Origin of the sequence: Kitasatospora sp. NPDC096204, from assembly GCF_044763205.1 — a bacterium.
In the GTDB taxonomy this organism is placed as follows: domain Bacteria; phylum Actinomycetota; class Actinomycetes; order Streptomycetales; family Streptomycetaceae; genus Kitasatospora.
In genome coordinates this window covers 1-55262 of record NZ_JBIWFT010000011.1, presented here as the reverse complement: position 1 = coordinate 55262, position 55262 = coordinate 1, and the positions used below count along the sequence as shown (strand labels likewise).

General features: G+C 73.1%; 56 protein-coding genes (1 of these 56 running past the window's edge). 21 read left to right on the top strand and 35 right to left on the bottom strand.

The features are described 5' to 3' along the window. The 3 genes from ACIQ87_RS14260 to ACIQ87_RS14250 form a co-directional block, all read left to right on the top strand. Positions 1–952 carry the 3' portion of an FAD-dependent oxidoreductase gene (locus tag ACIQ87_RS14260; RefSeq protein WP_402405895.1) on the top strand. 272 nt of this gene lie to the left of the window's left edge, so 952 of the gene's 1224 nt are visible here — the last part of the coding sequence; its start codon lies off the left edge, out of view; its stop codon occupies positions 950–952. A 108-nt stretch (positions 953–1060) separates the two neighbouring features. Then, positions 1061–1450 carry a glycine cleavage system protein GcvH gene (gene gcvH / locus ACIQ87_RS14255; RefSeq protein WP_402405894.1) on the top strand — a complete coding sequence of 130 codons (390 nt, stop codon included), beginning with the start codon at positions 1061–1063 and terminating at the stop codon, positions 1448–1450. A gap of 63 nt (positions 1451–1513) precedes the next feature. After that, positions 1514–2269 carry an alpha/beta fold hydrolase gene (locus ACIQ87_RS14250; RefSeq protein WP_402405892.1) on the top strand — a complete coding sequence of 252 codons (756 nt, stop codon included), beginning with the start codon at positions 1514–1516 and terminating at the stop codon, positions 2267–2269. Positions 2270–2360: 91 nt separating this feature from the next. Here ACIQ87_RS14250 and mqnP read toward each other — a convergent pair whose 3' ends face one another. Together mqnP and ACIQ87_RS14240 are read right to left on the bottom strand one after the other, a co-directional pair. Further along, the gene (gene mqnP, locus ACIQ87_RS14245) at positions 2361–3257 is read right to left on the bottom strand and encodes a menaquinone biosynthesis prenyltransferase MqnP (protein ID WP_402405890.1); all 897 of its coding nucleotides are present in this window, start codon (positions 3255–3257) and stop codon (positions 2361–2363) included. Beyond that, positions 3254–4711 (bottom strand): menaquinone biosynthesis decarboxylase, encoded by a 1458-nt coding sequence (locus ACIQ87_RS14240; RefSeq protein ID WP_392867623.1) that lies wholly within the window; start codon positions 4709–4711, stop codon positions 3254–3256. Before ACIQ87_RS14240 ends, mqnP begins: the two co-directional genes overlap by 4 nt. A 91-nt stretch (positions 4712–4802) precedes the next feature. On the opposite strand from ACIQ87_RS14240, the gene ACIQ87_RS14235 reads away from it, so the two are divergent. The 4 genes from ACIQ87_RS14235 (at position 4803) to ACIQ87_RS14220 (ending at position 8394) form a co-directional block, all read left to right on the top strand. Further along, positions 4803–5216 (top strand): PLD nuclease N-terminal domain-containing protein, encoded by a 414-nt coding sequence (locus tag ACIQ87_RS14235; RefSeq protein WP_402405888.1) that lies wholly within the window; start codon positions 4803–4805, stop codon positions 5214–5216. 452 nt (positions 5217–5668) lie between these two features. Further along, complete coding sequence (locus tag ACIQ87_RS14230) at positions 5669–7270, top strand: acyl-CoA carboxylase subunit beta (RefSeq protein ID WP_402405886.1); 1602 nt, start codon at positions 5669–5671, stop codon at positions 7268–7270. 83 nt (positions 7271–7353) lie between these two features. Continuing rightward, complete coding sequence (locus ACIQ87_RS14225) at positions 7354–7563, top strand: acyl-CoA carboxylase epsilon subunit (RefSeq protein WP_402405885.1); 210 nt, start codon at positions 7354–7356, stop codon at positions 7561–7563. A gap of 219 nt (positions 7564–7782) precedes the next feature. Next, entirely contained in the window at positions 7783–8394 is a 612-nt protein-coding gene (locus ACIQ87_RS14220; protein WP_402405884.1) for a ScbR family autoregulator-binding transcription factor, read from the top strand. Positions 8395–8467: 73 nt separating this feature from the next. Here ACIQ87_RS14220 and ACIQ87_RS14215 read toward each other — a convergent pair whose 3' ends face one another. Then, positions 8468–9109, bottom strand: coding sequence for a ScbR family autoregulator-binding transcription factor (locus tag ACIQ87_RS14215; protein WP_402405882.1), 642 nt, complete (start codon positions 9107–9109; stop codon positions 8468–8470). Positions 9110–9468: 359 nt separating this feature from the next. On the opposite strand from ACIQ87_RS14215, the gene ACIQ87_RS14210 reads away from it, so the two are divergent. After that, positions 9469–10581 (top strand): ScbA/BarX family gamma-butyrolactone biosynthesis protein, encoded by a 1113-nt coding sequence (locus tag ACIQ87_RS14210; protein ID WP_402405880.1) that lies wholly within the window; start codon positions 9469–9471, stop codon positions 10579–10581. Between the two features lie 6 nt (positions 10582–10587). On the opposite strand, the gene ACIQ87_RS14205 is transcribed toward ACIQ87_RS14210, so the two are convergent. From ACIQ87_RS14205 to hemL, 7 genes are all read right to left on the bottom strand, one after another. Continuing rightward, positions 10588–10992 (bottom strand): hypothetical protein, encoded by a 405-nt coding sequence (locus tag ACIQ87_RS14205; RefSeq protein WP_402405878.1) that lies wholly within the window; start codon positions 10990–10992, stop codon positions 10588–10590. A 123-nt stretch (positions 10993–11115) separates the two neighbouring features. Continuing rightward, positions 11116–12258, bottom strand: a complete 1143-nt coding sequence (ccsB, locus tag ACIQ87_RS14200) for a c-type cytochrome biogenesis protein CcsB (protein ID WP_402405877.1) — start codon at positions 12256–12258, stop codon at positions 11116–11118. Positions 12259–12261: 3 nt separating this feature from the next. Then, a complete protein-coding gene (locus ACIQ87_RS14195; RefSeq protein ID WP_402405875.1) occupies positions 12262–14013 on the bottom strand; it encodes a cytochrome c biogenesis protein ResB in 1752 nt (583 codons plus the stop codon). A gap of 2 nt (positions 14014–14015) precedes the next feature. After that, a complete protein-coding gene (locus tag ACIQ87_RS14190) occupies positions 14016–14786 on the bottom strand; it encodes a cytochrome c biogenesis protein CcdA (RefSeq protein WP_359902907.1) in 771 nt (256 codons plus the stop codon). Positions 14787–14788: 2 nt separating this feature from the next. Continuing rightward, entirely contained in the window at positions 14789–15406 is a 618-nt protein-coding gene (locus tag ACIQ87_RS14185; protein WP_402405873.1) for a TlpA family protein disulfide reductase, read from the bottom strand. 142 nt (positions 15407–15548) lie between these two features. Continuing rightward, complete coding sequence (locus ACIQ87_RS14180; protein ID WP_402406113.1) at positions 15549–16199, bottom strand: histidine phosphatase family protein; 651 nt, start codon at positions 16197–16199, stop codon at positions 15549–15551. A 73-nt stretch (positions 16200–16272) separates the two neighbouring features. Continuing rightward, positions 16273–17601: a glutamate-1-semialdehyde 2,1-aminomutase gene (hemL, locus tag ACIQ87_RS14175; protein WP_402405871.1), complete on the bottom strand. Its 1329-nt coding sequence runs from the start codon at positions 17599–17601 to the stop codon at positions 16273–16275. 292 nt (positions 17602–17893) lie between these two features. On the opposite strand from hemL, the gene ACIQ87_RS14170 reads away from it, so the two are divergent. Beyond that, complete coding sequence (locus tag ACIQ87_RS14170) at positions 17894–18535, top strand: hypothetical protein (RefSeq protein WP_402405870.1); 642 nt, start codon at positions 17894–17896, stop codon at positions 18533–18535. Positions 18536–18627: 92 nt separating this feature from the next. On the opposite strand, the gene ACIQ87_RS14165 is transcribed toward ACIQ87_RS14170, so the two are convergent. The 4 genes from ACIQ87_RS14165 to ACIQ87_RS14150 form a co-directional block, all read right to left on the bottom strand. Further along, entirely contained in the window at positions 18628–19119 is a 492-nt protein-coding gene (locus tag ACIQ87_RS14165) for a MarR family winged helix-turn-helix transcriptional regulator (RefSeq protein WP_402405868.1), read from the bottom strand. A 63-nt stretch (positions 19120–19182) separates the two neighbouring features. Next, complete coding sequence (locus tag ACIQ87_RS14160) at positions 19183–20475, bottom strand: glycosyltransferase family 39 protein (RefSeq protein ID WP_402405866.1); 1293 nt, start codon at positions 20473–20475, stop codon at positions 19183–19185. Between the two features lie 175 nt (positions 20476–20650). Continuing rightward, a complete protein-coding gene (locus ACIQ87_RS14155; RefSeq protein ID WP_402405864.1) occupies positions 20651–22324 on the bottom strand; it encodes an RICIN domain-containing protein in 1674 nt (557 codons plus the stop codon). Positions 22325–22566: 242 nt separating this feature from the next. Next, positions 22567–22806 carry a chaplin gene (locus ACIQ87_RS14150; protein WP_402405862.1) on the bottom strand — a complete coding sequence of 80 codons (240 nt, stop codon included), beginning with the start codon at positions 22804–22806 and terminating at the stop codon, positions 22567–22569. Positions 22807–23300: 494 nt separating this feature from the next. Between ACIQ87_RS14150 and ACIQ87_RS14145 the strand changes: the two genes are divergently transcribed. The 3 genes from ACIQ87_RS14145 to ACIQ87_RS14135 all read left to right on the top strand — a co-directional run bounded on the left by ACIQ87_RS14145 (position 23301) and on the right by ACIQ87_RS14135 (position 24414). After that, positions 23301–23543 carry a chaplin gene (locus ACIQ87_RS14145; RefSeq protein WP_402405860.1) on the top strand — a complete coding sequence of 81 codons (243 nt, stop codon included), beginning with the start codon at positions 23301–23303 and terminating at the stop codon, positions 23541–23543. 110 nt (positions 23544–23653) lie between these two features. Then, entirely contained in the window at positions 23654–23923 is a 270-nt protein-coding gene (locus ACIQ87_RS14140) for a chaplin (RefSeq protein ID WP_402405858.1), read from the top strand. A 104-nt stretch (positions 23924–24027) separates the two neighbouring features. Then, positions 24028–24414, top strand: coding sequence for a hypothetical protein (locus tag ACIQ87_RS14135; protein ID WP_402405856.1), 387 nt, complete (start codon positions 24028–24030; stop codon positions 24412–24414). Positions 24415–24487: 73 nt separating this feature from the next. On the opposite strand, the gene ACIQ87_RS14130 is transcribed toward ACIQ87_RS14135, so the two are convergent. Continuing rightward, positions 24488–25153, bottom strand: coding sequence for a hypothetical protein (locus ACIQ87_RS14130; protein ID WP_402405854.1), 666 nt, complete (start codon positions 25151–25153; stop codon positions 24488–24490). Between the two features lie 298 nt (positions 25154–25451). Between ACIQ87_RS14130 and ACIQ87_RS14125 the strand changes: the two genes are divergently transcribed. The 3 genes from ACIQ87_RS14125 to ACIQ87_RS14115 all read left to right on the top strand — a co-directional run bounded on the left by ACIQ87_RS14125 (position 25452) and on the right by ACIQ87_RS14115 (position 26709). Further along, positions 25452–25796 carry a rodlet layer protein gene (locus ACIQ87_RS14125; RefSeq protein WP_392867685.1) on the top strand — a complete coding sequence of 115 codons (345 nt, stop codon included), beginning with the start codon at positions 25452–25454 and terminating at the stop codon, positions 25794–25796. 86 nt (positions 25797–25882) lie between these two features. Beyond that, positions 25883–26227, top strand: coding sequence for a rodlet layer protein (locus tag ACIQ87_RS14120; protein ID WP_402405852.1), 345 nt, complete (start codon positions 25883–25885; stop codon positions 26225–26227). Between the two features lie 212 nt (positions 26228–26439). Beyond that, a complete protein-coding gene (locus ACIQ87_RS14115; RefSeq protein ID WP_402405851.1) occupies positions 26440–26709 on the top strand; it encodes a hypothetical protein in 270 nt (89 codons plus the stop codon). Positions 26710–26776: 67 nt separating this feature from the next. Here the strand turns inward: ACIQ87_RS14115 and hemB are convergent, their stop codons facing one another. The 7 genes from hemB to ACIQ87_RS14080 all read right to left on the bottom strand — a co-directional run bounded on the left by hemB (position 26777) and on the right by ACIQ87_RS14080 (position 34106). Then, entirely contained in the window at positions 26777–27757 is a 981-nt protein-coding gene (hemB, locus tag ACIQ87_RS14110) for a porphobilinogen synthase (protein WP_402405849.1), read from the bottom strand. A 68-nt stretch (positions 27758–27825) separates the two neighbouring features. Continuing rightward, a complete protein-coding gene (locus tag ACIQ87_RS14105; protein WP_392867697.1) occupies positions 27826–29475 on the bottom strand; it encodes a uroporphyrinogen-III synthase in 1650 nt (549 codons plus the stop codon). Then, positions 29472–30479, bottom strand: coding sequence for a hydroxymethylbilane synthase (gene hemC / locus ACIQ87_RS14100; protein WP_402405847.1), 1008 nt, complete (start codon positions 30477–30479; stop codon positions 29472–29474). Before hemC ends, ACIQ87_RS14105 begins: the two co-directional genes overlap by 4 nt. Positions 30480–30520: 41 nt before the next feature. Further along, positions 30521–31861: a glutamyl-tRNA reductase gene (locus ACIQ87_RS14095; RefSeq protein ID WP_402405845.1), complete on the bottom strand. Its 1341-nt coding sequence runs from the start codon at positions 31859–31861 to the stop codon at positions 30521–30523. Between the two features lie 25 nt (positions 31862–31886). Next, entirely contained in the window at positions 31887–32783 is an 897-nt protein-coding gene (locus tag ACIQ87_RS14090) for a redox-sensing transcriptional repressor Rex (protein ID WP_402406111.1), read from the bottom strand. A 107-nt stretch (positions 32784–32890) separates the two neighbouring features. Next, positions 32891–33640: an exonuclease domain-containing protein gene (locus tag ACIQ87_RS14085; RefSeq protein ID WP_402405843.1), complete on the bottom strand. Its 750-nt coding sequence runs from the start codon at positions 33638–33640 to the stop codon at positions 32891–32893. A 172-nt stretch (positions 33641–33812) separates the two neighbouring features. Then, entirely contained in the window at positions 33813–34106 is a 294-nt protein-coding gene (locus ACIQ87_RS14080; RefSeq protein ID WP_402405842.1) for a glutaredoxin family protein, read from the bottom strand. Positions 34107–34208: 102 nt separating this feature from the next. Here ACIQ87_RS14080 and ACIQ87_RS14075 point away from each other — a divergent pair, with 102 nt between their 5' ends. The 3 genes from ACIQ87_RS14075 to ACIQ87_RS14065 all read left to right on the top strand — a co-directional run bounded on the left by ACIQ87_RS14075 (position 34209) and on the right by ACIQ87_RS14065 (position 38175). Next, positions 34209–35225, top strand: a complete 1017-nt coding sequence (locus ACIQ87_RS14075) for an HAD family hydrolase (protein WP_402405840.1) — start codon at positions 34209–34211, stop codon at positions 35223–35225. Between the two features lie 567 nt (positions 35226–35792). Continuing rightward, positions 35793–36614, top strand: a complete 822-nt coding sequence (locus ACIQ87_RS14070; protein WP_402406109.1) for an ECF subfamily RNA polymerase sigma factor, BldN family — start codon at positions 35793–35795, stop codon at positions 36612–36614. 265 nt (positions 36615–36879) lie between these two features. Beyond that, positions 36880–38175: a DUF5667 domain-containing protein gene (locus ACIQ87_RS14065; RefSeq protein ID WP_402405838.1), complete on the top strand. Its 1296-nt coding sequence runs from the start codon at positions 36880–36882 to the stop codon at positions 38173–38175. A gap of 93 nt (positions 38176–38268) precedes the next feature. Here ACIQ87_RS14065 and ACIQ87_RS14060 read toward each other — a convergent pair whose 3' ends face one another. The 5 genes from ACIQ87_RS14060 to ACIQ87_RS14040 all read right to left on the bottom strand — a co-directional run bounded on the left by ACIQ87_RS14060 (position 38269) and on the right by ACIQ87_RS14040 (position 42480). Continuing rightward, the gene (locus ACIQ87_RS14060; protein ID WP_402405836.1) at positions 38269–39276 is read right to left on the bottom strand and encodes a lysophospholipid acyltransferase family protein; all 1008 of its coding nucleotides are present in this window, start codon (positions 39274–39276) and stop codon (positions 38269–38271) included. Between the two features lie 7 nt (positions 39277–39283). Next, positions 39284–40399 carry an NAD-dependent epimerase/dehydratase family protein gene (locus ACIQ87_RS14055; protein WP_402405834.1) on the bottom strand — a complete coding sequence of 372 codons (1116 nt, stop codon included), beginning with the start codon at positions 40397–40399 and terminating at the stop codon, positions 39284–39286. Positions 40400–40546: 147 nt separating this feature from the next. Beyond that, complete coding sequence (locus tag ACIQ87_RS14050) at positions 40547–40645, bottom strand: 30S ribosomal protein bS22 (protein WP_003948845.1); 99 nt, start codon at positions 40643–40645, stop codon at positions 40547–40549. A gap of 192 nt (positions 40646–40837) precedes the next feature. Then, positions 40838–41047, bottom strand: a complete 210-nt coding sequence (locus tag ACIQ87_RS14045) for a helix-turn-helix domain-containing protein (protein ID WP_045699258.1) — start codon at positions 41045–41047, stop codon at positions 40838–40840. A gap of 236 nt (positions 41048–41283) precedes the next feature. Next, the gene (locus ACIQ87_RS14040) at positions 41284–42480 is read right to left on the bottom strand and encodes an acetoin utilization protein AcuC (protein WP_392867725.1); all 1197 of its coding nucleotides are present in this window, start codon (positions 42478–42480) and stop codon (positions 41284–41286) included. A 180-nt stretch (positions 42481–42660) separates the two neighbouring features. Between ACIQ87_RS14040 and ACIQ87_RS14035 the strand changes: the two genes are divergently transcribed. Further along, positions 42661–43185 carry a hypothetical protein gene (locus ACIQ87_RS14035; protein ID WP_402405833.1) on the top strand — a complete coding sequence of 175 codons (525 nt, stop codon included), beginning with the start codon at positions 42661–42663 and terminating at the stop codon, positions 43183–43185. 28 nt (positions 43186–43213) lie between these two features. On the opposite strand, the gene ACIQ87_RS14030 is transcribed toward ACIQ87_RS14035, so the two are convergent. Both ACIQ87_RS14030 and proC read right to left on the bottom strand, forming a co-directional pair. Continuing rightward, positions 43214–44434, bottom strand: coding sequence for an MFS transporter (locus tag ACIQ87_RS14030; RefSeq protein ID WP_402405831.1), 1221 nt, complete (start codon positions 44432–44434; stop codon positions 43214–43216). Between the two features lie 124 nt (positions 44435–44558). Beyond that, positions 44559–45386, bottom strand: a complete 828-nt coding sequence (gene proC, locus ACIQ87_RS14025; RefSeq protein ID WP_402405829.1) for a pyrroline-5-carboxylate reductase — start codon at positions 45384–45386, stop codon at positions 44559–44561. Between the two features lie 186 nt (positions 45387–45572). On the opposite strand from proC, the gene ACIQ87_RS14020 reads away from it, so the two are divergent. Both ACIQ87_RS14020 and ACIQ87_RS14015 read left to right on the top strand, forming a co-directional pair. Beyond that, entirely contained in the window at positions 45573–46022 is a 450-nt protein-coding gene (locus ACIQ87_RS14020; protein ID WP_402405827.1) for a hypothetical protein, read from the top strand. A gap of 236 nt (positions 46023–46258) precedes the next feature. Further along, positions 46259–47620 (top strand): hypothetical protein, encoded by a 1362-nt coding sequence (locus ACIQ87_RS14015; RefSeq protein ID WP_402405825.1) that lies wholly within the window; start codon positions 46259–46261, stop codon positions 47618–47620. A gap of 3 nt (positions 47621–47623) precedes the next feature. Here the strand turns inward: ACIQ87_RS14015 and ACIQ87_RS14010 are convergent, their stop codons facing one another. From ACIQ87_RS14010 to ACIQ87_RS13985, 6 genes are all read right to left on the bottom strand, one after another. Next, the gene (locus ACIQ87_RS14010) at positions 47624–48142 is read right to left on the bottom strand and encodes a hypothetical protein (RefSeq protein WP_402405824.1); all 519 of its coding nucleotides are present in this window, start codon (positions 48140–48142) and stop codon (positions 47624–47626) included. 122 nt (positions 48143–48264) lie between these two features. Beyond that, the gene (gene ilvD / locus ACIQ87_RS14005; protein ID WP_402405822.1) at positions 48265–50109 is read right to left on the bottom strand and encodes a dihydroxy-acid dehydratase; all 1845 of its coding nucleotides are present in this window, start codon (positions 50107–50109) and stop codon (positions 48265–48267) included. Positions 50110–50283: 174 nt separating this feature from the next. Further along, a complete protein-coding gene (locus ACIQ87_RS14000; RefSeq protein ID WP_402405820.1) occupies positions 50284–51090 on the bottom strand; it encodes a class I SAM-dependent methyltransferase in 807 nt (268 codons plus the stop codon). 53 nt (positions 51091–51143) lie between these two features. After that, the gene (locus tag ACIQ87_RS13995) at positions 51144–51947 is read right to left on the bottom strand and encodes a sugar phosphate isomerase/epimerase family protein (RefSeq protein ID WP_402406107.1); all 804 of its coding nucleotides are present in this window, start codon (positions 51945–51947) and stop codon (positions 51144–51146) included. 676 nt (positions 51948–52623) lie between these two features. After that, positions 52624–53586, bottom strand: a complete 963-nt coding sequence (locus ACIQ87_RS13990; RefSeq protein ID WP_402405819.1) for a Ppx/GppA family phosphatase — start codon at positions 53584–53586, stop codon at positions 52624–52626. A 139-nt stretch (positions 53587–53725) separates the two neighbouring features. Continuing rightward, on the bottom strand, positions 53726–55018 hold the full coding sequence (locus ACIQ87_RS13985; RefSeq protein WP_402405817.1) for an SUKH-4 family immunity protein: 1293 nt from the start codon (positions 55016–55018) through the stop codon (positions 53726–53728). Positions 55019–55262: the final 244 nt, after the last annotated feature.

Sequence of the window (55262 nt, the reverse complement as noted above, 5' to 3'; positions counted from 1 at the left end):
GCCCCCGTACAACTACATCGCCATGATCCCGCAGTGGGACCTGCTGAACTTCCTGGTCGCCGAGGCCCGGCGGGAGCCCACCTTCACCCTGCGGATGAACACCGAGGCGACCGGACTGCTCAGGGACGGCGCCCGGGTGGTCGGCGTCCGGTACCGCACCCGGGACGGCGAGGAGGGCGAGCTGCGCGCCGACCTCACCGTCGCCGCCGACGGTCGGCACTCCACCCTGCGCCGGGCGGCCGGCCTGACGCCCCGGGAGTTCCCGGTGCCCTTCGACGTCTGGTGGTTCCAGCTGCCCCGGCACCCCCACGAGCGCTCCGCGCCGCCCAACCTCGTCCCCGGCTTCGGACACGGCGACATCGCCCTCAGCCTCACCCGGGACGACTACTTCCAGATCGGCTACTTCCGGGCCAAGGGCTCCGACCCGCAGCTGCGCGCCGAGGGCATCGAGCGCTTCCGCGCCCGGATCGCCGCCCTGCTGCCCCAGTACGCCGACCGGGTCGACCGGCTGGCCGACCTCGACGACGTCCACCTGCTCGACGTCCGGCTCAACCGGCTGCACCGCTGGTACGCCGACGGGCTGCTGCTGATCGGCGACGCCGCCCACGCGATGTCCCCGGCCGGCGGGGTGGGCATCAACCTCGCCATCCAGGACGCCGTCGCCACCGCCGCCCTGCTCGCCGAACCGCTGCGCCACGGCCGCCCGACCACCGCCGCGCTCGCCCTGGTGCAGCGGCGCCGCCGGCGGCCGACGGTGATCATGCAGCGGATGCAGCGGGTCCTGCACGGCATCATGTTCGAGCCGGTGCTCAGCGGGCGCCGGGTCGGCCCGCCGCGGCGGCTGGTGCTGCTGGCCCGCTTCGCCCCCTGCTTCCGGCAGGCCCTGTCCCGCCTGATCGCCTTCGGCCCGCTCCCCGAGCACGCCCCGGCCTTCGCCCGGCGCGACGCCTGAACTTCACTCGATCGGGTGAGCTTGGCGGCGGAGGGGCGGCGTCTGTAGCAGGCTCCTCCTCGGATCTGACGACCCGCCAGTTCCGATGCCGACCCCACGGAGACCGCCATGACCGCCATCCCGACGAACCTCAAGTACACCGACGACCACGAGTGGGTGGAGACGCTGGGGAAGGACCGGGCCCGCGTCGGCATCACCGACTACGCCCAGAAGCAGCTCGGCGACATCGTCTTCGTCGAACTCCCCGAGGTGGGCGACAAGCTCGAAGCCGGCCGGGCCTTCGGCACGGTGGAGTCGGTCAAGTCGGTGAGCGAGCTCTACGCGCCGCTGTCCGGGACGGTCGCCGCGGTGAACACGGACCTGAACGACGAACCCGAGTCGGTCAACTCCGACCCGTACGGCGACGGCTGGATCATCGAGCTCACCCCGACCAGGGCCGACGAGCTGAAGGGCCTGCTCTCGGCCGCCCGGTACCAGGCCGTCGTCAGCGGGGAATAGCGGCCGCCCGCTCCCCGCGAACCGTCCGTTCGGGCGGGCGGATCGCGGGGAACGACCGTTGGCATGACGATCCCTCACCACCTGGTCGGCACCGGCGACCACCACGTCCTGGTCCTGCACGACTGGTTCGGCACCAGCGCGGGCTGGGGCCCGTTCCTCGACTACCTCGACGGCGGCGCCTTCCGCTACGCCTTCCTCGACTACCGCGGCTACGGGCGGCGCAAGGACGTCCCCGGCGCGTACACGCTCGCCGAGATCGCCTCCGACGCGCTCACCCTGGCCGACCAGCTCGGCTGGGACCGCTTCTCGCTGGTCGGCCACTCGATGGGCGGCAAGGCGGCCCAGCAGGTGCTCGCCGAGGCGCCGCTGCGGGTGCGCAAGCTCGTCGGCCTGGCCCCGGTGCCGGCCGGGCCGTACCCGCTGGACGAGGCCGGCGAGGCGCTGTTCCACGGCGCCGCCGGGGACCGGGAGAAGCGCTTCGCGATCCTGGACCTGGTCACCGGCCGGCGGGCCGGCCGGGTCTGGCTCGACCGCATGGTCGACCAGTCCCTGCGGCTGTCCACTCCCGAGGCCTTCGGCGGCTACGTCCGCGACTGGACGACGGCCGACCTGCTGCCCCGGATCGACCGCAACCCGGTGCCGGTCAAGGTGATCGTCGGCGAGCACGACCTCGCCCTCACCGCCGAGGTGATGCGCGGCACCTTCCTCAGCCACTACCCCAACGCCGAGCTGGAGGAGCTCCCCGGCAGCGGGCACTACCCGATGTACGAGGCCCCGGTGGCCCTGGCGGTGTCACTGGAGGACTTCCTGCACGACTGAGGCCGCCCCGGCCCGGACGCGGTCCCGCCCGGGCCACTGAGTGGCCCGGGCGGGACCGGGCGGGACCGGGCGGAGCGCCCCGTCCCCGGGATCAGATCCCGAGCCCGCGGACGACCAGGTCCACCAGGGCGAAGAAGAAGAGCGAGATCCCCACGAAGCCGTTCGTCTGGAAGAACGCCCGGTTGAGCTTCGAGAGGTCGTTCGGCTTCACGATGGTGTGCTCGTAGACGAACGCGCCGGCGACGACCGCCAGGCCGATCCAGAACGCCACCCCGGCGTCCGTCAGGACCGCGAACCAGCCCAGCAGGAGCGTCGTCAGGACGTGGCACACGCGCGCGCCCCGGATCGCCGCCGGCACTCCGAACCGCGCCGGCACCGCGCGCACGCCGTGCGCGCGGTCGGACTCGACGTCCTGGCAGGCGTAGACCAGGTCGAACCCGCCGATCCAGATGCCGACGGCCACGCCCAGCACCACCGCGTCCCAGGACCAGCTGCCCGTCACCGCGAGCCAGGCGCCGACCGGGCCCATCGCCTGGGCCAGGCCGAGGATCGCCTGCGGGAAGTCGGTGAACCGCTTGCCGTACGGGTAGACGACCATCGGCACCACGGCCACCGGCGCGAGCGCCAGGCAGAGCGGGTTGAGCATCGCGGCCGCGCCGAGGAAGACCACCAGCGCGACGGCCGAGCCGACGTACGCGGTCCTCAACGAGACCGCGCCGGTGACGAGTTCACGCGTGGCGGTCCGCGCGTTCCGGGCGTCGATCTCGCGGTCGATGATCCGGTTCGCGGCCATCGCGAAGGTGCGCAGCCCGACCATGCAGACCGTGACGATGAACAGTTCGCCCCAGTGCACCCGCTTGTCCGCGAGGAACATCGCCGTCAGCGCGGCGATGTAGGCGAAGGGCAGGGCGAAGACCGAGTGCTCGATCATCACCAGGCGCAGGAAGGCCTTCGTGCGCCCGGGGGTCTCGACGGCGGCCGTGCTCACAGTCCGTACTCCTTCCAGCGGCGCGACACCAGGGCGGCCGTGGCCGGGTCCGAGGACACCATCTCGGGCCAGCCGCCGTCCCGGGTGTAGCCCTCCTCGGGCAGCTTGCGGGTCGCGTCGATGCCGGCCTTGCCGCCCCAGAACTGCTGGTACGAGGCGTGGTCGAGGTGGTCGACCGGGCCCTCGACGACGGTGAGGTCGCGGCTGTAGTCGACGTTGCCGAAGGCCCGCCAGGCGACTTCCTGGTAGTCGTGCACGTCGCAGTCGGAGTCCACCACGATGATCAGCTTGGTCAGCGACATCATGTGCGCGCCCCAGATCGCGTGCATCGTCTTCTGGGCGTGCTTGGGGTACTTCTTGTCGATCGAGACGATCACGCAGTTGTGGAAGCCGCCGGCCTCGGGCAGGTCGTAGTCGACGATGTCCGGGATGATGATCTTCAGCAGCGGCAGGAAGAAGCGCTCGGTGAACTTGCCCAGCGGGCCGTCCTCCGTCGGCGGGCGGCCGACCACGATGGACTGGAGGATCGGCCGGCGGCGCATCGTCACGCAGTCGATCTTCAGCGCCGGGAACGGCTCCTGCGGGGTGTAGAAGCCGGTGTGGTCGCCGAACGGGCCCTCGGGGAGCATCTCGCCGGGCTCCAGCCAGCCCTCCAGGACCACCTCGGCGTCGGCCGGGACCTGGAGCGGCACGGTCTTGCAGTCGACCATCCGGACCCGCTCCCCGGCGATGAAGCCGGCGAAGAGGTACTCGTCGATGTCCCCGGGCAGCGGCGCGGTGGCCGCGTAGGTGACGGCGGGCGGGCAGCCGAAGGCGATCGCGACCGGGAGGCGCTCGCCGCGCCTGGCCGCGACGGCGTAGTGGTTGCGGCTGTCCTTGTGGATCTGCCAGTGCATGCCGATGGTGCGGCGGTCGTGCCGCTGGAGCCGGTAGAGGCCCAGGTTGCGGATGCCGCTGTCCGGGTCCTTGGTGTGGGTCAGGCCCAGGTTGAAGAAGGAGCCGCCGTCCAGCGGCCAGGTGAAGAGGGCGGGCAGCTCGTCCAGGTTGACGTCGTCACCGGTGAGCACGACCTCCTGCACCGGGGCGTCGCCGGACTTCACGTGCCGGGGCGGGACGTGCGCCATCGAGGCGAGCTTGCCGAAGGCGTCCCGGAAGCCGGTGAAGCCCTGCGGCAGCTCGGGCTTGAGCAGGCCGGCGATCTTCTCGGAGATGTCGTCCGGCCCCTTGAGGCCGAGCGCCTTGGCCAGCCGCCGCTCGGTGCCGAAGACGTTCATCGCCAGCGGCATCGACGAGCCCTTGACGTTCTCGAAGAGCAGCGCCGGGCCCTTGGCCTTCTGAACCCGGTCGACGATCTCGCCGATCTCCAGGTGCGGGTCCACCTCGGCCTTGATGCGCTTGAGGTCACCCTCGCGGTCGAGGGCGCGGAGAAACGAGCGGAGATCGTCGTATGCCATGCCTGTCAGTATCCGCCACCCGATAGCCTGGCTCGGTCAAGGGCCCCTGGTAGGCGCCCACCGCCGTCGTCGCCGGGGGGAGATCCCAGCCGTGCCGAGGATTCTTCTGACCATCATCCTTCCGCTCGCGCTCTGGGTCTGGGCGTTCGTGGACTGCCTGACCACCCCCGAGGACGAGGTGAAGCACCTGCCCAAGGTGGTCTGGGTGCTGATCGTGCTGCTCTTCCCGCCGCTGGGCCCGATCGCCTGGCTGATCGCCGGCAAGCAGCGCGGCTTCCTGCGGGCCGCGGCCGCCGGGGCCCGCTCCGGGTACCCGGCCGACGACCGCCCCGGCCGCCCCGGCGGGCGCCCGCTGGCCCCCGACGACGACCCCGAGTTCCTCGCCTCGTTGAAGAGGAACGACAAAGACCACGAGGACATGCTCAAGCAGTGGGAGGCCGATCTCCGTCGCCGCGAGCGGGATCTGCGCGACCGCGACGAACCCGAGGACGGCAGGAAGAGCTGATCACGGCAGGTCCGCACGCTCGCCCGGACAGCCCACCCCCAGCACACGGGGTGGGCTGCGGTGTTTTTGGCGCTTCCCTACGACTCGCGCCCCCCTCACCCCGGTGGCGGGCCCCCGGCGGCCGGGCTTGAGCGGACCTTGAGCGCGCCACAAGAGGACCGACTTACAGTACCGGGAGACGGCCCTGACCTGCGCTTTTCTTCATGCTCAGATCATCGGACCATCATCTGTTCGACAACCCCCGGTATCCAAGCGAACACCGAGCGCTCAGTGACCGAACCGACCGCTTCTGTGCAGGCCTGACAGCTAAACGAACCCGACCTTGTACGGAATCGACGCCGAAACCAGCGCACGGCCCCTCGTACAGTCATAAGTGAAGAAAGTGATTCGCAGCCGGGGGCACAGCAGACGTTGGCTGTCGGACAGTTCCCTCACCCTTGGAGTGGTTCGAGATGACGGTTGTGCATGAGGCGCCGGTCGACGGCGAGGTTCCCGAGATTCCGGCCGACGCCCGCGGGCGGGTCGCCGAGCTGCACGAGCTGCGCGAGAAGGTCCGCCGCGGCCCCAGCGAGAAGGCCACCGAGGCCCAGCACGCCAAGGGCAAGCTGACCGCCCGCGAGCGCATCGAGCTGCTGCTGGACGAGGGCTCCTTCCAGGAGGTCGAGCCGCTGCGCCGGCACCGCGCCCAGGGCTTCGGCCTGGAGGCCAAGAAGCCGCACACCGACGGCGTGATCGTCGGCTGGGGCACCGTGCACGGGCGCACCGTGTTCACCTACGCGCACGACTTCCGGATCTTCGGTGGCGCACTGGGCGAGGCCCACGCGCAGAAGATCCACAAGATCATGGACATGGCCATCGCGGCCGGCGCCCCGCTGGTCTCGCTGAACGACGGCGCCGGCGCCCGCATCCAGGAGGGCGTCACCGCCCTGGCCGGTTACGGCGGCATCTTCCAGCGCAACACCAAGGCCTCCGGCGTCATCCCGCAGATCTCGGTGATGCTCGGCCCGTGCGCCGGCGGCGCCGCGTACTCCCCCGCGCTGACCGACTTCGTCTTCATGGTCCGCGAGACCTCGCAGATGTTCATCACCGGCCCCGACGTGGTCCAGGCCGTGACCGGCGAGAAGATCACCCAGAACGGCCTCGGCGGCGCGGACGTCCACGCCGGCGTCTCCGGCGTCTCCCACTTCGTCTACGACGACGAGCAGTCCTGCATCGAGGAGGTCCGCTACCTCCTGTCGCTGCTCCCGCAGAACAACCGCGAGATGCCGCCCTCCGTCGTCAGCGACGACCCGGTCGAGCGCCGCAACGACAGCCTGCTGGACCTGGTGCCCGCCGACGGCAACCGCCCGTACGACATGCGCAAGGTCATCGAGGAGATCGTCGACCACGGCGAGTACCTGGAGGTCCACGAGCGCTGGGCCACCAACGTCCTGTGCGTGCTCGCCCGCGTCGACGGCCACGTCGTCGGCATCATCGCCAACCAGCCGCAGTCGCTGGCCGGCGTCCTGGACATCAACGCCAGCGAGAAGGCCGCGCGCTTCGTGCAGATGTGCGACGCCTTCAACATCCCGCTGGTCACCCTCCTCGACGTCCCCGGCTTCCTGCCCGGCGTCGACCAGGAGCACGGCGGCATCATCCGCCACGGCGCCAAGCTGCTCTACGCGTACTGCAACGCCACCGTGCCGCGCATCTCGCTCATCCTGCGCAAGGCCTACGGCGGCGCCTACATCGTGATGGACTCCCGCTCCATCGGCGCCGACCTGTCCTACGCCTGGCCGACCAACGAGATCGCGGTGATGGGTGCCGAGGGCGCCGCCAACGTCATCTTCCGCCGCGAGATCAACGCCGCCGAGGACCCGGACGCCATGCGCGCCCAGAAGATCAAGGAATACAAGAACGAGCTGATGCACCCGTACTACGCGGCCGAGCGCGGCCTCGTGGACGACGTCATCGACCCCGCCGAGACCCGCCAGGTGATCGCCTCCGCCCTGGCCATGCTCCGCACCAAGCACGCCGACCTGCCCAGCCGCAAGCACGGCAACCCGCCGATGTAGCGGAGCACACCACCGCACACGCAGCGCAGCCTTCCGTACCGGCACCCACCTCAGACCACAGCAACCGGGGGAGAAACCAGGACATGACCGCTTCCGCCGAACCCCTCGTCCGCATCGTCCGCGGCAGTCTCACCGACGAGGAACTCGCCGCCCTGACCGCCGTCCTCGCCGCGCGCGCCGCCGTCGCGCAGCAGGCCGCCGCCGCCGCGCCGATCGAGCCGATCGCCAGCTGGCAGCGCCTGGAGCGCCGCCCGGCGTACTACTCGCCGTTCAGCTGGCAGCAGGCCGCCTGACGGCCCACGGCCCGAGCCGACGGCCGGTCACCCCACCCGGGTGGCCGGCCGTCGGCGTTCGCCCGGGCCGGACCGGCGGCGCCACCGCGTGGTAGGCCGGGGCCGGAGGGGTCCGCGGCGGGCTCGGTAGGATGCGTACTGGACGGTACGCGTCCGCCACCGGGACCGCCCCCGTAGGATCGGCCGCTGCCGAGATCAGAACTTTCCAGGGAGGCTGCGATGGCCAGGCAGGCCCGCGCGCTGGCGACCCGCCAGGCGGTACTCGTCGCGGCGGCCGAGGTGTTCGACGAGCGGGGCTACGCCGCCGCCACCATGTCCGAGATCCTGGACCGCGCCGGCGTCACCAAGGGCGCGCTGTACTTCCACTTCCGCTCCAAGGAGGAGCTGGCGCTCGCCGTCATCGAGGGACAGGGCATCTTCATCTCCGGCTGGACACCGGCCTCGGACAGCCCGGTGCAGAACCTGATCGACCTCGCGTACGCCTTCGCCCGGGCGCTCCAGACCGACCCGCTGGTGCGCGGCAGCATCCGGCTGACCATCGAGCACGGCAGCTTCACCCAGCCGCAGCTCGCGGCCTACCAGGGCTGGATGGACATGGTCCGCGAGCTGCTGGCGGGCGCCCAGGAGGCCGGCGAGCTCCACCCGGGGATCGACGTGACCGCGGCCTCCGGGGTGATCACCGGGGCCGTCACCGGCATCCAGCTGAGCTCCCAGGTGCTGGCCGACCGGCAGGACCTGATCCAGCGGCTGGCCGACCTCTGGACGCTGCTGCTGCCCGGCCTGGTCCAGCCGCACGCGCTCGCCCGGCTGAGCGTCACCGAGCGCGGCTGAGCGGCGCCGGGCGGGCCTTCGCGGCGCTCGGCGCTGCCCGGCGGGATCGGGGCCGGCGGTCCGGAGCCGGCGGTCAGAGCCGGTAGCCCGCCCGCCGCTCCGCCGGCACCAGGGCCGGCAGCGCGGCCGTCCAGAGCCGGCTCACGTCCTCCGGCCCGGGCCGGCCGGCCTTCTCGCCCGCCAGCAGCACCTGGCCCGCCGCCACCGCGGTGAGCAGTTCGGCGGCGGTCCGCCGGTCCACCCCGGGGCACAGCTCCCCGGCGTCCGCGGCGCGGTCCAGCAGCCGGTGGACGACGGCGGCGAGGCCGCGCCAGGCGACCTCGGGGGCCACCGGAGCGGACCCGTCCACCCCCTCCTCGGCGCCGCCCCGGCGCGCGCCCGAGCGGCCCAGCCGGACGCCGGCCCGCACCACCACGTCCTCGCGCAGCAGCCGGGCCAGCTCGTGCGAGAAGTCGATCAGGCCCTGGAGCGCCGGGCCGTCGGCCCGCAGCGCGCTCAGCGCGGCCGAGCCGACCTCCCGCCCGGAGGCGCGCCGCACCCCGTCGGCGAGCGCCTGCTTGGAGACGAAGTGGAAGTACAGGGCGCCCTTGCTCACCCCGGCCCGGCGACTGATGTCGACCAGGCTGGCGGCCTCGAAGCCCACCCGCGCGAAGGTCTCGGCGGCGGCGAGCAGTACGGCCTGCCGGGTCCGCCCAGCCCGTTCCTGCTTGACCACTGGCCCCCTCCGGACTCGACCGGGCGCGATCCCCGCCCCACCCGGGCTGCTGTCGGCGCGGCCCCCGCGGGAGCGGCGCTCGCATGCGGACGGCATCTTCCGAAACCGCATGGTTGGTATCTAATCTAGCGCCTGCAGCGTGCTCGCCGTCCCCGCCGTCCAGCGGGTACGGGCCCCCACCGATGGTCCGAGACGCTCCGAACGGGCATTCCCCCAGTCCACGGGGCGGGTAGCGTGATCAGGCCGGCGAGTGCGGCCCGGGCACCCCCAGTCGCCGAACACAAACCGGGTGGTATGTATGTTTTGCTCGGACGGCCGTAGCGGCCGCTCCGACCGACACCCTGAAGCGGGGGCGCGTCATGCCATCGATCGTAGAGCCGGACCCGCTCGGCCCGTGCGCCCACCCCGGCCCGGGCAGCGGCGGCGGCTCCGACCTCTTCCACGACGGCCCCGCGACCGGCTACGACTTCCACGACCGGACCGTCTCCCGGCACCTGGTGCACCGCGCCTCGGTGTCCGAGGTCCTCCTCACCGGCTGGCAGGCCACCGGCCCGTACGACTTCCTGCTCGGCGCCCAGTGGCCCCGGCTGCACGGCTTCTACCGGCTGCCCGGGGACCGCTACCACGACCCGGTACTGCTGGCCGAAACGATCCGGCAGGCGGGGCTGCTGATCGGCCACGCCGGGTTCGGGGTGCCGCGCGGCCACCACTTCGTGATGGAGGACCTCTCCTACGCGCTCGACGGGCCCGGGCTGCCGGGCCTGGCCGTCAACGCCGGACCCGCCTCGCTGATGCTGGCCGTCGGCTGCGAGGACGTCCGGATCCGGCACGGCGAACTGGCCTCGCTGCGGGTGAGCGTCGACGTCACCCGGGACGGCCGGCCGGTCGGCCACGGCAGCGGCCGCCTGCGGGTGCTCTCCCCCGCCTCGTACGCCCGGCTGCGCGGCCCCGAACGGCGCGCCGCCCCGCCGCGGCAGCCGGCGCCGGCCGCGCCCCAGCTGGTCGGCCGCGCCCAGCCCGCGGACGTGGTGCTGAGCCCGACCGTCGCCCCGGACACCTGGCTGCTCCGGGCCGACGCCACCCACCCGGTGCTGTTCGACCACGAGTTGGACCACGTGCCCGAGATGCTGGTGGTGGAGGCCGCCCGGCAGGCCGCCCAGCGGCTGCGCCACCCCGAGCCGGTGGTGCCGGTCGAGTTGGTGACCTCCTTCGAGCACTGCATCGAACTGGACCGGCCCTGCTTCGTCCGGGCCGTCCCCGAGCCGGCCTCCGGGGCGACCGGGGCGGGCGGACGGCTGCCGGTACGGGTCCTGCTGGTCCAGGACGGCCGGACGGCGGCCGAGTGCGTGCTGCTCACCGCGCCGTTCGACGGGCCGGCCGAGAGTCCGACGGCGCCGGCCCGGCGGGACGCCTGCGAGGGCCGCCCCGCCACGCCGGACCTCGACGGCGCCCGGCTGCCGCTCGCGAGCTGACCCCCGTCAGGCGGCCATCAGGGCGGCCGGCCGGCCCGCGTGCATCACGCTGAGGTTGGTCGCCAGCCGGACCGGGTCCTGGGCCAGCCAGAGCCGCAGCGCCGCGCCCAGGGCGGCGCTGGCGGACTCGACCCGGACATCGGTGATCTGGGCGATCCGGGCCGCGCCGGGCACCAGCAGGTCGGCCAGCGGGGTCGGCAGCCAGACCGTCAGGGCGCACGGCGCGGGCACCACCAGCGCCCCCAGCAGCCGGTAGGCGTCCCCCGGCGCGCTGAGCGTGGGGATGATGTCCAGCAGCGCGTCGGACACCACCTCGGACACGTCGCTCCGGTGTCCCTGGGCGAGCCTGCGGAGCAGCATGCGCTCGGCGGCGGTGATTCGGACGGTCAGCATGACCTCGTCGCACTCCATTGCGCGATTTCCTCCTCAATTCCCTCTCGCGCCGACCGGCGGCCGGCACGCACTACCCCTGTCGCACCTCGGCCCGGCTACCTGTGGGAGAGAGCCGGGCCGGTGGGTGATCGTGTGCCCCGGTCAGATCCCCGCGTAGGAGTGCTTTCCGGTGACGAAGATGTTCACGCCGTAGTAGTTGAAGAGCCAGCAGGCGAACGCCGCCAGCGCCAGGTAGGCGGCCTTGCGGCCCTTCCAGCCGGCCGTCGCACGGGCGTGCAGGTAGCAGGCGTAGGCGACCCAGGTGATGAACGACCAGGTCTCCTTCGGGTCCCACTCCCAGTACTTGCCCCAGGCGGCCTCGGCCCAGATCGCGCCCGCGATGATGGTGAAGGTCCACAGCGGGAAGACCAGGGCGTTGATCCGGTAGGACAGCTTGTCGAAGGTGGACGCGGCGGGCAGCCGGCGCCAGATCGAGGCCGAGGTGCCCAGCGGGCCGGTGGTGAGGCCGGCCGCCATGCGCTTGTCGAAGGAGTCCTTGCCGAGGTACAGCAGCGTCGCGATGAACGCCGCGTAGAAGGCGCCGCCGCAGAAGATCGCGGTGGAGACGTGGATCGCCAGCCACGGTGAGTGCAGCGCCGGGACGAGCTGCTCGGAGTCCGTGTACAGCACCGTGGTGGCGATGCCGAGGGTCAGCAGCCCCGCGAGGACGACCGGCAGGCCGAGCCAGCGGACGTTCTTCTTCGCGGCCAGCAGCACCAGGTACGCCGCCGTCATGGCGAAGGCGAACGCGCACGAGAACTCGTACATGTTGCCCCACGGCCAGCGGGAGACCGACAGGCCGCGGGTGACGATCCCGCCCACGTGCAGCAGGGCCGCGAGCACGGTGAGCGAGATGGCGATCCGGCCGGCCAGGTCGGCCTTCTCGTTGGTGCCGGCCGCGCCCGGGCCGTCCACCTCGTCGGCGCCGCGCCCGCTGGTGACCACCGTCGCGCCCTCGCCCGCGACCGCGGTGCGGGTGAGCGTGGTGGTGCCGCCGCCGGCTTCCGCCACGGTGACCGTGACCTTCTTCGCGGCCTTGTCCGTGGCCTGCTGCTCGGCCGCGGCGACGGTCTCGGCGAGGCTGCCCGCCTGCTCCTTCGAGCGGACGGCGACGCCGCCCCTGCTGCCGAAGGTCCACTCGATCATGTGGGCGAACATGGCGAGGGTGTAGACCACCATCGCCGAATAGATCAGTTTGTTCGAGAGGTCGGCCAACTGTGGGTCGACCGCCGAGGCGAGTTGCACCGTCTACTCCTTGGAGTTCTGGTCGGCAGGGGCTGCGGGGTCCGGGGACGCCTTCGGGGCGGTGGGCTCCCCGGGCTCCTCGGGTACGTCCGTTTCGGTGGCGTCGTCCTCGGCCTCGGAGGCCGGGGCGTCGTCCTGGAGGTCGACCGCGAGCTCCGCCAGCTCCTCGGCGATCTTCGCCGACTCGCTGCGGGCCAGGCCGGCCAGCTCCACCTGGGTGCCGCCGCCGGGCAGGGCGACCGCCCGCACCCAGATCCGGCGGCGCTGGATGAACAGCGAGCCGATCAGGCCGAGGATCGCGAGCACGCCGCCGGCCAGGGCGATCTCGTTGCCCGGGCGGTGCGTGATGTTGAAGCTGGCCCACTGCTTGTAGCCCTCGAAGGTCACCGAGCCGTAGCCGTCGGGCAGCCCCCAGACCTGGCCGGGCTTGAGCCTGGCCTTGGCCGGCTGGCCGTCCTGGATCAGCTGGGTGAGCTTGCGGGTGTTGAGCTGGTAGACGTTCTGCGGCAGGCCGGAGTCGGTGCCGAGGTCGCCCGCGAAGGCGTTCAGCACCAGCTCGGGGGCGGCGTCGCCGGGGAAGAGCGAGACCGGGCCGGTGCCCTCGAAGCTCAGCGGGGCGGTCGGCAGGAAGAAGCCGGAGAAGCCCATCTGGGTCTTGTTGCCGTCGGGGCCCGCACCGTAGTCGGAGACCTTCACGACGCCGGTGGAGGTCAGGTTGCCGTCCTGCGGCAGGAACGGGACGGCGCCCTGGTAGACGACCTCGCCCTTGCCGTTCTTGACCGTGACGAACGGGGCGTAGCCGTGGCCGATCAGGTAGACCTTGCTGCCGCCGACCTCCAGCGGGTGGTTGACCTCGATGGTCGACTTCTTCAGCTTCGACTCGTCGCCGCCCTCGTAGTACTCGACGTTCGCGGTGAACTGCCGGGCGGCGCCGATCTGGTCGCCCTTCTCCTGGAACCTCGAGGTGAAGCCGTTCAGCTTCAGGTAGAAGGGGTCGAGGTCCTGGCTGCCGTAGAAGCGGGTGCCGGTGAAGTCGTCGAGCTGGGTGATGGTGTTGGAGTAGCCCTCGCCCTCGATCATCAGCTTGCCGCCGGTACCGGCGGCCAGGCTGGACCAGGCGAAGCCGCCGAGCAGCGCGAACAGCGACAGGTGGAACAGCAGGTTGCCGACCTCGCGCAGGTACCCCTTCTCGGCGGACACCGCGCCACCGGACAGGTGGGCGCGGAAGCCGCGCTTGCGCAGCAGCCGGTGCGCGGCGGCGTTCACCTTGTCGGCGTCCGCCGAGGTGCGCCAGGCCGCGTGCACCGGCATCCGGGTCAGGTTGCGCGGGGCGGCCGGCGGCTGGGCGCGCAGCACGCCGACGAACTGCCAGGTGCGCGGGACGATGCAGCCGGCCAGCGAGACGAACAGCAGGATGTAGATCGCGGAGAACCAGACCGAGCTGTAGACGTCGAACAGCTGGAGCTTCTCGTAGATCGGCGCGACGGTGGTGTGCTGCGCCTTCCAGGTCTGCACCTTGAACTGGTTCTGCCCGTTCTGCGGGATCAGCGAGCCGGGGATGGCGGCCAGCGACAGCAGGAAGAGCAGGATCAGGGCGACCCTCATCGAGGTCAGCTGGCGCCACATCCAGCGCGCCCAGCCGAACGCCCCTATGCCGGTCGGGCCCTCGGACTCGACCGGTGCGGTGCTGAGCCGCTCGGCGGCGCTGTCGTCCGGCGCCGGGGGCTGCTCGGTCTCGGTCGTGGTGTTGCTCACGGTCAGATTCCGATCTGGAAGTCGGCGGTCCAGGACTGCAGCTGGCTCATCATCGAGTCCCAGATCCCGGTGACGAGCAGCAGACCGACCGCGACGAGCATGCCGCCGCCGATCCTCATGACGAGCGGGTAGTGCCGCTTGACCCAGCCGAAGGCGCCCAGCGCCCGGCGGAACGCCACGGCGGCCAGGATGAACGGTACGCCGAGGCCCAGGCAGTAGAAGGTGGTCAGCAGCGCGCCACGCTGGGCGTCGGCCTGGTTGAGGGCCAGGTTCTGGACGGCGGTCAGGGTCGGGCCCATGCACGGGGTCCAGCCGACGCCGAAGACCACTCCGAGCATCGGGGCGCCCAGCAGGCCGACGGCCGGACGGCGGTGCGAGCGGACCTCGCGCATGCTCAGCCCGGGCACCAGGCCCATGAACGCCAGGCCCATCACCACGGTGAGCGAGCCCAGCACGATGCTGATGATCCGCTTGTAGTCCTGGAGCTCCTGGCCGAAGTAGCCAAACAGGGCACCGGTGGAGACGAACACCGCGGTGAAGCCGAGGATGAACAGCACGACGCCGAGCAGCATCCGGCCGCGCCGCGAGCCGCGGGCGTCCGCGAGGTCGGCGGCGGAGAAGCCGGTCACGTACGACAGGTAGCCCGGGACCAGCGGCAGCACGCACGGCGAGAAGAACGACGCCAGGCCCGCCACCAGCGCGACCGGGGCGGCGGCCAGCAGCGCGCCGCTCTGGACGGTCGAGGTGGCGTCGGCGAGGTGCAGCGGCGGCAGGCTCACTGCTTCTGCTCCGCGACCACCGGCTGGAGGATCGACTCCAGCGCGTCCTCGGTGGTGCCGCCGACGGCGCGGGCGGCCAGCTTGCCGTCCCGGTCGACGACCAGGGTGGTCGGGATGGACTGGGGGTTGAGGCTGCCCTTGGGGAACTTGAGCAGCTGGGTGCCGGCCGGGTCGAACAGGCTCGGGTAGGTGACGCCCTGCTCCTGCTCGAAGCGGAGGGCGTTCTGCTTCTCGGTGTCCCGGGTGTTGATGCCGAGGAACTGGACGCCCTGGTCCTTGTACTTCTCCGAGACGGCCTGGAGGCTCTTGGCCTCGGCCCGGCACGGGCCGCACCAGGAACCCCAGACGTTCAGCACGACGACCTTGCCCCGGTAGTCGGAGAGCTTGGCCGCGGTGCCCTCCAGGGTCTCCCCGGTGATGTCCGGCGCGTCCCCGCGCTTGCCCGCCTCCGCCTTCGACAGGTTGGTGCCCTTGACCGTGACGAAGCCGACCTGGCCCTCGCCGCTGCCCGACGAGCCCGAGGAGGTACAGCCGGTGAGGGCGAGCGCAGCGGCGGCGACGGTGGCGGCGGCTGCTGCGGCGACACGGGGACGGGGGCGCGTCATGGCAGACATGTGAAAAGTTTCGCATGGAGTTCCGGGCGGGTTCGCCGGGGTCCTGCCTTGCGCGTCGCACCCCCTCTGACCTGCGACGAAATCGGGTCACCCGGCGTTCGCCGGGTGACCCGAAGTCATACTTACGCGCCGTTTACGGAGGCTAGGCGCCGAAGCTCTTGCCCACCGGCTTGTCGCCCTTGCGGCCCTTGCCCACCAGGTGCGCGGGCAGCAGGTCGCGGGCCGGCTCGCGGTAGCCGACCGAGACGATCCTGTCGTCCTCGAAGGTGAAGCTGGTCAGCGAGGCCAGCGAGCACTGCCGGTTGCGCGGGTCGTGCCACAGCCGGCGGCGCTCGACGAAGGAGCGCAGGATCCAGATCGGCAGCTGGTGGCTGACGCAGACCGCCTCGTGCCCGCGGGCGGCGTCCCGGGCGGCGCCGAGCGCGCCCATCATCCGCACCACCTGGTCGAGGTACGGCTCGCCCCAGGAGGGCTTGAACGGGTTGGTGAGGTACTTCCAGTAGCCCGGGTTCCGCAGCGAACCGTCGCCGACCCCGAAGGTCTTGCCCTCGAAGACGTTCTCCGCCTCGATCAGCCGCTCGTCCGCCGCGACGGCCAGGCCGTGCGCCTCGGCGATCGGCGCGGCGGTCTCCTGGGCCCGCTCCAGCGGGGAGGCCACCACGTGGGTGACGTCCCGGTCGGCCAGGTCCTCGGCGACCCGCTCGGCCATCTTCCGGCCCAGCTCGGACAGGTGGTAGTCCGGCAGGCGCCCGTACAGGACGCCCTCCGGGTTGTGCACCTCGCCGTGCCGCATCACGTGGACGACGGTGATCTCTTTGGCGCTCACTTCTCGACTACTCCTGGAAATCGGGTACGGGCCGCGGCGGTCAGGCCGTGGCGGCGGCAGCGGCGCGCGCGGCGGCCGGCAGGGCGGCGGCGATCCGCTCGATCGCCCGCTCGTCGTGGGACGCCGAGACGAACCAGGACTCGAAGGCGGACGGCGGCAGGTAGACGCCCTCGGCCAGCATGGCGTGGAAGAAGGCGGTGAAACGGTACGCCTCCTGGGTCTTCGCCTCGTCGTAGTCGGTGACGGCGGCCTCGGTGAAGAACACCGAGAACATGTTCCCGGCGGTCTGCAGCCGGTGCGCCACGCCCTCCTTGGTGAGCGCGTCGGCGACCAGGCCGGAGACCTCGGCGGCGACCTTGTCCACCGTCGCGTACACCTCGTCGGTGCAGCCGCGCAGCTGGGCCAGGCCGGCCGCGGTGGCGATCGGGTTCCCGGACAGGGTGCCCGCCTGGTAGACCGGGCCGGCCGGGGCCAGGTGCGCCATCACGTCGGCGCGCCCGCCGAAGGCCGCGGCCGGGAAGCCGCCGCCCATGACCTTGCCGAAGGTCAGCAGGTCCGGCGCCCAGCCCTCGTTCGCCGCCTCCAGGCCGTACCAGCCGGCCTTGGAGACGCGGAAGCCGGTCATCACCTCGTCGGAGATGAACAGCGCGCCGTTCTCCCGGCAGAGCCGGGCCAGGCCGCCGTTGAATCCGGGCAGCGGCGGGACGACGCCCATGTTGCCGGGCGAGGCCTCGGTGATCACGCAGGCGATCTCGCCCGGGTGGGCGGCGAAGGCCCGCTCGACGGCGGCGAGGTCGTTGTAGGGCAGCACGATGGTGTCGCCGGCCTGGGCGCCGGTGACGCCCGGGGTGTCCGGCAGTCCGAAGGTGGCGACGCCGGAACCGGCGGCGGCCAGCAGCGCGTCCACGTGACCGTGGTAGCAGCCGGCGAACTTGACCACCTTCGCCCGGCCGGTGAAGCCGCGGGCCAGCCGGATCGCGGACATGGTGGCCTCGGTACCGGAGGAGACCAGCCGGACCTGCTCGACCGGGGCGACCCGGGCGACGATCTCCTCGGCCAGCTCGACCTCACCCTGGCCGGGGGTGCCGAAGGAGGTGCCCTTGGAGACGGCCTGCCGGACGGCGTCGATCACCGCGGGGTGCGCGTGGCCGAGGATCATCGGACCCCACGAGCACACCAGGTCGACGTACTCGCGGCCGTCGGCGTCGGTGAGGTAGGGGCCGGTGCCGGACACCATGAAGCGCGGCGTGCCGCCGACCGCGCGGAAGGCGCGCACCGGGGAGTTGACGCCGCCGGGCGTCACCACGGAGGCGCGGTCGAACAGCGACTGGGACTGGGGGGCTTCGTAGGGGTAGCTCACAAAAGACATGGTCTCAAATCGTGTCCTCACGCTCTGCATGTCCGACCCGATCATCTGGAACGATGATCCGGGCACCGTTGTCTGTACGGTTGTCCGTACAGCAGGGGCCGCTGACTGCACCGGACCGGGGACCAGTCAGACTGTGTACACAGAGTGCGCAGGGGCTCCGGTTTGTGCGCAGGGGTGTGGAGAGGACTGCCGCGTACCGCGAATGGGTACGGCGGCGCATGACGGGTAAGGAGCACGTCCGGTGGGCGCCGGATGTGCGGGGGTCTGTCGATTCCGGCGAATTCCGGTGAGGATGGTCCGAGTGTCCGAGGCGCAGGACGGCTACGACGAGGCCGCGGGGGGCTCCCGACGGCCCGCCGAGGCCGCACGCGGGGGTACGGGAGCGGGTACGGGAGCGGGTACGGGTCGTGGTCGGCGCGGGGGTGAGAGGCGGAGTGAGGGACGCGTGGGGGTGACCTACAAGTACTTCGGAGCCCCGGACCGCGCGACCGCCGCCAGGGTTCCCACCGCCCTCGGCCCGGGCGGACTCGGCCTGGACGCCGGCGAACTCGGCGCGCTGGGGCGGCTCGGCGACCTGATGGAGACCAGCGGCTCCCCCACCGGCCACCTCTCCACCAAGATCAAGCCGGAGACGATGAGCGCCATGGTGCTCACCGGCATCCAGGGCGTCCCGCTGCACCAGGTGCCGCCGCTGGAGCTGGTCGTCCTGCACCCCGACTACGCCGTCGTCCAGCTCCCCCACAACGTCGTCGAACCGCTGCGCAAGGCCGACGAGACCGAACTCGGCGCCGCCGCCTTCATCTGGTCCACCGTGCCGGACCGGCGCGGGCCGCGGGACGCCTTCGTGATCTACAGCATGCTGCACGAGTGGCAGGACTTCGCCAACCGGCTGCACGAGGCCGGGCACCAGCTGTACTGCCTGGTCTGGCCCTGACGCCCCGCCTCGACCCACTGCTCGAACACGGGTCGGGGACAAGCGAGTTGACCGCTCGCCAGTTCTGACGCCCGGTAGGCCCCGGCCGGGGCCTACCCCCGGGCACGGCGGGCACGGCGGACGGTGCGCTCGACCTCGACCGGCTCCGCGAGGTGGCCGTCCACCAGGTGGGCCAGGGCCGAGACGAACACCTCGCGCTCGGAGGCCGGCAGTGACTCCAGCAGCTCGCGGTGCACCCGGTCGGCGATCGCGGTGCCCCGCGCCACGGCCCGCTCGCCCTCCTCGGTGACGGACACGATCCGGGCCCGCCGGTCGGTCGCGGAGGGGCGGCGCTCGGCCAGGCCCGCCTTCTCCAGCTCGTCGACGGTGACCACCATGGTCGTCTTGTCCAGGTCCGCCAGCTCGGCCAGCTGGATCTGGGTGCGCTCGGCCTCCCGCGCGTGGAACAGCACGCAGTAGGCGCGCGGGGTGATCCCGAGCTCGGTGAAGGCGGCCGCCATCCGGGTGGCCAGCACGTGGCTCGCGTGGTCCATCAGCCCGGAGATGTCGCGGATCTGGCGCACGGGCGGCGGGGTCGTCGTCATGCGTCCGAGGTTAGCAACGGCCCGTCTGCTGCCGGATGATCCCGTTGCCAACCAACGCCGGGTCTACGGGATGCCCAACTCGAACAGCGCATACCCGGCGTACCAGCCCGCCGCGAGGACCGGCATCGCCAGCAGCCCGGCCAGCGAGGAGGTCCGCACCCGACGCAGCGCCACCGCCAGGCCGATGCAGAGCGGGAAGGCGGGCAGCAGGTAGCGCGAGATGTTGCCGAAGATCTGGTTGCTGCTCAGCGCGGTGGCGATGGTGAGCGCGGTGTAGACCCACAGCACCAGCGGCGGCCGGGTGCGCCAGAGCAGCACCAGCAGCCCGGGCAGGGCCATCAGCAGGGCGATCGCGATCAGGTCGGGGACGGGGTTGGACTGCCAGAAGGTCCAGTGACCGGTGATCACGTCCATGATCGTGCGCAGGGTGGAGGCGCCACCGTCGAAGTAGCGGTTCCAGGCGCCCTGCTGGAGCTTGAAGTAGCCGCCCCAGTCGCCCATCCGCCAGCCGACCCAGGCGATGTAGCCGATCAGGCCCCAGGGGGTGATCAGCATCGCGGTCAGCGGGCGGGCCACCCCGTCGGTGCGGCGGACCAGCGCGACCAGCGCGGCGATCGAGACGGCGGCGATCAGCGCGGCGGCGGTCGGCCGGTTGAGGCCCGCCACCAGCGCCAGCAGACCGGCCGCGAGCCAGCGGCGGGTCATCACGCAGTAGCAGGCCCAGGCGGACAGCGCCACGAACAGCGAGTCCGAGTAGACCGCCCACTCCACGCCGGACCCCGGGAACAGGCCCCAGAGCACCGCGGCGATCACGCCCGCCCGGTAGCCGCCGAGCCGCTCGGCGACCGCGAAGATCCCGGCCGCGGCGACCAGCGAGGCGAGCACCGAGACCACGATCCCGGAGCCGTACGGGCCGAGCCCGGTGACGGCTCCGACCAGCCGCATCAGCCAGGGGTAGAGCGGGAAGAAGGCGGCGGAGTTCTCGTAGTAGCTGGCCAGCGGGAAGCCGTGCAGCGGGATCAGCTGCGGGTCGTACCCGTTCTCGGCGATCCGCTGGTACCAGACGCCGTCCCAGGTGCCCAGCACGTCCCAGGCGTTGGCGCCGCCGCCGCGGCCCGGCTGCTTCTTCAGGTAGTCGCCGGTGTGCGAGAGCAGCAGCATGAAGACGGTCAGGCCGATGGCCTTGACCACCGCGTACGCGCCCAGCGCGGGCCCGAAGCGGTCCACCAGCGCCCCGAACCGCCCGGGCGCCCGGCCCGCGCGCTCCTCGGAGGCCTCCGCGCGCGCCGTCTCGGGCGCCGTCCCGGGCACGTCGGGCTGGGTGCTGGACGACTCGGTGCTCGATGCCGTGCTCATCTGGTCTGGGTACTCCCCGCCCCGCTCGTGGTCCGCGCGGCTCCGGCGCAACGATATTCCCGTGAGCCTACGGCACGCCTCCGAACCGGGAACCCCCTGGAGCCCCGGCCCGGGCGGGAACGGGGCCGCCGCCGCCCCGGGCGGGGACGGCGGCGGCCGGAGGATCCGGGGTGGATCAGCCGTGGACGTAGACGATGCCGAGCTTGGTCAGCTGCCAGAGCTGGCCGGCGGCACCGGTGTCGGTGGCGAGCTCGACGTAGGGGTTGCCCTTGGCGTCGAGGCTGCTGCCGACGGCCAGGACCCTGCTCTGGTCCTGGGAGTCGGCGATCTTGTAGCGGCCGTCGCCGGCCGGCTTGAACACCCAGCGCTGGTTGCCGCCGCCGTTGCAGCCCCACTGCTGGATCCGGGTGCCGGGGGCGGTGGAGGCAGCGTTGGCGTCCAGGCACATGTCGCGGTTGCCGCTGAAGTCGACCTCGTAGCTGCCGCCGGCCTTGGCCTCCAGGACGAAGGACTGGTTGAGCCCGCCGGTGGCCGGGTAGCTGATCGCGGCCCGCCCGTTGGTGGAGTCGCCGTAGCTGCCGCCGCCGGTGAGGTCGAGCGCGTTGCCGGTGGCCGCGTTGGTCAGCTGGTACCAGGAGCCGTCCTCGGGGACGTCGCCGAACGGCTTTCCGGGGCTGAGCGGCTGGATCGAGGTGGTGTTCTGCTGGTTGAGCGTGCAGTACGCCTGCGCCAGCTCGGGCCGGGAGTAGAACTGGCCGAGGCAGACGCCCTCACCGCGGTAGCCGGCCACCCGCAGGTGGTACGACTGGCGGACCATGTTCATGCACAGCCCGGGGATGCCGATCTGGGAGTCGCAGCCGTTGCGCACCCACTCGGAGAGGTTGATGACGTCCCCGTTGGTGTACTCGTACGGGGAGCTCGTCCACTCCGCGCAGACCTCGTGCCCGAAGGCGACCCGCCGCTGGTCCAGGTAGCGGACGCCGGGCACCTGCTCGGCCGCGCCGCGCAGCGCGTCGCTGAGGGTCGGCACCACCCAGTTGTGGCCCCAGGCGAGGTCCTCGGGGAAGGCCGGGCAGCCGTCGGCGACCTTGCCGACGTAGTCGTTGCGCCGGATGTCCGGGGTGATCGGGTTGAAGTACGACTGGTAGACCAGCTGGTACGAGGAGTCGGCGTAGCCGGCCCTGCGCATGGTCTGACGGATGTTCTGGAGCGCCGCGATCACCTTGGGCTGGACGCCCTTGGCGCGCCGGCGGATCTCGTCACTGCCGATGGTGTCCCGGCAGCCCTGGTCCTTGGGGATCGGGAAGTACTGCGCCAGGCAGTGCATCATGATGCCGCTGAAGTCGAAGTCGTCGTTGGCGCCGATGGTGACGACGACCATCTTGACGTCGTACTTCGCCGCCGTGTCGGCCAGCTTGACGTCCTGCTTGGGCTCGCCGAAGTCGCCGCTGCCCTGGCCGGTGATCTTGGCCAGCTCCGGGTCGCTGACCAGGTCGCCGGTCTGGGCGCCGGAGCAGGCGAGGTCGATCGGGGTGACCCCGGGGATGTCGGTGACGAAGATCTCCGACTTGGGGTGGCGGTGGCAGTAGTTGGTGGGGCTGTCCGTCTCCGGGAAGTAGCCGTCGTTGGTGTCGGTGCCGGCGCCCTCCCCGGAGATGGCGCTGTCGCCGAGGGCGACGATCGCGGCCGGACGGGTGGCCGCGGGCGCGGCCGGGGCGGGGTCGGCGAGGGCGGCGGGGGCGCCGGCCAGGCCGAGGGTGGCGAGGAGGGCTCCGGTGGCGAGCAGCGCGGCGCACCGGGACGCGCCCGTGCGCGTTCGCCGCGCCGCCGACAGTGGGGACCTGGTCACACGCGACTCCTTGCGGGGGTGGGGGACCGCCCTGGCGGGGAGCCGAGCGGTGCGGAGCAAGAGAGGAGCAGGAAAGGTGAGCAGGTCTCGCATTCTAGGAACTGACAAGTAACACAACAAGACTCGCGACACCGCCGGGAACTGACGGGCCGACGGACGCGCGGGCAAACGAAGAGCCGCCGCCCCGCGCCCCAGGAGGGAGGCGCGGAACGGCGGCTCGCCCGGCCGAACCGGGTGCGGGCTCAGCCCACGTTGGCGCACTTGTTGCCGAAGGCCGGGTTCAGCAGGCCGATGACGTCGATGGTGTTGCCGCACAGGTTGACCGGCAGGTGGACCGGGATCTGGATCTGGTTGCCAGAGACGACACCGGGGGAACCGGCGGCGACACCCTGCGCGCCGGAGCTGGCCATCGCGGTACCGGCGCCGGTGGCCACGATGCCCACCACGGCCGCGCCGACGGCGGCGGTCTTCTTGATGCTCATACGAGCCTCCTGACTGTTCGACAGATATGCACGGGGAGTGCGACATCAAGAACGAGACCCCACCAGACCGGTTGCGACGGGCCCCGCACTGTCACCCATCCGGCGCAATCACGTCGACGGCAGCGGCATTCGGGTGATGGACGGATCGGACCGTTTCCCCTCGGGCGGCGTCTCGTTCTCCCTGACGGAACCCGGTCTCCACGGCCCCCACGCGGCGGGCCTCCCAAACCCGGTGTCCGGCAACCCGTGCCGGAACACCTGACCGGAATTCCGCCTGGTCGCGCCTTCGTCCGAGCCTTTCCCGGCCGTGCGGGAATCGTTCCGACTGGCAATGCGACCCGGCAGCCGCAGCGACGCCCGAGCCATGGGCGGAACACGCCGGCGTGCGCCGACCGAGTGACAATCACGGCAATCCCTGAAGTCAGCGGGCGAGTATTCGTGCTCGCCCGGCTCCCGACATTTCCATTCCGTCGGGCAGAAATCGGAGGAATGACATGCGTAACCTCAAGAAGGCCGCCGCCCTGTCGCTGGCCGCCAGCGGCCTGGTGGTCGGTGCCGCCGGTGGCGCGTTCGCCAGCTCGGGTGCCGAGGGCGTCGCCGCCGGCTCCCCGGGTGTGCTCTCGGGCAACCAGATCCAGGTCCCGGTCCACCTGCCGATCAACCTGTGCGGCAACAGCATCAACATCATCGGCCTGCTGAACCCGGCGTTCGGCAACGAGTGCGCCAACATCGGCTGAACCCGCGGTCGCCGCACCGGCGACAGCTGATTCACCCGAGCCCGTTCCGCGCCCCGCAGCGCCGGGGCCCGGCACGCTCCCCCCGTGTGTGATCGAGGAGATCAACCCCCATGCAGAACATGAAGAAGGCCGCCGCCCTCTCCGCCGCCGCCGCCGGCCTGGTGCTGGGCGTGGCCGGCTCCGCCGCCGCCAACTCGACGGCCGAGGGCGTCGCCGCCGGCTCCCCCGGCGTCATCTCCGGCAACCAGATCCAGGTGCCGCTCGACGTCCCGATCAACCTGTGCGGCAACAGCATCAACATCGTCGGCCTGCTGAACCCGGCCTTCGGCAACACCTGCGCCAACGTGGAGCTGCCGCCGCCCGCCGACGACGACTGCTGATCCCCGATCGGCACGCGTTCCGGCCGTTCTGCCCCCCGACCAGCCGGCCGGGGGGCAGTTCGGCATCCCCGGACAGCCGTCCGGGCTCCCCGATCCACCGAAGGGTGATCACGATGGTTTCGAAGAAGAGCGCGGCCGCCCTGGCCGCCGCCGCGGGTGCCGCGGTGCTGCTCGGCGCCGGCACGGCGCAGGCCGCCACCGCGCCCGGCCAGGCGGCCCCCGGCCCGGCCACGCTGACCAAGACCGACGTCGGCCAAGCCCTGAACGGGACGACCACCGGCCTCGGCTACGGCATCGCGCCGATCAAGAGCCTGCGGCTGGACCCGTGGGCGAACTCCGCGGCCGACTTCCTCAACAACGGCGCGGCCCTCCAGCCGGACCAGGGCCTGCCCGAGATCGGCACCGGGACGCTGACCGGCCCGCTGAGCGCCGGCGGCGGTGTCAAGGACCTCCCGCTGGTCGGCGGGCTGACCGGGCTCCTCCCGGGCTGAGCCCCCTCCGGGCGTACGGGAGCCCGGCATCCCGCCGCGCGGTCGGGGTGCCGGGCTCCCGTACGCCCGCGGGCTAGGACCGGGTGAGGTCGGTCAGGCCGGTCTGCTCCACCACGCCGCCGGTCATCACGGTGGTGGTCCCGGCCAGGGCGCCCGCCGCATCGGTGAGGGAGAGCCGACTGTCCTCGCCGCCCAGGCTGGCCTTGGCCCCGGGGACCACCTGCACCGCGCCGGCGATCAGGCGGGGATCGATCTCGTCGACCTTCAGCCGGCCGTCGGCGAGCTGTCCGGCGCCGTCCCGGGCGAGGGCGAGCGGCTGGCCGAGGGTGAGCCCGGGGGTCTTGGCGTGCAGCGGCGCGGCCGGGGCGTCCAGCAGCACCTTGCCGAGGTCGGCGCTCTGGTCGACCAGCGGGAGCGGCAGCTCGGCGTTGGCGCTCGGGCCGACCTTGCCGGTGCTCAGCTGGGGGACGATCTGCTCCGGGAGCAGCTGGCCGCCGGTGCTGGTGGTCGGGCCCGGCACCGGCGGCATCAGCAGCGAGGTCGGGATGCCGGCCGTGAGGCGGCTGCCCAGCGGGGCGAGCGGGACCTCCGCCGGGACCTGCTGGGTGGCCAGCGCGTCCTCCAGCGCGCCGACCTGGTCGAGAGCGGCGGGGGCGGCGGCGGAAGCCGCTCCCTGGGAGGCGAGCACACCGGCACCGACCGCCAGCAGCATCGCGCCGGCCCGCTTGGAGAACTTCATGCTTTTCACCGTTCTGCTGTCCGTACTGGAGATCACTGGAAGGGCTGCGGGGGCGCAGCCGGAAAGCGATCTGCTCAACGAGTGAGTGGGAGCACGGATTGCACCGGTTAACCGGTTCGGGTTAATAATCCGACCGGATTCCCGTCGCCGCCGCGCCTCCGGGACTCTTTTCAAGAATCCCCGTAACCTTCCGTGCCGTCGTTCTTTGATCTGGACGTCAGTGACTGCAGACCGGGTCTGAGCGTTCTCAGCGTTGTACGCACGGAATCCAAAGAGCATTTCAGAGAGGGATCTCGCCATGATCCAGAAGTCCTTCGCCGCCGCCGGCCTGGCCGTCGCCGCGCTGGCCGGTGCCGCCGCGCCCGCCTACGCCATCGGTGACGCGGACGGCGCCGCCGCCTCGATCGAGGGCAACGGCGGCACCAACTTCACCGGCACGGTCGGCAACAACAGCCCGAACTTCCACTTCCTGGACAACCCGAACATCTGCCTGCCGGAGATCCACAACATCGCCGTCGGCGTGCTCGGCGTGGCAGTCCCGGTCGAGGTCCCGGTCGCCAACACCGGTGGCAAGCAGTACTGCACCATCGGCCAGGGCACCCAGAGCCAGGGCGACGGCGGCGTGTCCCACCTGATCGGCTGACGGCTCCCCGCTCTGCTCTCCCTGTACCACCCCTCTGATCCACCCCACGAATCGCTCCCCGATTCACCCCGAGAGGAAAACCGGAAATGATCAAGAAGACCCTCACCGCGGCCGGCCTGGCCGCCGCCGCGCTCGCGATGTCCGCGGGCTCGGCCTCCGCCATCGTCGACTCGGACGGCGCCGCCACCTCCGTCCAGGGCAACGGCGGCACCAACCACACCGGCACCACGGGCAACGGCAGCCCGAACAGCCACGTTCTGGACAACCCGAACATCTGCCTGCCGGAGATCCACAACATCGCCGTCGCCGTCATCGGCGTCGCGGTCCCGGTCGAGGTGCCGATCCTGAACAGCACCCCGAAGCAGATCTGCGACGTGGGCCAGAACACCCAGTCCTCGGGCGACGCGGGTGTCTCGCACCTGATCGGCTGATCACGGGGCATGGCACGGACGGAGGGCCCGGGGAGGAACATCTCCCCGGGCCCTCCGGGCTGTGCGGACGAAGTGTCCGGCCGGCCGCGGCAGCGCGGTCCGGACGGGTGAGCGGCGGTCCGGACCGGCGCACGGGGCGCCGGACCGGGACGCCGGATGTGATCACGTGTCAGAGCGCCCCGCGGGGGCGCTCCGAGAGAGAGGGCAGTTCCATGAAGAGCAAGCTGGCCAAGGCCGCCCTGACCGCCGCCGCCGCTCTGGCGCTCGCGGGTGCCGCCACCCCGGCCTTCGCCCACGTCGGCGTCGCCGGTGGCGGCGAGATCGTCGCGTCCGCCGACCAGCCGTTCCTGGCCGGGGAGGGCTTCGGTCTCGCCCACGCCGGGGACACCGCCGCCGGCGGCTTCGGTGGCGGCGCCGCCACCGCGACCGACCTGGTCGGCGGCGGCGTCGGCTTCGCCCACGCCGGCGACGTCGGCATCTAGCCGGAGACCCGGAAGGCCGGGCCGCTCCCCGACGGGAGCGGCCCGGCCTTCCGGCGTACGGGGTCCGCTACTTCAGCATCGCGGCGGCTTCGAGGGCCCAGTAGGTGAGGATCTGCTCGGCGCCCGCGCGGCGGATCGAGGTGAGCGTCTCCATGATCATCCGCTCCCGGTCGATCCAGCCGTTCGCGGCGGCCGCCTCGACCATCGCGTACTCCCCGGACACCTGGTACGCGGAGACCGGCACCGGGGAGGCGTCGGCGACCTGGCGCAGGACGTCCAGGTAGGCCATGGCCGGCTTGACCATCACCATGTCCGCGCCCTCGGCGAGGTCCTGCGCCAGCTCGCGCAGCGACTCGCGGGCGTTGGCCGGGTCCTGCTGGTACGTCTTGCGGTCGCCCTTGAGCGAGGAGCCGACGGCCTCGCGGAACGGGCCGTAGAAGGCCGAGGCGTACTTGGCGGTGTAGGCGAGGATGCCCACGTCCTGGTGCCCGGCCTCGTCCAGCGCCCGGCGGATCACGGCGATCTGGCCGTCCATCATGCCGGACGGGCCGACCAGGTGGACGCCGGCGTCGGCCTGTACCCGGGCCATCTCGGCGTAGCGCTCCAGGGTGGCGTCGTTGTCGACGCTGCCGTCGGCGGCCAGCACGCCGCAGTGGCCGTGGTCGGTGTACTCGTCCAGGCAGAGGTCCGACATGACCACCAGGGAGTCGCCGACCTCGGAGACCACGTCCCGGATCGCCTGCTGGAGGATGCCGTCCGGGTTGGTGCCCTCGCTGCCGATCGCGTCCTGCACCTCGGGGACGCCGAACAGCATGAGGCCGCCCAGACCCGCCTCGGCCGCGTCCACCGCGGCCTTGCGCAGGGTGTCGCGGGTGTGCTGGACCACGCCCGGCATCGAGGTCACCGGGACGGGCTCGCTGACGCCCTCGCGGACGAACAGCGGCAGGATCAGCTCCGCCGGGTGCAGCCGGGTCTCGGCCACCAGGCGGCGCATCGCCGGGCTCTGTCGCAGTCGGCGCGGGCGTACGTACGGGAATTCAGCGGACACGGCTTCTCTCTCCGAACGGTTGTGCAGTACCGGGGGCGACGGTCGGCCGCCCCCGGCCGTGAGGGGTGTCAGCGGGCCTTGCGGCGGGAGCCGGGACGGCGCTCGCTGGGCCGGTAGACCGGCTCACCGGCGGCCGTCGCGGTGTCGCGCCGCTTGGCCCCGAAGTCTGCCAGCGCCTGGGCCAGCGCGGCCGCCGACGGCGCCGGGGCCATCACGTCGACCCGCAGGCCGTGCTCCTCGGCGGTCTTGGCGGTGGCCGGGCCGATGCAGGCGATGACGGTGACGTTGTGCGGCTTGCCCGCGATGCCGACCAGGTTCCGGACGGTCGAGGACGAGGTGAACAGCACCGCGTCGAAGCCGCCGCCCTTGATCGCCTCGCGGGTCTCGGCCGGCGGCGGCGAGGCGCGCACCGTCCGGTACGCCGTCACGTCGTCGACCTCCCAGCCCAGCTCGACCAGGCCGGCCACCAGGGTCTCGGTGGCGATGTCGGCGCGCGGCAGCAGCACCCGGTCGATCGGGTCGAAGACCGGGTCGTACGGCGGCCAGTCCTCCAGCAGGCCGGCCGCGGACTGCTCGCCGGAGGGCACCAGGTCCGGCTTCACGCCGAAGTCCACCAGCGCCTGCGCGGTGGTCTCGCCGACCGCCGCGACCTTGATCCCGGCGAACGCGCGGGCGTCCAGGCCGTACTCCTCGAACTTCTCCCGGACGGCGCGCACCGCGTTCACCGAGGTGAACGCGATCCACTCGTAGCGACCGGTGACCAGGCCCTTGATGGCCCGCTCCATCTGCTGCGGGGTGCGCGGCGGCTCGACCGCGATGGTCGGCACCTCCTGCGGCACCGCGCCGTACGAGCGCAGCTGCTCCGACAGGCCGGTGGCCTGCTCCTTGGTGCGCGGCACGAGGACGTTCCAGCCGAACAGCGGCTTGGTCTCGAACCACGAGTGCGAGGCCCGGTGGGCGACCTGCTCGCCCACCACGGCTATCACCGAGGTGGCCGGGTCGACCGGGGCGGAGACCGGCGAGGGCAGCACCCGGGCGGCCTTCAGGTCGGCCGCGATGCCGGACAGCGTGGAGGTGAAGGTCCGCTGGCGGGTGGTGGTGCCGGAGAGCGTGGCGCTCAGCGCCGACTCCGGCTTGCGGCCGCCCGCGACCAGGGCCGCGGCGGTGGCGGGCAGCTGGCCCAGGGTGGTGCGGACCACCAGGGTGGTCTCCGGCACCCCCAGGTCCACCGGGCCGCCGGCCAGCAGCGCGGCGCCGTCCACGAAGCGCACGTCGGTGCCGGAGCCGGCCCGCAGCGGGACGCCCGCGTACGCCGGGACACCGACGGACTGGGCGACGCCCGGGATCACCTCGAACGGGATCCCGTCGCCCGCGCAGCTGAGCATCTCCTCGGCGGCGCAGCCGTCCAGGCCGGGGTCGCCGTCGACGGTGCGGACCACGTGCTTGCCGGAGCGGACGGCCTCGGCGACCAGCTTGGCCAGGTCGAAGTCGGCGCCCTCGGCGACCGGGGCGTGCACCAGCACGCCGGCCGGACAGTGGCTGCGCACGGCGGCGGCGGTCAGCGGGTCCGCGACCAGCACGTCGGCGGTGGACAGCACCTCGACCGCGCGCAGGGTCAGCAGGCCCGGGTCCCCGGGGCCCGCGCCCAGGAAGGTGCACCGTCCGGTGGCGGGCTGTCCCGCCGGGAACAGGGCGTCGGTGGCGGCGGTGGGGCTCATCGGGCTCGCTCCCCCATCAGGGCGGCCGCGCCCGCGGCGAGCAGCCGGTCAGCCAGCGCGCGGCCGAGGGCCGCCGCCTGCTGCTCGGCGTTCTCGTCGAGGACGATCGGACCGTTGGCGGACATCTTCAGCAGGGCGGTTCCGTCGGGGTCGCCGACCACGCCGTCCAGCCGCAGTTCGTTCTCCCGGCCCCAGGTGGCCAGCGCGGCCACCGGTGCCGAGCAGCCGGCCTCCAGGGTGGCCAGCAGGGCGCGCTCGGCGGCCACGGCGACCCGGGTGGGGGCGTGGTCCAGCGCCGCGAGCGCGGCGGTCAGCTCGGTGTCGGCGACGGTGCACTCGATCGCGAGCGCGCCCTGGCCGGGAGCCGGGATCATCACCTCGGTGTCGAGGTGCTGGGATATCTCGGCGCTGCGGCCGAGCCGGTTCAGGCCGGCCGTGGCCAGCACCACCGCGTCCAGCTCGCCGTTGGTCACGAAGCCGATCCGGGTGTCCACGTTGCCGCGGATCGCGACGGTCTCCAGCTGGGCGCCGCGGGCGGCGGCCCAGGCGTTCAGCTGCGCCATCCGGCGGGGCGAACCGGTGCCGATCCGGGCCGGACGGCCGGCGCCGGCCAGCTTCTCCACCAGCTCGTCCAGGGCCAGGCCCTCGACCGCGACCAGGGCGTCCCGGACGTCCTCCCGCTCGGGGACGGCGGCCAGCGCCAGGCCCTCGGGGGCGGCGGTGGGCAGGTCCTTGAGCGAGTGCACGGCGAAGTCGATCCGGCCCTCCAGCAGCGCGTCGCGCAGCGCGGAGACGAACACCCCGGTGCCGCCGATCTGCGCCAGCGACTCCCGGGAGGTGTCGCCGTAGGTGGTGATCTCGACCAGCTCGACGGGGCGCCCGGTGACCCTGGTCACCTCGCGGGCCACCATGCCCGACTGCGCCATGGCGAGGGCGCTGCGCCGGGTGCCGAGCCGCAGGGCCGCGGTGGCCGAGGGCTGCTCCGTGATCGGTTGACCATTCATGAGGTGATCGTCCCGGTGGTACTCGTGGGATGGCTGACGGTTCATCTGGTGCCCCCGGCCGAGGGCTGGGGCGCGCCGCCGACGGGCGTGCCCGACACGGCGTGCACGGCCGCCGGGTCGAGGTCGAACAGTTCCCGCAGCGCCTCCGCGTAGGAGGCGCCGCCGGGCTCGGCGGCCAGCTGCTTCACCCGGACGGTCGGGGCGTGCAGCAGCTTGTCGACGACGCGGCGGACGGTCTGGGTGATCTCGGCGCGCGAGCGCTCGTCCAGATCGGGCAGCCGGGAGTCCAGCCGGCTCAGCTCGGCGGCGACCACGTCGGAGGCCATCGAGCGCAGCGCGACCACGGTCGGCGCGATCCGGGCGGCCCGCTGGGCGGCGCCGAAGGCGGTCACCTCGTCGGAGACGATCCGGGTGACCTGGTCGACGTCGCCGGCGCCGGGGCTGGCGGCGTGCGCGTGGGAGAGGCTCTCCAGGTCGACCAGCAGGGCGCCGGGCAGCTCGTGCACGGTGTGGTCGACGTCGCGCGGCATGGCCAGGTCGAGCAGGGCGAGCGGCTCGGGCGACCTGCGGGAGGCGACCGCGGCGGCCACGTCCTCGGCCTTGATCACCACGCCGGCCGCGCCGGTGCAGGAGATCACCAGGTCCACGTCGGCGAGCGCCTCCGGCACCTTGGCGAGGTCCAGGACCCGGGCCACGTCCGGGCCGAGGATCTCGACCAGCCGCTCGGCGCGGGCCGGGGTCCGGTTGGCGATCAGCAGGTCGGTCACACCGGAGCGGACCAGGGTGGCGGCGGCCAGCGAGCTCATCGAGCCGGCGCCGACCACCAGCGCGCGCTTGCCGGCGATCTCGCCCGCGCCCGCCGCGACCTGCTCCAGGCCGAAGGTGACCAGCGACTGGCCGGCCTTGTCGATGCCGGTCTCGCTGTGCGCCCGCTTGCCGACCCGCAGCGCCTGCTGGAACAGCTCGTTCAGGCCGCGCCCGGCGGTGTGCTCGTCCTGGGCCTTGGCCAGCGCGTCGCGCAGCTGGCCGAGGATCTGGCCCTCGCCGACCACCATCGAGTCCAGGCCGCAGGCCACCGAGAACAGGTGGTGGACGGCGCGGTCCTCGTAGTGGACGTACAGGTGGGAGGTCAGCTCCTCCAGGTCCACCCCGCTGTGGTGGGCCAGCAACAGCGACAGCTCGGCGACGCCGGCGTGGAACTTGTCCACGTCCGCGTACAGCTCGATCCGGTTGCAGGTGTTCAGCAGCGCGGCCTCGCCCACCGTCGCGGTGGCGGCCGCGTCGTGCAGCAGCCGGGTCGGTACGTCACCCGTCAGCGCGGCGCGCTCCAGCACCCCGACCGGGGCCGTGCGATGGCTCAGCCCTACGACGAGAAGGCTCATGCCCGCCCCCCACAGCTCTCGGTGTTCATGCGGGCATCACCGCGGAGAGATCCCCGTCGCCGCCCGTGGCGGACTTTCCCTTGGCCTGCTCGGCCTGGTCCTTGGCCGTCGACTCGACGGCACCCCGGGCCTTGCCGCTGCCACCGGCCGCGCGGCGCAGCTTGGCGGCGGCCGCCCGGACCGGACCGGGGGCGCGGTCCAGCACCGACTCGGCGCGGTCGTCCGGCTCCTCGCCGGCCTTGCGCTGCTCGTGGAAGGCGAGGATCTGGAGCTCGATGGAGAGGTCCACCTTGCGCACGTCCACGCCGTCCGGGACGGTCAGCACGGTCGGGGCGAAGTTCAGGATGCTGGTGACGCCGGCCTCCACCAGCCGGTCGCAGACCTGCTGGGCGGCGCCGGGCGGGGTGGTGATCACGCCGATGGAGACGTGCTGGCTCTCGACGATCGACTCCAGCTCGTCCATGTGCCGCACCGGGAGTCCGGCCGCGGTGGAACCGACCACGTGGGGATCGGCGTCCAACAGGGCGGCCACCCGGAAACCGCGGGAGGCGAACCCGCCGTAGTTGGCGAGCGCGTGGCCGAGGTTCCCGATGCCGACGATGACGACCGGCCAGTCCTGGGTCAGACCGAGCTCACGGGAGATCTGGTAGACGAGGTACTCGACGTCGTAGCCGACGCCGCGGGTGCCGTAGGAGCCGAGGTAGGAGAAGTCCTTGCGCAGCTTGGCCGAGTTCACGCCGGCCGCGGCGGCCAGCTCCTCGGAGGAGACGGTCGGCACCGAGCGCTCGGAGAGCGCGGTGAGGGCCCGCAGATAGAGGGGCAGGCGGGCGACCGTCGCCTCCGGGATGCCCCGGGCACGCGACGGTCGGCGCGCGGCGCCCTGGTCGGGCGTCTGCGAACTGCTCTGTGGTGATCGGCCGATTGCCACGGTGCTCCTGTGGGTGAAGCTGGGCTTTGGCAGCCAGGCTATGCGTTTGTGAACGTGTGCACAAAGATGGTGTCCGTTTTGTCCCCGCACAGTGATGCGCATCACGCCATCGAACCCATAGCACCGGAGTGGGTCAGCAGCACCTCCGGGGCCTCGGAATCCGGCAGCCAGGGGCCGTACGGGGTCTCCCGGCGCAGCAGTGGGACGGCGGCCGCGGACGGGCGGGAGCGGGCCCGCCCCAGCCGGGGCCAGGGCACCCGGGCGGCCTCGCGCAGGGGGCCGGTCCAGTCGTCCGGCGGGCAGGACGGCGCGTCCAGGCAGTGCCGCAGCAGTTCGGCGGTCACCCGGGCGTCACCCAGCGCGGTGTGCGCCGGGTACCAGCCGAGGCCGGCCGCCTCCGCGCAGGCCGCCAGGCCGTGGCCGCGGGCCTGAGGCAGGTGGGCGCGGGCCAGCCGCATCGTGCACAGCAGCGGGACGGGCGGCAGCGGCACCCCGATCCGGGCGAACTCGCGATCGAGGAAGAGGTGGTCACAGCTGACGTGGTGGCCGACCAGCACCCGGCCGGCCAGCAGCTCCAGCAGCCGCGGGGCGATCTCACGGAACCGCGGGGCACCCTCGACGTCGCACTGCCGTATCCGGTGCACATGGGTCGGGCCGACCGGGCCCAGCGGATCCAGCAGGGTGGCGAACTCCCCCTCGGGGCGCAGCCGCTCGTCGAGCAGCACCACCGCGACCTCGACCACCCGGTGCCGCCACGGGCTGCGTCCTGTCGCCTCCACGTCCACCACGGCGAAGCCCCGGGGGCTCCCGGACGGGACTCCGGGCGTGCCTGGGACGGGACCGGGAAGCATGGCGCACTCCTCGTGTGCTCAGCCCCCCACGGGCGCAAACGCGTTCGATCGTAAGCCGACCAGCCCGCCCCGCCCCAGGCCGCAGCGGCGTGTCTTTGGCAACGATTCGGCGAACCGACCCCGCCGTTCGGCGGGGGGTCGGTGTACGGACGAACGACGGGTCAGAAGCCGCTCAGCCGCCCAGCGCGGTGCGCAGCCGGCGCTCGTCGACCCGCCAGAAGTCGTGCTGGCGGCCGTCGATCAGCGTGACCGGAATCTGCTCCCAGTAGCGGCGGTACAGCTCCTCGTCCTGGGTGATGTCCCGCTCCTCGAAGGACGCGCCCAGCTCCCCCGTCACCCGGAGGATCACCTCGCGCGCCTCGTCGCACAGGTGGCAGCCGGGCCTGCCGACCAGGGTCACGGTCCGGTCCGCGGGCCGGGGGCTCTTACGTCGCAGCAGTGGGCTCACCGTCCCATTCTCCGCCATCGCCCCCACCCACCCCGGGGGCCGGCACCCGGTGGAGCTGTTCACCTCGCGGGCACGGCTCCGTCACGGTCGCCACGCGGCCGGCTGGCTATCCTCGATGACATGGCCGTGCTCAGAAGGCTCACCCAGGCAAGGCGTTCCAGCAGCGAGCGGAGCGCCCTGGCCGGCGAAGCCGCGGCCGAGGCGGCCGAGGCCGCGCTGCGGGCCGAGCCCGGGCCGGCCTCCGCCGGGGAGCCGGAGGGCGGCGCCGGGACGGAAGGCGCCGGGACGGAAGCACCGGCCGCGGGCAAGTCCGGCAAGACCCCCAAGGCCCCGGCCGGGAACCACACCCCGGACCAGGACGACCCCCGCGCCGCCGCCTTCTTCGACTGCGACAACACCATCCTGCGCGGCGCCGCGATCTTCTACCTCGGCGTCGGCCTCTACCGCCGCGGCTTCCTCACCCGCCGCGACATCGCCCGCTTCGCCTGGCAGCAGGCCTGGTTCCGGCTGCACGGCGCCGAGGACCCGGAGCACATCTCGGACGCCAAGCAGTCCGCCCTCGGCATCGTGGCCGGCAAGCCCACCGCCGACCTGGAGGCGATCTGCGAGGAGATCTTCGAGGACGTCGTGGCGGACAAGATCTGGCCGGGCACCCGCGCCCTGGTCCAGATGCACCTGGACGCCGGCCAGCGGGTCTGGCTGGTCACCGCCGCCCCGCTGGAGGTGGCCCGGATCATCGCCCGGCGGCTCGGCATGACCGGCGCGCTGGGCACCGTCGCCGAGGCCACGGACGGCCACTACACCGGCCGGCTGGTCGGCGACCTGCTGCACGGTCCGGCCAAGGCCGCCGCCGTCCGCGCGCTGGCCCGGCGCGAGCGCCTCGACCTCGACCGCTGCGCCGCCTACAGCGACTCGGCCAACGACATCCCGATGCTCTCGTTGGTCGGCCACCCGTACGTGGTGAACCCGGACGGCGCGCTGCGGCGCCACGCCCGCGCCCAGGGGTGGCGGGTGCGGGACTTCCGGACCGGACGCAAGGCGGCCCGGGTGGGGCTGCCGGCGGCGGCCGCGCTCGGGGTGCTGGCCGGCGCGACGGCGGCCGGGGTGGCGCTGAACCGACGGCGGCGGCGCGGCTGAGACCGCCCGAAGACCTCCCGAAGGCCGTCCGGTAGCCGTCCGGTGGCCGTCCGGGAGGGCTCGCCCTGGCGAGTGAGCGGGCGTCAACAGGGCCTCTGACCTGGCCCCTCTTACGGGCGAACTCCCCCGTACCGCACGGCAGTCCGGGCCGTCTGCACGAACCTGTCGCCGGGTGACCGGTTCTGATCGTTCGCCAGGCCGGGAAAGTCGGGGATTGCCGAGCCCCAAGGCTGGGAAACCGCCCCTCCGGCCGCCGAATTGGTCACCCTGGGCGCCCGTTCGATCACGTTGAGCCGGATGAACGATGACAGCTCCGGTCGCTATCAGCCGAATATGCACAACAAATGGATCCCAAACGACCACTTCGACCACACGGTGTAGCTGTCATTGCACAAAGCGTTATTCTCTCCTGGATGCACGCCACCACGCGTCCCGCTCGAACGGACGCCGCGGGGGTGCTCTCCGCGCAGGCGGAGGTGATCCGTCCACAGTTCTGCCTCTGGGAGTCCCGTGTACCCACCCGTCCGGAACGACGCGCCTGCACCCTCCCGCCCGTCGTCCGCGCCCCTGCGCCCCCGCACCGGCCTGCGCGGCCGGCCGACCGTCGAGCGGCAGATCTCCACCGGCCTGGACCTGTTGCGCACCCTGCTCCGCACCCAGCTCCCCACCTCGCCCCAACTGGCGCTCGCCGGAGGGTCGTTCGGCCAGTCAGCGGCAGCCGGCCCGGCGCTGCGCACCACCGCCGCGGGCTCGGCCGGCACCGGCTCACGCGGCCGCACCGGCAGTGCCGGGGCCGGCCGGGGCCGCACCCGGACCGCGCCCAGCCCCGGCTACGAGACCGAGCACAACCCGATCATGGAGCTGGTCGAGCGGGCCCAGGCCGGAGAGAGCGAGGCCTTCGGCCGGCTCTACGACCACTACGCGGACACCGTCTACCGGTACATCTACTACCGGGTCGGCAGCCGGGCCACCGCCGAGGACCTCACCAGCGAGACCTTCCTGCGCGCCCTGCGCCGGATCGGCACCTTCACCTGGCAGGGCCGGGACTTCGGTGCCTGGCTGGTCACCATCGCCCGCAACCTGGTCGCCGACCACTTCAAGTCCAGCCGCTTCCGGCTGGAGGTCACCACCGGCGAGATGCTCGACTCCAACGAGTGCGAGCGCAGCCCGGAGGAGTCGGTGCTGGAGTCGCTCTCCAACGCCGCCCTGCTGGACGCGGTGCGCCGGCTCAACCCGCAGCAGCAGGAGTGCGTCACCCTGCGCTTCCTGCAGGGGCTCTCGGTGGCCGAGACGGCCCGGATCATGGGCAAGAACGAGGGCGCCATCAAGACCCTCCAGTACCGCGCCGTCCGCACCCTGGCCCGGTTGCTCCCGCCCGACGCGCGATGAGCCGCGCCGAGGACGGCCCCTGCGCCATACGCCCTACCGGGCCGTCATCGTTCGCGCCCGGCCGACACGTCAGGGTGAACGGTCGGTCCGATGATCAGCCGTGCGTAACCGACCGCCCGCACCGCTCGTTTTCCAGCGTGCAAGCCCCCACCAGGCGTACGGTCAAGTCGAATTGCGGCCTATCACCCGATGGAGTGGCTTTGGCCAGCCGGGGCAACCGTCCGGCAGGCCGGGGTGTCGACAACGACGAAGGGAGGTGTGGCCCGTGACGGCAAACGTGCTTGAGCACCGGCGGGCGAAGGCCTTCGCCGAGGCGCTGGAGGCCCACCAGGCGGAGCAACGCGCTGCGGCCAACACCGAATCGGACAACGCCGCTGTCACCGGCGCCGGTCCGGTCGCGATGGCCGAACTGGTCGGTCTGACCGATGCGCTGGGGGCGCTGCCCGGGCCGGTGCTGGACCGGGAGGTCCGTACGGTCCAACGCGCCCAGCTGATGGCCGCGTTCGAGCAGGCCTTCGCCGGCGGGACGGGCACCGCGGTGCCCCGCCAGCGCCGCCACCGGGCGATCCGGTCGGCACCGCGCGGCCGCTGGAGCCGCCGGTTCGCGATCGGCGGGCTGGTCGCCGGGCTCGCCGTCGGCAGCCTGGCCGGCGCCGCCGCGGCCAGCTCCAACGCCGTCCCCGGGGACACGCTGTACGGCCTCAAACGCGGACTGGAGGGCCTCCGGCTCGACCTCGCGGGCTCCGACTCCGAACGCGGCGAACTGCTGCTCGACAACGCGGCCACCCGGCTCGGCGAGGCCAAGACGCTGGTCGGCCGCACCGGCCCGGCCGGCGCCCTCAGCCCGGCCACCGTCGAACAGGTCCGCCGCGCCCTGGACGACATGCACGCCGACGCCCTCAAGGGCCGCGAGCTGCTGCGCTCGGTCTACCGCAGCAACGGCTCCCTCGACCCGATGCGGGCCCTGGCCGGCTTCGCCCACGACGAGGACGGCCGGTGGAGCGAGCTGCAGGGCAAGCTGCCCGTCCAGCTCACCCGGCAGGCCGACCTGGTGAACCGGCTCTTCGACGACATAAGCGAGGACGTCGCGCCCCTGCGCCTGGTCCTGCCCCCCGCCCAGGGCGGCGGCGCGACCGGCACCGGAGCGGGCGACGGCTCGTCCCACTCGACCGGCGGTTCCCCGGCCGGCTCCCCGGCGGCCGGCTCCGGCACCACGGCCGGCACCGACCAGGCCCCGGGCTCCGGCGCCGCCGGCAACCGCCCCGGCGCCACCGAGCACCCCCCGGCCTACCCCGGCTCCGGCGCCTCCGGCAACGGCGGCAAGGGCGGCGTCCTGCCGGACAGCCTGCCCAGCAGCGCCCCGGACGCCGTCAACGGCCTGGTCGGCGGTCTCACCAACGGCCTCACCGGCACCAAGCCCTCGCCGAGCGCCGACGCGGCCCAGCCGCAGGCGCCGCAGCAGGCCACGCCCAGCGCCCCGAACGCGGCCCAGCCGCAGGGCGTCGAGGTGCCGCCGCTGCTCCCGGACCTGCTGCCCGGTCTGCGGATCCTGGGCGGCTGACAGCAGGGCGGTGGGGGCCCGGCGGAGTGCGATATCCGCCGGGCCCTCGCCGTGTCCGGGCCCGGTCCGGGCGACGCCGCCCGGCGGGGTCCGTCAGAAGAACACCGAGCGCCGCTGCACCAGCAGCTGGTAGAGGCTGTGCTGGATGGTCTCGCGCACCTCGTCGGCCAGGTCGAAGACCAGCATCGGGTCGTCCGCCGCCTCGGCCGGGTAGGCGTCGGTGGCGATCGGCTCGCCGAAGCGGATCGTCCACTTGGTCGGCAGCGGCAGCATCCCGAGCGGGCCCAGCCAGGGGAAGGTCGGGGTGATCGGCACGTAGGGCAGGCCCAGCAGCCGGGCCAGCGTCTTCACGTTGCCGATCATCGGGTAGGTCTCCTCGGCCCCGACGATCGAGCAGGGCACGATCGGCACCCGCGCCCGCAGCGCGGAGGCGACGAAACCGCCGCGGCCGAACCGCTGGAGCTTGTAGCGCTCGGAGAACGGCTTGCCGATGCCCTTGAAGCCCTCCGGCCAGACCCCGACCACCTCGCCGCGCTCCAGCAGGGCCTGGGCGTCCTCGTTGCAGGCCAGCGTGTGGCCGGCCTTGCGGGCCAGCTCGTTGATCCCGGGCAGCACGAAGACCAGGTCGGCGGCGAGCATCCGCAGGTGTCGCCGGGCGGGGTGGTGGTCGTGGATGACCACCTGGGTCATCAGGGCGTCCAGCGGGATCGTCCCGGAGTGGTTGGCGACGACCAGCGCACCGCCCTCGGCCGGGATGTTCTCCACGCCCTGGACGTCGATCCGGAAGTACTTCTCGGCCAGCGGGCGCAGCAGCGAGAGCAGCACCTCCTCGGTGAGCTCCCGGTCGAAGCCGAACTCGTCCACCTCGTAGTCGCCGGTCACCCGGCGGCGCAGGAAGGCCAGCCCCTCGGCGGCGCGGCCCTCCCAGCCCTTGCCGAACAGCCGGGTGGCGACCGGGCCGAGCGGGCCGGACAGTGCCCCGCCGACGGCCTCGGCGAGCCGGTCGGCCGGTTTCGGCCCCTCGGGTGACGTCCAGCTGGGGGCGGACTCGATCGGGATGACCCTGGCCTCGCCCGGCGCGTTCTCGGCTGCGGCACTCATCGCGGGTTCAGCTCCTCGGTCGGCGGGGACGGTTCGGCGGGGCGTCCGGTCCGGTGGCGGGCCCCGCGGCCCGCTCCGGGCCGAGCAGGGCGGTCAGCCGGTCGGCGACGGTGGCCAGCCGCTCGGGCGGCAGCAGGCCGGGGCCGCGGGCGGCGGCGAAGTCGGCGAAGGCCTCCGGCGTGCTGAACGCCGGACGGTAGCCGAAGGTGTCGCGCAGCCGCGCGGTGTCCACCACCCGGCCGTGGGTGAGCAGCCGCAGCTGCTCGGGCGAGACGTCCACCAGCCGGCTCTGCCGGGCGAGCACGGCCATCCAGCTGACGGCGGGCAGCAGCAGCGGCAGGGTGGGCCGGCCGAGCCGGCGGGCGCACTGGGAGAGCAGCAGGACGCCCTCCCCCGCCACGTTGAAGGTCCCGGTGTTGACGGTGCCCGGCGCGGGCTCGTCGGCGGCCCGGCAGAGCACCGCGACGGCGTCGTCCTCGTGCACGAACTGCAGCCGCGGGTCGTAGCCGAGGACGGTCGGCAGCACGGGCAGGGCGAAGTACTCGCTGAGCGGGGTGTCCGCGTCCGGGCCGACGATGTTGGCGAAGCGCAGCACCGTCACCGCGACGTCCGGGCGGCGGCGGGCGAAGCCGCGCACGTAGCCCTCGACCTCCGACGCGTCCTTGGCGAAGCCGCCGCCGGGCGGGTCCTTGGGCTGCATCCGCTCGCTGAACACCGCCGGGTCGCGGGGCGCGGAGCCGTAGACCCCGGTGGTGGACTTCACCACCAGCCGGCGCACCCCGGGGGCCTTCTGGCAGGCGCCGAGCAGCTGCATGGTGCCGATCACGTTGGACTCCTTCACCGCGGAGCGGTTGGTGGAGCCCAGGCCGGTGGCGCTGACGCTGAGGTGCACCACGGTGTCCACCCGGTGCTCGGCCAGCACCCGGGAGAGCGCCGGACGGCGCAGGTCGAGCTGGTGGAAGCGGTACGGGGCGGCCGGTCCGACCGGTTCCCCGGGCGGCAGCCGGGGCGGCTGCACGTCCACGCCGACCACCAGGTCGACGCCCGGACGGCGGCGGACCTCGGCGGCGAAGCGGGCACCGAGATGGCGTGCCACGCCGGTGACGAGCACGACCACACCCACGGTGCTGCCCCCATTTCCCGGCCCAGACGGCCTGCGTGCACCGTACCGCGCCACCCCACCGGGCCGTGAAACGACACCGCCCGCCCAGGCCGTGACGGGCTGGGCGGGCGGTGGAAGCGCTGGGCGCGCCAGGCGCGGCCGGGGCGCTTACTTCTTGTTGCGACGCTGAACGCGAGTCCTCTTCAGAAGCTTGCGGTGCTTCTTCTTGGCCATACGCTTGCGACGCTTCTTGATGACAGAGCCCACGGAACAACCCTCGCTCACTGAGACTCTCGCCCGTGAGAGACGGAGTCCATACGACTGACGTGAGGGCCTAGCCTACCTTCCGGTTGCCCGGGGCTGTAAATCGCGCCCCCGGCAACCGGAGAACTCGGGGGAAATCCCCGGCGAACGGGTGCGGGGCCCACCGGTGTGGACCCCGTGCCCGCGCGCCCTGCGCTACGCGCTCTCGAGCCGCACGTAGGACTCCTTGAGGTACTCGTGCACCGCCTGCTGGGGCACCCGGAAGGACCGTCCGACCCGGATGGCCGGCAGCTCTCCGCTGTGCACCAGCCGGTACACCGTCATCTTGGACACCCGCATGACCGCGGCGACCTCCGCCACGGTCAGGAAGACGACTTCCTGAAGGGGGCGCTCGACGGAACTCATGACCATCACCCGACCCTTACCCGTGTGCAAGGCACCGGCTTCCCCTCCGGTGACTCCACCGGCACACGTGTATCCCCAGAGTAGTTATGGGTGGTACCAGTGGGAAGAGGGGAAGTGCAGTCCTCGTACGGTGAGAGATAGGACTGTTGCAGTACGTAGCCGACCGGCGGATGGCACCGCTCGGCGTACGCACGGCCCCGCCGGGACGCGGCCCGGGCGCGGCCCGGACGGCGGATTCAGGCCAGCAGTCCGTGCAGCGGGAACACCGCTCGCCGGGTCGCGAGGATGGCCTGATCGAGCCGGTCGGCCGGATCGTAACCCGCGTCGAAGTCGCGCCAGACCGGGCGGGCGCCGTCGGTCATCCGCAGCGGGGCCGGGCGGCGGGTGCGGCGGTAGACCTCGGCGCGCCAGGACTCCGGGGTCTCGGTGGCCGGGTCGACGGGCCGGGCGGCGGCGGTGGCGACCAGGTGGGTCCAGGTGCGCGGGACGACGTCCACCACCGCGTAGCCGCCCCCGCCGGTGGCCACCCAGCGGCCGCCGGCGTACTGGTGGGCGAGGTCGTGCAGCGTCTCGGCGATCAGCCGCTGGGCGTCCACGGTGACGGCGAGGTGGGCGAGCGGGTCCTCCAGGTGGGTGTCCGCGCCGTGCTGGGTGACCAGGACCTGCGGCCGAAAGGCGTCCAGCAGTTCGGGCACCACGGCGTGGAAGGCGCGCAGCCAGCCGGCGTCGCCGGTGCCGGCGGGCAGCGGGAGGTTGGCGGCGGAGCCGGGGGCGTCCTCGCCGCCGGTCTCGATCGACCAGCCGGTCTGCGGGAAGAGCGTGGCGGGGTGCTCGTGCAGCGAGACGGTGAGCACCCGGGGGTCGTTCCAGAAGGCCGCCTGGACGCCGTCGCCGTGGTGCACGTCCACGTCCACGTAGGCGACCCGCTCGGCGCCGAGTTCCAGCAACCGGGCGATGGCCAGCGCCGGGTCGTTGTAGACGCAGAAGCCGGAGGCCTTGCCGGGCATCGCGTGGTGCAGCCCGCCGGTGAAGTTGACGGCGTGCGGGGTCTCGCCGCGCCAGACCGCCTCGGCGGCGGCCACGGACTGGCCGGCGATCAGCGCGGAGGCCGAGTGGATCGCCGGGAAGGACCAGTTGTCGTCGGTGCCGAGTCCGTGCAGCGGGTCGGAGCGTTCGGGGTGGGCGGCGGCGTTGCGGACCGCCTCGACGTACTCCCGGGTGTGCACCAGCCGGAGGGTGGACTCGCCGGCGGGCGGCGCGGCCCGGACGGTCACCCCGGGCCCGCTGCTCAGCCCGAGGTCCTCGACCAGGCGCATGGTGAGGGCCAGCCGGGTCGGGTCCATCGGGTGACCGGGGCCGAAGTCGTAGGCGGTGACGGCCTCGTCCCAGAAGAGGTGCAGGCCGCAGGGGGTGTCACGCTCGGCTTCGGGCATGGCCTCCACCGTAGCGGGTGGCGGTGGCCGGACCGCCGCCAGGGCACGCCGGGCCGGTGCCCGGGGGGACGGCCGGGCAGGCGGGGTGCGCGATGAAACTACGGAAGTTGTGGGGCAGCTGTGGAGGCGGGTGTTGAGGCGGTACAGACAAAAGCCCTGCGACTCCATATCCTCTCCGCCATGAAGCCATTCAGCGTGCAACGCCTTGGGGTAATTCTCGCTGCAATACTGGGATTTGGCGTCTTCTTTGCCGCCCAGCCGGCCTCCGCCGCGGTCAGCGGCGCCACCTTCGCGGTCGACAAGTCGGCGGCCAAGGCGGGAGACCAGCTGACCCTGACGCTGTCGCTCACCAACAGTGAGAACAGCCCCATCTACTTCGCCTACGAGGCCGTCCAGCCGACCTGGCCGGCCAACACCCAGGCCGGAGCGTTCACCATCACCGGTTGCACCGGCGACACCTCCGACTGCGTGACCAACGGGAACAGCGCCAACTTCCACTTCAACGCGCCGATCGCGCCCGGGGCGACGAAGAGCGTCACGCTCACCGTCAAGATCACCGACACCCCGGCGTGGGGCACCGCCCCGTACACGCTGAACTGGGCGCCGTACGTCTACTACGAGTTCGGCCAGGTCGGCGGCACCACCACGGCCAAGGACCAGAGCTGGACCTTCGGGGTGCCCGAGCTCCAGACCGTGATCAGCTGACCCCACGTCCCGTCGACCACCCCCGCCGTCACCCGACGGCGGGGGCCGGGGCCGGAACCGGCGCCGGGGCGAAACGTTCGGCCAGCGGCAGGACGGCGAGCACCAGCAGCATCGGGGCGAGCAGCGCCCAGCGGTACGAGCTCGCGTCCGCGATCGCCCCGACCAGCGGCGAACCGAGCAGGAAACCCACGTAGTTGAAGAGGTTGAGCCGGGCCACCGCGGCGTCCGAGTCGGCCGGGAAGAGCCGGCCTCCGGCCGCGAACACCTGCGGGATGATCGCGCAGATGCCGAAGCCCAGCACGGTGAAGGCGGCGATGCCCGCCCAGGCGGCGGGCGCGACCGCGGCCAGCCCGAAGCCGAGGGCGGCCAGCGCGGCGCCGGCGCGGACCACCGGGACGGCGCCGAAGCGCTGCACCGCGCGGTCGCCCAGGGCCCGGCCGAGCAGCATCGCGACCATGTAGCCCAGGTAGGAGAGCTTGGCGAGGTCCTCCCGGCTGCCCAGCCCGTCGGTCAGGTACTTGACGCTGTAGTTGGAGACCGAGGCGTCCGCGATGTACGCGAAGGCCATCGCCAGGCAGAGCGGCAGCAGCGGACGCCAGGGGACGGACCGGGCGGCGGCCTCGGCGGCCTCCCGGACGGCGTCGCCGAGTTCGGCCGGCCCGGCGAACCGCGTGCCGGTCAGCAGGGCGAGCGGGGCGACCACCGCGGCGGCCGTGCCGAACAGCACCGGCAGCCCCAGGCCGTAGTGCGAGCCGAGGCCCGCCAGGGCCGCGCCGAGGATGCCGCCGAGGCTGAACGCGGCATGGAAGCCGATCATGATCGAGCGGCCGTAGCGGTGCTGGAGCCCCACCCCGAGCATGTTCATGCTGGCGTCCAGCGCACCCACCAGCAGCCCGAACGCGCCCAGTGCCAGGGCGAGTTGCCACAGCGTTCCGCCCAGCCCGGCGGCCGCCAGGCTGAGGCAGACGGCGGGTTGGACCACCCGCAGCACGGCCCGCGCGCCGGTGCGCTTCACCAGCTGCTCGGAGGCGATCGACCCGACCCCGGCGAGCACCGGCACCGCGGCCAGGAAGACCGGCAGCAGCCCGTCGCTCAGCCCGTACCGGTGCTGGATCTCCGGGATGCAGGTGACCAGCAGGGCGAAGACGGTGCCCTGGAGCAGGAAGCTGACGGCGAGTGCGGCCCGCCCGGCCCGCAGGCCGGGCGCCACGGGGGACGGGACGGGCCGTGCGGACGGTGCGGCACTCACGCGGACCTCCAGGCGGACTCCACACGGACCTCGCTGACGTCGCCGGCCTCACTACCGACCGGTAGGACGATGTTGGCGAGAGCGTAGGGGGTGCGCCGCGATTACGGGAGGGGTCGCGCAGCGGTCATTTTCCGCCCGAGGCCAGCTCTCGGGAACGGTCCCTGGCCGCCTCCAGGGCGCCGAGCAGCGCGGCCCGCACCCCGTGGTTCTCCAGCTCGCGGATCGCCGCGATGGTGGTGCCGGCCGGCGAGGTGACCGCCTCGCGCAGCTTCACCGGGTGCTCGCCGGAGTCGCGCAGCATCACCGAGGCGCCGATCGCGGACTGCACGATCAGGTCGTGCGCCACCTGCCGGGGCAGGCCGAGCAGGATGCCGGCGTCGGTCATCGCCTCGACCAGGAAGTAGAAGTACGCCGGCCCGGAGCCGGACAGCGCGGTGGCCGCGTCCTGCTGGGACTCGGGCAGCCGCAGCGCCTTGCCGACCGAGCTGAAGATCTCCTCGGCGCGCGCCAGGTGCTCCTCGCCCGCGTGCGAGCCGGCCGAGATGACGCTCATCCCCTCGTCCACCAGGACCGGGGTGTTGGGCATCACCCGGACCACCGGGGTGCCGGCCGCCAGCCGCTCCTCGAACCAGGCGGTGGGGACGCCGGCCGCGGCCGAGATCACCAGCCGGTCCGCGCCGACGTGCGGGGCCAGCTCGTCCAGCAGGGTGCCCATGTCCTGCGGCTTGACCGCGAGGATCAGGGTGTCGGCGAGCTTGGCGGCCTCGGCGTTGGAGACGGCCACCACGCCGTAGCGGGCGGCGAGTTCGACCGCGCGCTCGGGGCGGCGGGCGGTCACCAGGACGTCGGCCGGGTCCTTGCCGGCCCGCAGCAGACCGGAGAGCAGGGCCTCGCCGATCTTGCCGGTGCCCAGGAAGGCGATCTTCTGTCCGTGTGCTGCGCTGCTGCCCATGGTCCGCTCCTTGCCTCGGTACTGTGGCCTTGCCCCGGTGCTGCGGCCATCCTCGCACCGCCCGGCGGCGCACGCGGGGACCGTCCGCTCCGTGGTCGCCACGGACCGCGACGACCTTGCCCCTAGGGTGAAAACTCCGGGGTTTCCCCTATGGCCTCCGCGCTCCGGCAGGCGCACCGTGGAGCCATGGCACACGACGAAATGTCCCGACGTGAGAACCGGCAACTCGCCGTCGCCTCGGCGACCGTGGGCCCGTGGCGGACCGCCGCGGGGGTCGGTGCGGTGGTGGGGGCGACGGCCCTGGGGATCGAGGCGATCTCCGGGAACTGGTCGCTGAGCATGCTGGCCTCACCGGCCGGCTGGGGTCTGTTCTTCTTCTTCCTCGTCGGCACCGTCGGCGGCCGGCTGCGGCACGACACCACCGACCGGCGGCTGCGCCGCTGGGCGGACGAGCACCCGTGGCAGTCGGCGCTCCCGGCGGCCGGCGGACTGCTGGCGCTCAACACGCTCGCCCAGCTGTTCCTCGGCGACGAGGGGCTGTTCGGCGCCTTCTTCGTCTCGCTGCTGCCGGCCGGCCTGCTGCTGGCGATCGCCGGGGTGGTCGGCTCGGTCAAGCAGGCCCGCGGCAAGGGCTGAGCGGGACGGTCCCGGGCGGCTGCACGGTTCCGGGCGGCGGCGCGGTCCCGGGCGGCGGCGCGGTCCCGGGCGGCGGCGCGGTCCCGGGCGGCGAACGGCCCGGGGCGGCGAACGGTCCCGGGCCGGCGGCACGGTTCCGGACGAACCGGGGTGAACTGTCACCCGATCCGCACGAGTTCACCACGTGATGTGCCCCCGATCGGCGCACCGTCACCCCCCGTCGTCATACTGGCGCGATGCCGATAGCCGAAGATCCGGAACCGCGCCCCTCCGGGGGCGACGAGCCGGGTGGGTCCGACCCGTCCGGGACGGGCAAGAAGGACCCGTTCGCCGACCTCGTCCTGGACGAGGAGTTCATCAAGGACGCCGCCGTCAAGGAGCAGAGCGGGCGCACCCGCATGCTGTCCGCCCGGTGGAAGCACACCCCGCCGGTCGACCCGGGCGGCCGCCGCTCGGTCAACGACGGCCCGCGGGCGCCCAAGCGCCGGTTCGGCCGCAAGCCGAAGCCCGCTGAGCTCGACCCGTGGGGCAACCCGCGCCCCCGCCGCCGGCTGGAGTGGCGCGCGCCGCTGTTCGTCGTGCTGGCCGTCGCCGTGCTGGTCGCGGTCCTGAACGTCGACGCGCTGCGCGACTGGTACTCGTTCCGCTGGGGTGCGGGCGCCGCCTCGGCCCCGCACTCGCCGGTGCCCACCGTCGCCCCGGAGACCGCCAAGCCGACGACCGCGCCGCCGAAGGCCCCCGAGGAGCAGCCGACCGTCGACCACCCGTGGGCCGGTTCCCCGGCCGAGGGCTGGCCGAACGGCGCGGAGGCCTTCGTGCTCCCCGACGCCAAGGCCACCGGCGTCTTCTCCGCCGAGCAGGTCACCGCCCAGCTGCAGCTGGTCAGGGACTACCTGACCGCCGCCAACCTGGACCCGAAGACGGTCGGGGGCGGCCGGCCGGACGCCGCGCTCGCGCTGCTGCTGCGGGAGGAGCGCGACGGGGCGGTGTCCGCCCTGGACAACCCGTCCGAGAAGAACGACCCGACCTCCTGGTTCAGCCGCTTCGACCCGCGCGACGCCATTCCGGTGGGCGACGTGGTCAAGGTGCAGGGCCGGATGACGTACGAGGGCGACGGCGACAAGGGCGTCCTGGTCCACACCGACTTCAGCTTCGTGTACGCGCTGCGCCCCGGTCCGGACGCCGCCAAGCGGGCCATGTCGCCCAGGCCGTCGACCGGCGCCCCGCAGCCGACCAAGCCGGCCGCGCCCCGGGACGGCGCGGCCAAGCCGGCGGGCCTGCTCACGCCGACCGGCGACGTGGCCGGGGACACCTGGACCACCCGCACCATCGTGCGCCGGGTGGAGACGTTCCGTTTCTACGACCCGGGCCGCTACCCGGTCGATCCCAGGAAGATCGCGTTCGGCGAGAGCCAGACGGACCCCGCCAACTCGGCCTGCGGCGTCTACGACGGCTACTTCCACCCGCAGTTCGACCAGTTCGCCGAGCTGCAGTCGGACGCCCCCGGCTCCCGGCCGACCGGACCGGCGGTCGACCCGTACGACCGCAGCAAGGACATCCAGTCGGCCGACGAGTGCGGCTCCGTCAGCCGGACCTGACGGTCAGCCCTTGCGCTTCCCGCCGGGTCGGCCACTGCGGCCGGCCCGGCGCTTCTCGTACTGCTCGACGGCCCGCTGGTGGGCGGCCCGCCGGACCGCCTCGCCCGGGGCCTCGACCAGGCTGCGGGCGAAGTAGGCGAGGAGCGAGCCCGCCCCGCCGATCATCCACACCGCGCCGAGCGACTTGTCCTCGGCCATCCAGCCGGTCAGCTTGTCCTTGCCCTCGGTGAGCACCTTCCAGGTGCGCCGCACGGCCATCATCGAACAGACGACGATGGCGGCGGTCAGCAGCCCGTTGAGGAAGCCGCCGTTGTCGGAGAGCGCGACGCCCTCGACGCCGAAGCGCAGCAGCAGCACCGCGGCGGCGGCCGCGACCAGGGAGCCGACCGACACGGCGACCCGGCGCAGCCAGTAGCCGTTGTCCCGGTTCAGCCAGGTGGTGCCGAACCAGCGGATGGACTCCGGCTCGGGGGCGCCGGCGGGAGTGGGGGCGGGGGTGGGGGTGGGGGGCTGCTCGCTCACACCGTCGATTATCACCCGGCCGCCGTACACGGCGGAGGAGCCGTCCCGGCCGGTGGGACGGCTCCTCCTCGTTCCGTGCTCCTCGTTCGGTACGAGGCGCCCCGTACGGGGCCCGTACGGGCTCAGCCCAGCTTGGAGACGTCGCGGACGGCGCCCTTGTCGGCGGAGGTGGCCATCGCGGCGTAGGCGCGCAGGGCCTGGCTGACCTGGCGGTCGCGGTTCTTCGGCCGGTAGCCGCCCGCGGCCTCCAGGGCGCCGCGGCGCTCGGCCAGGACCTCGTCCGGGACCTCCAGGGAGATCCGGCGGCCGGGGATGTCGATGGCGATGGTGTCGCCGTCCTCGACCAGCGCGATGGTGCCGCCGGAGGCCGCCTCCGGGGAGGCGTGGCCGATGGACAGGCCCGAGGTGCCGCCGGAGAAGCGGCCGTCGGTGACCAGCGCGCAGGCCTTGCCCAGGCCCCGGCCCTTCAGGAAGGAGGTCGGGTAGAGCATCTCCTGCATGCCCGGGCCGCCCTTGGGGCCCTCGTAGCGAATGACGACGACGTCGCCCTCCTTGACCCGCTTGGCCAGGATCGCCTCGACCGCGTCCTCCTGGGACTCGACCACGACGGCCGGACCGCTGAAGGTCCAGATCGACTCGTCCACGCCGGCGGTCTTCACGATGCAGCCGTCCTCGGCGAGGTTGCCGTACAGCACGGCCAGGCCGCCCTCGACCGAGTAGGCGTGCTCGACGCTGCGGATGCAGCCCCCGGCGGCGTCGGTGTCCAGCGACTCCCAGCGCTCGGACTGCGAGAAGGCCTCGGCGGAGCGGACGCAGCCGGGGGCCGCGTGCCACAGCTCGACGGCCTCGGCGGAGGGCGAACCGCCGCGCACGTCCCAGGTCTTGAGCCACTCGGCGAGCGAGTCGGCGTGCACGGTGTGGACGTCCTCGTTGAGCAGCCCGCCGCGGTACAGCTCGCCGAGGATGGCCGGGATGCCGCCGGCCCGGTGCACGTCCTCCATGTAGTACGAGCCGTTCGGCGCGACCTTGGACAGGCAGGGCACCTTGCGGGAGATGGCGTCGATCGCCCGCATGTCGAAGTCCAGCTCGGCCTCCTGGGCGGCGGCCAGCAGGTGCAGGATGGTGTTGGTCGAGCCGCCCATGGCGATGTCCAGGGCCATGGCGTTCTCGAAGGCGGCGCGGGTGGCGATCGCCCGGGGCAGGACGGAGGCGTCGTCCTGGCCGTAGTGGCGGTTCGCGATCTCGACCACCGTCCGCCCGGCCCGCTCGTACAGGTCCTTGCGGGCGGTGTGGGTGGCGAGCACCGAGCCGTTGCCGGGCAGCGAGAGGCCGATCGCCTCGGTCAGGCAGTTCATCGAGTTGGCGGTGAACATGCCGGAGCACGAGCCGCAGGTCGGGCAGGCGTTCTCCTCGATGATCGCGATGTCCTCGTCGGAGACGTTCTCGTTGACCGCCTGGGAGATCGCGTCGACCAGGTCGAGCTTGCGCACGGTGCCGTCGACCAGGGTGGCCTTGCCGGCCTCCATCGGGCCGCCGGAGACGAAGACGGTCGGGATGTTCAGGCGCAGCGCGGCCATCAGCATGCCCGGGGTGATCTTGTCGCAGTTGGAGATGCAGATCAGGGCGTCCGCGCAGTGCGCGTTGACCATGTACTCGACCGAGTCGGCGATCAGGTCGCGCGAGGGCAGCGAGTAGAGCATGCCGCCGTGACCCATCGCGATGCCGTCGTCCACGGCGATGGTGTTGAACTCGCGCGGGATGCCGCCCGCCCGCTTGATCGCCTCGGAGACGATCCGGCCGACCGGCTGGAGGTGGGTGTGGCCGGGGACGAACTCGGTGAAGGAGTTGGCGACCGCGATGATCGGCTTGCCGAAGTCCTCGCGGGCTACGCCGGCCGCCCGGAGAAGCGCCCGGGCGCCTGCCATGTTGCGACCGTGGGTGACCGTACGGGACCTCAGCTCGGGCACTGTGCTCCACTCCTTCGGGGCTCTCGCGGGCACCCCGCTGCTGGGAGGGTTCGGGGGCCGCTGTGGGTACCGAGCCTACGCCCGCCGTCCGGCCGGCGGACGGTCCGTCCGCGATGCGGGCAGGCGGCGCGGGGCGGGCCGGGCAGCGGAGCGGGCGGGCGTCGGGGCGGCTGCTCAGTGCCGCGCGACCGCCACGGTGAGGTCGAGGACGTACGGCTCGACCACCTGTCCGTCCGGGAACTCGGCCAGCAGCGCCGCGCGCTCGGCGGCGAGCAGCGGCTCGCGCCGCTCCGGGGTCAGCGAGGCGAAGTAGGAGCGCGAGGTGAGGTTGTCGACCACCTGCTCGACGGACACCAGCCGCTGCCAGCGCAGCTGGGTGCGGAAGACCTCCAGTCCGGCGGCGGCGAAGGGGGCGGTCAGGTCGGCCACCCGGCCGTAGCCGTGGTAGCGGCCGGACAGCTCGGCGGACAGCCGCTCGTCCCGGGCGCGCACCCACGGGACGGTCTCGTCGAAGAGGTTCCACCAGGTGGCGAGGGCCCCGCCGGGCCGCAGCACCCGGACCGCCTCGGGGACGGACCGCCCGGGGTGCGTCCAGTGGAAGGCCTGGGCGTAGGTGATCAGGTCGGCGCAGTGGTCGTGGAAGGGCAGGTCGTCACCGCCGCCGCGGACCAGCGGGAGCTGCGGGGAGACGGCCTGGAACTGCGCGGCCATCCCGGCGGACGGCTCGACGGCGACGACGTCCGCACCACGGGCGGCCAGCAGGCGGGTGGCGATGCCGGTGCCGGCACCGACGTCCAGGACCCTGGCCCCCTTGAGCCCCCGGCCCCAGAACCGCTCCAGCTCGTCGAACAGTTCCTCCGGGTAGCCGGGGCGGCCCCGGTCGTACTCGGCGGCCACCGCGCCGAAGCTCCCGGCCAGCTCGCGGAAGTTGCGGAGTCCGCTGAACTCCCGGCTTGCCCGGTCCTCTTGACTGCTCGTCACTTCTCCCCCTCGGTAGGGCGGTCGGTGGTTCGCACCCGCTCCGGCCGGACGGCTCAGCGCACGTGCGACGGGGTGGCCAGGTGCAGGCGGGTGAAGGCGAGGGCCTCGGCCAGGTCGGCCTCGCGTTCGGCGGGGGAGGCCGAGCGGCGGGTGTTGACCTCCAGCACCACGTGGCCGTCGAAGCCGGTGCGGGCGAGGTGCTCCAGCAGCTCGGCGCAGGGCTGCTTGCCGCGGCCGGGGATCAGGTGCTCGTCCTTGCCGGAGCCGCTGCCGTCGGCCAGGTGGACGTGGGCGAGCCGGTCGCCCATCCGCTCGACCATGGCGAAGGTGTCGATCCGGGAGGTGGCGGCGTGCGAGAGGTCGATCGTGAAGTGCCGGTACTCCTCCTCGGTGACGTCCCAGCCGGGGGCGTACGCGAGCATCTCGCGGTCGCGGTAGCGCCACGGGTACATGTTCTCGACGGCGAAGCGGACGTCGGTCTCGCCCGCCATCCGGTTGATGCCCTCGACGAACTCCCGGGCGTACTGGCGCTGCCAGCGGAACGGCGGGTGGACGACCACGGCGCTCGCGCCGAGCTTCTCGGCGGCCGCCCGGGCCCGGACCAGCTTGGTCCACGGGTCGGTGCTCCACACCCGCTGGGTGATCAGCAGGCAGGGCGCGTGCACGGCCAGGATGGGCAGCCGGTGGGCGTCGGAGAGCCGGCGCAGGGCGTCGATGTCCTGGCTGACCGGGTCGTTCCAGACCATCACCTCGACCCCGTCGTAGCCGAGCTTGGCGGCCAGCTCGAAGGCGACGGCGGTGCTCGCCGGGTACACCGAGGCGGTGGACAGCACCACCTTGGTGTCGGGGATGTGCAGGGCCGGGTGCCGGGGCAGCACCAGCCGGTCGGTGGTGCGCAGCAGCGGCGGGCGGGCGGCGTCGCGCTTGGCGGCCTTGACCGAGCGGACGGACTGGACGGCGGCCTTGGCGGCGCCGGCGGCCCGGGCGGTGCGGGTCTCCTTCGGGGCGGGCTGCCGCGCGGCGGTGGGCTGGTGCCCGGGGGCCGGCTTGGGCCCCCTCGCGGCCTTCGCCGTCTTGGCCGTCTTCGCTGTCTTCGCTGTCTTCGCCGTCTTGGCCGTCTTCGCTGTCTTGGCGGCGGCGGTCGTGGCGGCGGTCGTCTTCGCCGCTGCCGTCTTCGCGGTGCGCTGGGCGGCCTTGACGGCCTTCGCGGCCTGCTTGGCGGCCTGGGCGGCGGTGGCGCCCGTGACCGCCTTGCCGAGCCGGCGGCGCGGACCGTCCGGCCGCGACTGCCCGTTCCCGGGAGTGCGGCCCTCCTGCGTTCCGTCCTCGCCCGCTGGTTGCACCACGGGAGACAGCGTAAGCGGAGCACGCTGCGAACGGGACGGGATGACCGGCGCAGTGACCATCGGCACGTTGTCCCGGGTCCGGCCGGTCGGCGGTCCTCCGGGGCGCCCCGGCCCCGGGGCGGGGCGGACGAGGACCGGCGGCCGTCCGGCGCGGGCGGGGGCGCGGGCTACGGGCAGCGCGCCCGGCCTACGAAGCGAGCGCCGGGCGGCGGCGGTCGGCCGAGCCGTCCATCGCGTCCAGGCGGCGCAGGATGATGCCCTCGCGCAGCGCCCACGGGCAGACGTCCAGCTCCTCCAGCCCGAACAGGTCCATCGCGGCGTCGGCGACCAGCGCGCCGGCCAGCAGCTGCTTGGCCCGCCCCTCGGAGACGCCGGGGATCCGGGCGCGCTCGGCGACGGTCATCGCGGACAGCCGGGGCAGCCAGGAGGCCAGCCCGCTGCGGGTGAGCCGGCGGTCGGCGTACGGACCGGCGTCGGCGGGGGCGGCGCCGGTCATCCGGGCCAGCTGCTTGAAGGTCTTGGAGGTGGCGACGGCGTGCCGCGGCGGGCCGAGCCGGTTGATCTCACCGACCACCGTGGCGAGCTCGGCCCGGATGTGGCGCCTCAGCTCGCGCAGCCCGTCCGGGTCGGCGACGTCCCCGGGCAGCCAGCGGGCGGTCAGCCGGCCGGCGCCCAGCGGCAGCGAACAGGCGACGTCCGGCTGCTCGTCCAGGCCACAGGCGATCTCCAGCGAGCCGCCGCCGATGTCCAGGTTGAGCAGCCGGCCCGAGGACCAGCCGAACCAGCGGCGGACGGCCAGGAACGTGAGCCGGGCCTCGTCCTGCCCGGAGAGCACGCGCAGCTCGACGCCGGTCTCGGCGGTCACCCGGCGCAGCACCTCCTCACCGTTGGCGGCCTCGCGCACGGCGGAGGTGGCGAACGGGAGGATGTCGACGACGCCCTTGTCCTCGGCGACCCGCAGCGAGGAGGCGACGTGGCCCACCAGCCGCTCGATGCCGGCCTCGCTTATCGCGCCGTCCGCGTCCAGCAGCTCGGCCAGGCGCAGCTCGGCCTTGTGCGAGTACGCGGGCAGCGGAGCAGCGCCCGGATGGGCGTCCACCACGAGGAAGTGGACCGTGTTGGAACCTACGTCGAGCACACCGAGTCGCATAACTCTCCACGCTACGCGATCCGGGAGCCGCCGAGCGGGGGTGTGACGGTATTCGCGCTGGTCCGGGACCGGCCGGCGGGCGGCGGAGCGGGGGCCGGCGGCCCCGGCCGTCCGGCCGACCCGCACTGCGGGCCGACCCTCACAGCAGGCCGTCCCACAGCTGCTCCACGATGACGGCCCACCAGTTCTCCGGGTCCGCGAAGACCGTGCCGTCCACCGCCGCCAGCGCTCGCTGCAGGACGTCCACCGCCCCGCCCGCGGCCACCGGGTCGAGCCCGCGCAGAGCGGGCCACCAACCGGCGAACACCTCCAGGCAGCGGACGAAGGCGCGCAGGTCGGCGTTGCAGTGGCGGGCGGTCGCGTAGTCCGGGTCCACCGCCCGGACCGCCCCGGCCACCGGGTCGAGGGCCAGCAGCGCCCAGCCGTCCGTCCCCAGCAGCAGCTGCCCGGCGAGCGCCAGGCGCTCCCGCTCGGCCACCCTGGTGCTGCGGCCCAGCTCGGCCAGGTACCCGGCGAGCGAGGGCAGGACGCCGGCCTGCCGGGTGCCGTCGGCGATCGCGTCCGGTCCGGGGTGGTGCAGGGCGAAGAACCCCGGCACGGCCACCGGGACGCCCACCGTCATCAGCAGCGCGGCCGCGTCCCCGGGCAGCTCGGCGCGGGCGACGTCGGCCGGCTCGAAGCGCTGGACGCCCGCCGGGCCGAACCGCTCCGCGAGCCGGGCGGCGAGCGCCGCGTCGGGCTCGTCGGGTCCGGGGCGCACCGCGCGGGGGAAGGGCACCCGGTTGCGGGCCGGACCGTCCGGCGACGCGGGCAACGCCCGTACGGCGGCCGCCCGGTGGTCGAAGCGCGGGCCGTACGGGAGCTCGAAGTCGATCCGGGCGTGAGGCAGTTCGGCGGCCAGCGCGTACGACCAGTAGCCGCCGGGCAGGGCACTCGGCCGCAGGTCGGTCCGGACGGCCAGCACGTCCCCGGCGGCGACGCCCTGCTCGCGCAGCCACCACCAGCCGCGCAGTGCCGGGTGCGGCAGGCCCGCCGCGGAACGCAGGGCCAGCGACCGCTCCTCGCCGGTGCCGTCCCGGTAGGTCAGCTCGGCCCGGGCACCCCGGCCGGTCGCGGGCGGGAGGGTCGGGTCGTAGCCGCCCGCGCCGACGAAGTCCCGGTACAGTCCGACCACTTCGTCCACCGGCACCGAGGGCCAGACCGTGAACCGCCCGCTCTCCCGGTCCACCACGGCGCAGGCCGCCCCCACCTCCTCGGGCGCCCGCCGCTCGCCCGTCCGCGGATCCACCACCACCCGGGCCGGCTCGGCCCACACCACCCAGCCGAGCTCGAACTCATGGGTGCACACCCGCCGCACCGCCCCGGCCCCCTGCGGCAGATCCCCGTTGATCCACCGGTGCCCCGCCTCCACCGCCTGCGCCCGCGCGATCACCCGACCACCCCGTCCGTCCACTCCCAGCCCCCATCCCGACCTGACCCGCGACCCTACGCCCCCATCACCACCCCCTGCGTGAGAAGTGGGACTATCAGGATTCCGGTGTACGACACCCGTTTGGACTAGCTGTTGATCTTGTCGTCGGGTGTGGGCCGAGTGGCCTACGCCCGTCCGGCTGACAGGCGGCCGTCGAAGGCCATGTCGAAGGCGTTCAGAGCGCCCATCCAGCGGTTGCTCCAGC

What these genes read in the sequence shown, in the direction of transcription:
- gcvH (WP_402405894.1), top strand. Translation starts at nt 1,061, where the DNA reads ATGACCGCCATCCCGACGAACCTCAAGTACACCGACGACCACGAGTGG.
- ACIQ87_RS14250 (WP_402405892.1), top strand. Translation starts at nt 1,514, where the DNA reads ATGACGATCCCTCACCACCTGGTCGGCACCGGCGACCACCACGTCCTG.
- ACIQ87_RS14240 (WP_392867623.1), bottom strand. Translation starts at nt 4,711, where the DNA reads ATGGCATACGACGATCTCCGCTCGTTTCTCCGCGCCCTCGACCGCGAG.
- ACIQ87_RS14230 (WP_402405886.1), top strand. Translation starts at nt 5,669, where the DNA reads ATGACGGTTGTGCATGAGGCGCCGGTCGACGGCGAGGTTCCCGAGATT.
- ACIQ87_RS14225 (WP_402405885.1), top strand. Translation starts at nt 7,354, where the DNA reads ATGACCGCTTCCGCCGAACCCCTCGTCCGCATCGTCCGCGGCAGTCTC.
- ACIQ87_RS14220 (WP_402405884.1), top strand. Translation starts at nt 7,783, where the DNA reads ATGGCCAGGCAGGCCCGCGCGCTGGCGACCCGCCAGGCGGTACTCGTC.
- ACIQ87_RS14210 (WP_402405880.1), top strand. Translation starts at nt 9,469, where the DNA reads ATGCCATCGATCGTAGAGCCGGACCCGCTCGGCCCGTGCGCCCACCCC.
- ACIQ87_RS14205 (WP_402405878.1), bottom strand. Translation starts at nt 10,992, where the DNA reads ATGGAGTGCGACGAGGTCATGCTGACCGTCCGAATCACCGCCGCCGAG.
- ACIQ87_RS14185 (WP_402405873.1), bottom strand. Translation starts at nt 15,406, where the DNA reads ATGTCTGCCATGACGCGCCCCCGTCCCCGTGTCGCCGCAGCAGCCGCC.
- ACIQ87_RS14180 (WP_402406113.1), bottom strand. Translation starts at nt 16,199, where the DNA reads ATGCGGCACGGCGAGGTGCACAACCCGGAGGGCGTCCTGTACGGGCGC.
- hemL (WP_402405871.1), bottom strand. Translation starts at nt 17,601, where the DNA reads ATGTCTTTTGTGAGCTACCCCTACGAAGCCCCCCAGTCCCAGTCGCTG.
- ACIQ87_RS14170 (WP_402405870.1), top strand. Translation starts at nt 17,894, where the DNA reads ATGGTCCGAGTGTCCGAGGCGCAGGACGGCTACGACGAGGCCGCGGGG.
- ACIQ87_RS14165 (WP_402405868.1), bottom strand. Translation starts at nt 19,119, where the DNA reads ATGACGACGACCCCGCCGCCCGTGCGCCAGATCCGCGACATCTCCGGG.
- ACIQ87_RS14160 (WP_402405866.1), bottom strand. Translation starts at nt 20,475, where the DNA reads ATGAGCACGGCATCGAGCACCGAGTCGTCCAGCACCCAGCCCGACGTG.
- ACIQ87_RS14150 (WP_402405862.1), bottom strand. Translation starts at nt 22,806, where the DNA reads ATGAGCATCAAGAAGACCGCCGCCGTCGGCGCGGCCGTGGTGGGCATC.
- ACIQ87_RS14145 (WP_402405860.1), top strand. Translation starts at nt 23,301, where the DNA reads ATGCGTAACCTCAAGAAGGCCGCCGCCCTGTCGCTGGCCGCCAGCGGC.
- ACIQ87_RS14140 (WP_402405858.1), top strand. Translation starts at nt 23,654, where the DNA reads ATGCAGAACATGAAGAAGGCCGCCGCCCTCTCCGCCGCCGCCGCCGGC.
- ACIQ87_RS14130 (WP_402405854.1), bottom strand. Translation starts at nt 25,153, where the DNA reads ATGAAGTTCTCCAAGCGGGCCGGCGCGATGCTGCTGGCGGTCGGTGCC.
- ACIQ87_RS14125 (WP_392867685.1), top strand. Translation starts at nt 25,452, where the DNA reads ATGATCCAGAAGTCCTTCGCCGCCGCCGGCCTGGCCGTCGCCGCGCTG.
- ACIQ87_RS14120 (WP_402405852.1), top strand. Translation starts at nt 25,883, where the DNA reads ATGATCAAGAAGACCCTCACCGCGGCCGGCCTGGCCGCCGCCGCGCTC.
- ACIQ87_RS14115 (WP_402405851.1), top strand. Translation starts at nt 26,440, where the DNA reads ATGAAGAGCAAGCTGGCCAAGGCCGCCCTGACCGCCGCCGCCGCTCTG.
- ACIQ87_RS14105 (WP_392867697.1), bottom strand. Translation starts at nt 29,475, where the DNA reads ATGAGCCCCACCGCCGCCACCGACGCCCTGTTCCCGGCGGGACAGCCC.
- hemC (WP_402405847.1), bottom strand. Translation starts at nt 30,479, where the DNA reads ATGAATGGTCAACCGATCACGGAGCAGCCCTCGGCCACCGCGGCCCTG.
- ACIQ87_RS14095 (WP_402405845.1), bottom strand. Translation starts at nt 31,861, where the DNA reads ATGAGCCTTCTCGTCGTAGGGCTGAGCCATCGCACGGCCCCGGTCGGG.
- ACIQ87_RS14085 (WP_402405843.1), bottom strand. Translation starts at nt 33,640, where the DNA reads ATGCTTCCCGGTCCCGTCCCAGGCACGCCCGGAGTCCCGTCCGGGAGC.
- ACIQ87_RS14080 (WP_402405842.1), bottom strand. Translation starts at nt 34,106, where the DNA reads ATGGCGGAGAATGGGACGGTGAGCCCACTGCTGCGACGTAAGAGCCCC.
- ACIQ87_RS14075 (WP_402405840.1), top strand. Translation starts at nt 34,209, where the DNA reads ATGGCCGTGCTCAGAAGGCTCACCCAGGCAAGGCGTTCCAGCAGCGAG.
- ACIQ87_RS14060 (WP_402405836.1), bottom strand. Translation starts at nt 39,276, where the DNA reads ATGAGTGCCGCAGCCGAGAACGCGCCGGGCGAGGCCAGGGTCATCCCG.
- ACIQ87_RS14045 (WP_045699258.1), bottom strand. Translation starts at nt 41,047, where the DNA reads ATGAGTTCCGTCGAGCGCCCCCTTCAGGAAGTCGTCTTCCTGACCGTG.
- ACIQ87_RS14040 (WP_392867725.1), bottom strand. Translation starts at nt 42,480, where the DNA reads ATGCCCGAAGCCGAGCGTGACACCCCCTGCGGCCTGCACCTCTTCTGG.
- ACIQ87_RS14035 (WP_402405833.1), top strand. Translation starts at nt 42,661, where the DNA reads ATGAAGCCATTCAGCGTGCAACGCCTTGGGGTAATTCTCGCTGCAATA.
- proC (WP_402405829.1), bottom strand. Translation starts at nt 45,386, where the DNA reads ATGGGCAGCAGCGCAGCACACGGACAGAAGATCGCCTTCCTGGGCACC.
- ACIQ87_RS14020 (WP_402405827.1), top strand. Translation starts at nt 45,573, where the DNA reads ATGGCACACGACGAAATGTCCCGACGTGAGAACCGGCAACTCGCCGTC.
- ACIQ87_RS14015 (WP_402405825.1), top strand. Translation starts at nt 46,259, where the DNA reads ATGCCGATAGCCGAAGATCCGGAACCGCGCCCCTCCGGGGGCGACGAG.
- ACIQ87_RS13990 (WP_402405819.1), bottom strand. Translation starts at nt 53,586, where the DNA reads ATGCGACTCGGTGTGCTCGACGTAGGTTCCAACACGGTCCACTTCCTC.